Genomic DNA, 55563 nt, shown 5'->3' on the forward strand with positions numbered 1-55563 from the left:
TAGCGCTGTATCAACAAACTTTAAGTACTTATTAGACAAAACACAATCATCCCCTATGTGTTTTCTGTAGCAAGTAATACTCAGGGGATTTATTCTTTTTAAATTAATAGGTTAAAATAAAATTGAAAGTAGGTTTTCTACAGAGCCCCATTTTCAGTCAGGGAAGCAATTCATAAAAAAGATGCATTGGCAGCAAAGGATAAAGCCGAAATCTCTCTTCGAGAAAGTGAGGGGCGACTTACGCTTGCAATGGAGGTTTCAGAGCATGGTTTCTGGGATTGGGATATGGATTCCAATAATGCATATTTTAGTTCTGGGTGGTATTCCATGTTTGGTTATTCTCCGGATGAACTTCCAGGAACCTTCGAGGCATGGAAATCCCTCTTACATCCTGATGATAAGGACTTTGTGGTCTCAAAATTACTGGAGCAACTGAATAAATTGGAGGCTTTCCAGATGGATTTCAGGATGCAAGGGCGCTCTGGAAGGTGGGTTTGGGTGACAGGCCGTGGCAAACCATTTGAGGTAGATTGTGAAGGTGTTCCTCACAGGGCAATTGGAACATTTGTAGATATAACCAGCAGGAAGCTTGCTGAACAACAGATGTTACGTGCAAGAATAGCTGCAGAAGAAGCCAACCGTTATAAAAATGAGTTACTGGCAAACATAAGTCATGAACTGAAGACTCCTCTGAGTTCTGTGATCGGTTTTTCTGATGTGTTATTAGAAGGCTTATCAGGTAGTTTGAATCAGATTCAAAAGGACCATGTATCAACTATTTACAAAAACGGGAACCGATTGCTTGATCTTATTAACAAGATGTTGGACCTCTCCAGAATAGAGTCCGGGGAAATGGATTTGCATTTTCAGAGTTTCGATCCCGGTTACATTATACACGTAGTTCTCAGTAGAACAAGTTCAATGGCAGCCAAAAAGGATATTGTTATTAATACAATGATCGATCCTGATGTTGCATCTATAACCGCGGATGCCGATAAAATAACAGCTATACTGTACAACCTGGTGGAAAATTCCCTTAAATTCACTCATGAAGGGGGTACTATTTCAATAAATACCCGTAAGGTAGGCGACCGCTTTTATATATCTGTTTCAGATACTGGTATTGGAATAAAGGATGAAGATATGGATCGGATATTTGATCCATTTGTGCAGGTTGACGGTTCTGCAAGTCGCAAACAGGGAGGTGCAGGCTTGGGTCTGATGCTTGTAAGGGAATATGTGAAAATGCATAAAGGCGCAATACACGTTGAAAGTGAATATGGCAAAGGGAGCATATTCACGCTGGAATTACCTATTTATCCGCCTGCGTTATCATGGAACCTGTCACATGACACAAGTGTAAGGGATAAACTTTAGTCAAAGAAATAGTCGCTCCAGTCAACAGAACCCGGCGTGAATTCCTGTTCGAGTTCTTCAGTTTCCCCTCTTCGAAGTCCCTTTATTATTCTCCCGATATCTTTGGAGGTTCCTTCCACAGTTCCTCCTGTGGTATCGAGTTCAAAGACCTTCTCGCACCAGTCCACCGCTTCTGCCAGGATGATGTCCAAGGCTTCTGCTTCGAGATTTTCCTGTACTTTTTCAAATGAATACTTTCTTTTATTAAGTCTGTCTTTCAGTTTTTCAGGGGATGTCCTCAGCACAATAACTATATCGGCAATATGGTGAGAAAGGTGACTGTCAACTATGGTAACAGGATATGATTTGTCCTGAAGCTCCAGAACCCTGTCATACACCAGGTCCATATCAGCAACTACGCAGTCCCTTTCGGTATCCACCTCTGAGTAGAGCTTCTCTTCTTTGATGAGCTCGTTGAGATGGATCACCTGATAAAAAGGGTCCTTTTCAAGCAGTTTCGTTACCGAGGTTTTTCCTGTTCCTGGTGTCCCTGTGATACCGATAATCATAGCTAACAATAAGCCTGCAAACGCTTAATCCTTATGCACACCTTCGACTATCCTTAGGAAATTCCTGATGATCTTCACTCCTTCATCAGTAAGGATGGATTCGGGATGGAACTGCACGCCGTACACCGGATATTCCTTGTGTTCGACGGCCATGATGATGCCATCATCTGTCTTTGCGGTGACTTTCAGGTCATCGGCCAGTTCCTTAATGGCAAGAGAGTGGTATCGTCCACCTTTGAACTTGCCTTTGAGATTGGCAAAGAGGTAGGAGTTCTCGTGATTTATGTCAGATGTTTTGCCATGTATGGGTCCTCCATCTGCATGACCAATGGTCCCTCCATATGCGGTATTTATGGCCTGGTGCCCAAGACATACTCCAAGTACGGGAATCTTCTGTCCAAACTCCCTGATGATGTCAAGACATGTTCCGATATCCTCTGCTTTGTGAGGTGTACCGGGTCCTGGTGAAATAATAATTCCGTCCGGGTTCATTGCCTTAACCTCTTCAATGGTAATTGTGTTAGGGACGACCACAGTATCCGGCTCGAATATGGATACAAAATCTACAAGGTTCCAAACAAATGAATCTTTGTTGTCTATGAACAATATCTTCATTATTTGCCTCCTATTGCCTTTATCATTGCAGCCATTTTTCTTTCCGTTTCATTGTATTCGTATGTCGGGTCTGAGTCAGCCACGATGCCTGCTCCTGCCTGCACATAGGCTATATTATTCTTTATAAGCACTGTTCTTATGACGATTGCAAAGTCTGCATCCCCGTTCCATGAATAATATCCTACTCCCCCGCCGTATATCCCTCTGGACTCCGGTTCAAGGTCATCTATTATTTCCATTGCCCTTATTTTCGGGGCACCTGAAAGTGTTCCTGCAGGAAATATAGCTCTTGTGGAATCAAACTGATCGCATCCATCCCTGAGCTCTCCACTCACGGTACTTTCGATGTGTTGGAGGTGTGAATATTTTACAACGCTCATGAGGTCGTCAACCTTAACGGTGCCACCTTTTGAGACCATCCTGATATCATTACGTCCTAGGTCAACAAGCATTACATGCTCTGCGCGCTCTTTCTCATCCCTGAGCATTTCCTCTGCAAGTGCTTTGTCCTCTTCATCATCCTTTCCACGGGGACAGGTTCCTGCTATTGGATTTGAGATCACTTTTCTGTTGAAGACTGTCATGAGGGTTTCAGGACTTGCGCCCACGATGCCAATGTCCTTGAAATTGAAGATGTACATGTAAGGGCTTGGATTGATGTTCCTCAGTCTGATGTAAAGTTGCAGGGGTGTCTGCTTCATTTTAACAGTGTACCTGCGGGAGATCACCACCTGGAATATGTCACCGTCAATGATGTGCTGTTTTGACTTCCTGACTGCTTCCTCGTAAGCTGCCTGATCTACATTAGCAACAGGATTTTCTGAATCTGCAGCGGGGATGTCCTCACTGATGCTGATGACCGATGCCATCTGCAATGATCTCTCCATCAGAAGTGCCTCTGAGTATGCATGCTCATAAACAGCATCTATGTCACTGGTTTCTGTGACAAATGGAGTGATCACAATATAGGTTTCGTTGGTTATATGGTCAAAGACAAAGGTCTTTGTCATAATTGCAAAATGCATATCCGGTGTGTCAGCATCAGGCTTTTTATCAACATTTAACCAGGAATCGTAAACCAGGTCGTAACTGTTGTACCCGATGGCACCACCTAGGAAGGTCTGCCTGTCAAAACGCTTCTGGTTAAGGAGTGTTGTGTCGGTGCTTGTGGGATAGATTTTACGGAAAGCTGCAAGAGCATCATCTCCTTCACTGACCTTTAACCTGAACTTACCGCCAACAAGGGATTCAACGTCTCCGATGGACTTGAGCTTGTTATAGATATGTTTTGTAAGCTCGGAGTTCATCTGACATTCGATGGTCAGGTAACTGTCCTTAATGGATACTACCATTTCCGGTTCGGAACCTACAAATGAATATCTTGCATGTCTTTTTTCCTTCTCTACGGACTCCAGCAGATAGGAGTGTCCTGCATTCTGCAGGGTTGCATACAACTGCAGGGGCGTGCATATGCTATCCACTTTTGTCATAAGCTGCACGATTGCAGGCTTTTGTGAATTTTTAACAAGGGATATGATATCCTCTTTACTAAGATCAAAATCGACCATTGATACACCTGGCTTCTTCTATAAACCTGCATACTTTTGCAGGGTCTTTTTTTCCATTGCTCTCTACACCTGAGGCAGTATCCACGGCGAATGGTCTTACCTCTTTAACGGCATCTCTCACATTATCGGGCTTGAGCCCGCCAGCAAGTATGACAGAAGCTTTCGTATTCTCCACCACCTGCCTGCTTATGGACCAGTCATGCACCAGTCCTGTTCCTCCACTAGTGCCTGATTTCCCTGAGTCAAGAAGTATACCGTCTATCATGTCATTGTCAAGCAGTGCATCAAGCTCTGCCATCAGGTCTGCAGGTAGTTCTCTGCTTTCCACGGGTATGGTAAATGTCCTTATAATCTTCTGGTGTGTGCCGTTACGTATAATTTCTATTTCTTCTGCACTGAGGTCATTGTGAAGCTGTATGACATCCGGCTTTACCTTTTCTATAAGGTCCAGTGCATCCTGTCCGGTTGCTGGCATTATCACAAGCACTGAGTCCACAAAGAAGGGTACGGTCTTTACGAGTCCTGCTGCGGTCTGGGCATCCAGTTTCCTGGGTGTGTTCACCGGAACCTCGGTGATAAAACCAACAGCATCAGCTCCTAATCTCACTGCCAGTTCTATATCTTCAGCAGACTTCATTCCGCATATCTTCACTCTTGGAAGCTGCTTCATCTATAACCTCATGGATATTGTCATTGTCACTGAATTGCATCAGTTTCTGCATGGCCTTACCGCTGTCAATTATCTCTTCTACCATTGGTATTGCTTCTTTCACGGAGCCTGCCTTGCCTGCAACATAAAGTGCTGCGGCAGAGTTCATTACTACGATATCCCTCTTAGGTCCCTTTTCACCTTTGAGGATGTATATTATGTCAAGTGCATTCTCTTTAGGTGTACCACCTACAATATCAGTTGCATTTGCTCTCTTTATACCGAGCTCTTCCGGTGTCAGCGTGTAAGTGCTGATCTTTCCGTCCCTGAGTTCGGCAACATATGTTTCGGAGATGTTGGATATCTCATCCATACCGTCCCCGTGGACGACCATTGCTCTTTCAACTCCCAGTCTCTTCATTACCTGGGCAAACGGTTCGCAAAGTTTCTTGTCAAAAACACCAACTAGCTGTACTTTTGCATTTGCAGGATTTGTAAGGGGACCAAGTATGTTGAAAACAGTCCTGACTCCCATTTCTTGTCTAATGGGTCCAACTCTTTTCATTGCAGGATGGAAGATAGGGGCGAACATGAAACCAATTCCGTCCTTTTCAATTGAAGCCTTCACATCTTCGGGTGCTTTGTCGACCTTTATGCCGAGTTCCTTTAGCACATCAGCACTTCCTGATAGTGAGGTTATGGAACGGTTGCCGTGTTTTGCGACTGCCAGTCCTGATGCTGCAGTTACAATTGCCGATGCAGTTGAAACATTGATGGTATTATGCCTGTCACCGCCGGTGCCTACCACGTCAACAAGCACTTCTCCAACTTCCGGCGCTATTGTGTTGGCAGCTTTTTTCATCCCGGTGGCAAAACCTGCTATTTCTTCAGTAGTCTCTCCCTTCATCTTCAGGGCAATGAGGAGTCCAGCGATCTGTGCGTCAGTGGCCTCTGTGAATATCTTTGTGATAGCGTCTTCTGCTTCCTGTATTGTGAGGTTCTGCTTTTCACTTACTTTTTTTATGTATTCCTTCATGGTAGCACCATTTGCCGCAACAATGTATATTTATGTACAACAATGATTAAAGATGAGTTATTGTATTTAATACTTATGGTTTTGCGGGCTTTGTGTAAAAGGCATCCATTTCCATTCTGGGCGGTGTTTTTCAGAAAGCTCTGTTTAGGCACAACTATCAAAAAAAAAGGATGTTACTCTGTTGTATCATCTCTTCAATGCATCGACGATCTTAACCCATTTTCTTGTCATGATTACAGTTGTATCTGTCTGTTTGACGATTTTCTCCGGGAATACGCCAAGTAAGAAATTCTTAAGGAATGGACGGTTGGTAGCACCTATAAATACCGCATCATTTTTCCCGGCCTCCAAGGCAATTGTCCTTGTTATATTACTTGAGACCAGAAACTTCTGTGTGATCCTTGTTCCTTCAAATGTTTCTTCAATATCTTCGAAATGGGTCTGAGCATCCTCTTTAATATCGGGTGTACTTCCTACATGTAACATTGTTATCTCTGATCCTTCCTGTTCAGCAATATCATGTGCAAGCTCAGCAGCCAGAGTGGAATGAGGTCCGCCTGCGGTTGGTAACAATATCTTTTTGATATTGAGGTCCATATTCTTTCCCAATCGGACAATTGCAACATCGCATCTGGCTTTTAACAGTATCATGTCGATGGTGCTTCCAAGTATGAAGTCACTCCTGAATGTCCTGCCTCTCCATCCCATCAGCACAAGATCCGGTTTTTCTTCTTCGATGGTATCCATAATGTTCTCGGAGGCTTTCCTGCCTACTTTTACAATTCCGCCAGCAGGGACGTCAATCATTTCAACGAGTTTCCTTATAATGTCTCTTTGTTTTTCAATGGAATCGTCTGCTGCAGAAAGTGGTGTTGATTCCGGGAGAGTGATGACTTCCAGGAAGATTATGTGTGCATTTTTTGCCTTTGCAATAGAATTTGCCAGTCTGGCCAGTTTAGAAGCGGTTTCCATATTCTTAACGGGTACGAGTATTTTATAGCCCTCTGGTTCGATGGGTTTTTCCTCATAAACTTTTCTTTTGGATGGCAAACTCCTTTTTTTCAGTTCCTTTTCCGAATATGAATAGTAGATGAAAGATCCCATTATGGTCCACACAATAGTCACAGCCACGACGAATGATGCATGCTCTATTTCTGTGATCAGGTAGTATCCAATCGCTATCTGCGATATGATGGCAAGTATTGGCAGGTATGGTACAAGTGGCATTCTAAAAGCCCTTTTTATGTCCGGACGTCTGAGTCTTAGTATTATCAGCACAGAATTGACAACTATAAAAAGCATGATGAACATCACATCGGCAACTGCTGCCACTGCTTCTATGGGTACAAGCGCCATCAGAATTATAATTATGTAACTAAAGAAAATAGCGAAATGTGGAGTTCTGTTCTTTTCATTGATCCTTGAGAGGGATTCTGGCAGATATCCCATCCTTCCCAAGGCAAATGCTACTCTTGAGGATGAGTATACAGTTGCGTTCATAGCACTGAGGGTCGATACAAGTCCGCCGATAATTATCGCAACAGCACCGTATGGCATTATCTGATTAGCGACCCTTATCATGCTGAATTCTCCGAGTTGTCCCAGATATATCCAGCTTGGAACATTAGATTCAATACTTCCAAGAAGTGCAAAAGCCACAAGAATGTAGATGATCACAGCTACCCATAGTGAGATGATAACTGCACGGGGTATGTTTTTCTCCGGATCTTTTACTTCCTCACCGCTCTGCACGATTATTTCGTATCCCTCAAAAGCTATGAATGTGAACCCCATGGCAACCAGTACTCCCGTAATTCCATTGGGCATGAAAGAAGGGTTAAGGGTGTATGCAGTTATCCAGTCAGGTTGTGTCAGGGTTCTATATATTCCAAAGCCGGCGAATACAAGCAGGATGAGCATCTTGAAAAGGGTAATGAAGCCGCCGAATCTTCCGCTTTCTTTTGCACCAAGGTAATTGAGATAGGTTATCATGGACACGATAGCAACAGCCGATATTTTGATGGTTGTTGCCTGCGAAGTCTGATCAAAACCAATGAACATCACAAGGAATTCTGAGAAAAAAGCACCGAATGTCACCGCATAGAGTGCACAAGCGATGGTATGCGCTATCCAGTTGATCCATCCTGCAAAAAAGGCAAAGTGATTTCCAAGGGCTTCTTTTACCCAGATGATGCCGCCTCCTGCTTCAGGGAGGGCTGAACCAAGTTCTGCATATGCAAGTCCGGTAAATGTTGCGATGACACCATTGAGTAGAAATGCAAGAAGAACTGCCGGTCCTGCGATACCTGTGGCAAAACCGGTGAGCGCAAAGATGCCAGCGCCTATCATGCCAGCAATACCTATCATTGTAATATCAAATAGTGTCAGGTCTCGGCTGAGACTAACACGGATTTCATCCTGCTCCATTCAGGGAATCTTATATCTGCTTCTAAAAATAGTTTTTCATGAAATGATGTACAAGGCATACTCGGCATATCTGTTTGCACATATAATCTATAAATAAACAACAACAGGTAGATTTAATATGAATTGAAAAAAGCCAGAACGAAAGATTCTAAACTAAGATTAAAAAGAAAGCTGCAGTCAAGTACTGCAGTTCAAAAAAGCTGAAAATCATTTCTGATTTTCGATGAGTTCGTATATCTTCTTCATATCGAGGCAGCTTTCAATAACTTTTGCAAGTTCCTCATAGGCTTCCTCTTCTGTTGTGAATGTTTCAGGGTGGTACTCTATACCCTTCTTTTCAGTCAGGTAGATCATGAGTGCATGCCTGATGTTCTCATTCTCGAAAAGTCCGTGAAGGTATGTGCCCACCACAGTTCCACTTTCATCAATGCTGCCATCATCACCAAATACAGTCCTGAGTGTCTTTGTTTCGCCCATGTGTATCTCATAGCCCCAGATTTTGTCACCTTTGATATTCTTAAAGATGGGGCCGTCGGCAACTATATCTTTCTGTACCTGGACAGTCTTCTTCTTGTATTCTCCAAAAGATGTTTCGATATCAAGAAGCCCAAGACCTTCGTAGTCTGCCTCAACTCCGTTCTCTACGCCGGAATCGTGGATGACCTTCCCTAGCATCTGGTAGCCACCGCAAATACCGAAGATGGCTGCTTTTCCTTTGAGGTTGCGTATCTGGATGTCCATGCCGCTTTTCTGAAGGTCCAGCAGGTCACTGACAGTGTTTTTTGTGCCCGGGATCATTACACAATCCGGATTTCCAAGATTCTCATCAAGATCGACATACCTGACGTTCGCAATCCTCTCAAGTGGCTCGAAATCGGTAAAATTGGAAATTCTTGGAAGGCGTATGACTGCAATATCAATATCGTTGATATCCTCTTTTTCAACCCTTCCTTTCTTTTTCCTGATGGCCATTGAATCTTCGGAGGGTATATTGAGCTTGTAATATGGCAGAACTCCAAGAACAGGTACGCCTGTGAGGTCTTCAAGCTGCTTTAATCCGGGTTCGAGTATGGCAGGGTCACCCCTGAACTTGTTGATGACAAATCCTTTGAGATTCTTACTGACATCGTCAGGCAGCAGTTCCTTGGTTCCGTAAAGGCTTGCAAATACTCCTCCTGATTCGATATCTCCCACCAAAATAATAGGTGCACCGGTTATGCGCGCAGTTCCGATATTAACAATATCGCGGTCATAGAGGTTGATCTCAGCGGCTCCACCTGCACCTTCCATTACTATAAGGTCATATTCGGACTCAAGCCTTTGAAGAGCTCCCCTGAGAACATCATGCATTTCCTCAATAGAATCGTAATAGTTGCCTGCGGTTTTATCTGCATACGGTTCACCAAGTACGATAACCTGAGATGTCCTGTCTCCTTTGGGTTTGAGAAGTACCGGATTCATATCTGCTGTGGGTTCAACACCGGCAGCTTTGGCCTGTATTGCCTGTGCAATTCCGATTTCCTTTCCATCCTTTGTGATCCATGAGTTCAGGCTCATGTTCTGGGCCTTAAATGGTGCAACCTTATATTTTCTGGAAAGGATCTTGCATAGGCCCGTGACCATTATGCTCTTGCCTACATCAGATGCAGTACCCAATACCAGTAGTTTCTTAGCTTTTTTATTATTCTCCATTGCAACCGCCCTAAATATTTTTGAATTGCTATACTATTTCGTAATAATGCAACAGTTTTATGAAGGACAACTTATATCTACTTAACTCCAGTTTATCTTAGTTAAGGTGGAACATGACAGAACTTATGCACGTAAGTGGCGGTCCGACAAAACCGGAGATAATTGCAGTTGCCCTATCAAAACTTGATTTAGTGGATAATTGCAGATTTTTCGACATTGGTTGTGGAACGGGAGCCGTGTCTATAGAAGCTTCAAAAAGGGTACGTGATATTAGTATATGTGCCATTGATGCAAGGGAACAGGCAATTGATGTGACGAAGAAAAATTTCGAAGCATTTAAGATTACCAATGCCCAAGTGTTTTCCGGTGAATCGTCTGAGATCCTGGAAAAGCAGGATGTTGGTTCGATTGATTGTGCGTTCATAGGTGGCACAAAAAACATTTCCCGTGTGCTTGAAGTGCTTGCCGAGAAAAAGGCAAAGAGTATTGTGGTGAATGCGGTCAGGATTGAAACGGTCGTAAACGTAATAAATAAGATGAAAGAACTTGACTTATTCGATGAGGTACTGCATTTAATTGTTTCACGTGGTGTACCGATTACCGGTGAAACCATGTTCAAACCTGAAAATCCGGTATATGTTGTTGTCGGTAGATCAGGTAAGAATTAATTTTAATATTGTTGGTGATAAAAAATGCTTGTTGGAGTTGGACTTGGTCCGGGAGATCCGGAACTTCTCACGTTGAAAGCTGTTGAAAGCCTGAAAAATGCATACAAGGTATACGTTCCCGGTCCTATGGCTGCGGATCTGGTGGCACCTTATGCAGAATCAGAGATTCTGGAATTTCCCATGTTGACAGATTACGACGTGCTAAATGCCGTCTGGAAGAAAAATGCTGACATGCTTGCTGAGGAATCTAAGGATAACCTCGTAGTTTTCGGTCTTATTGGTGACCCTAATTTCTTCTCGACATTCACCCACTTAAAACGTGTGATGAAGAAATTTTATCCTGATGTGGAAACAGCAACAATCCCTGGAATCAGCTCGATAACTTCCTTTGCTGCACAGACAGGAGCAGAGGTTGATTCATCCTTTGAAGTAAGTGATGGCTCAGACAGCAAGTATAAGATCAGGTTGAAGGCAAGTAAACCGCTTAAGATAATCGATTCGTTTGAAAAGGAAGGTTTCAACAAATTCACATTCTGTGAACGTCTTTTTAGCGATAAGGAAGTCATTATTACAGAAAGAGAAAATATTCCTGAAAAAGGTAACTATTTCAGTATAATCTTCGCAGAAAAGGAATAGTCACAAGGAGAATCCATATGACAAACAAGAAAGTCTATTTTGTAGGGTCTGGCCCTGGAAATGCAAAATATATAACCGTAATGGGCAAAGAGCTTCTTGAAGGAGCAGACCTTGTAATATATGCAGGTTCCCTTGTGAACCCGGAAGTTGTCAATTACTGTAAAGGTGAGAAGATAGACAGTTACGGACTTACCCTTGATGAGACAACCAAACTCATAGTTGACAATCTTGAAGTAGGTAAGAAGGTAGTAAGGTTACACAGCGGTGACCCGTCACTCTACGGCTCCATTGTTGAGCAGTTCGAGGAACTGAAAAAGTTCGATGTAGATGTTGAGGTCATACCTGGTGTCTCCTCAGTATTTGCAACAGCAGCTGCATTGCAGACACAGCTCACACTGAATGATGTCTCTGAGACCCTTATCATCACACGTCCTGCAGGCAAGACACTTGAGAAAGACCAGATCAAGGAACTTTCAAGGCACGGTGCTACAATGGCCGTATTCTTGGGAACCCAGAAGATCGAGCAGATAATGGAGAAGGTGGAATATCCGGACGACACTCCTGTTGCAGTGGTCTTCCATGCATCATGGCCTGATCAGAAGATTATCAAGGGTACAGTTGCAGATATTGCTGGTAAGGTCAAGGAAGCAGGTATCATACGCTCTGCAATGATTCTTATCGGTGGAGTTGTAGAGCCTGTAGAATATGGTAATTTTGGGAGGTCTTACTTATACGGAGTGGCGCAAGAACCGCTGTCATAACCTTTGAGAGAAATCTTGAGGTTGCAGAGCGTCTGGCAGGACATCTGAATGCTGATGTCCTGATGTATGATAAGAGCATCTTCAAAAAGGCCTTCGAGGAGTACGATGTCATCGTGGCGGTATTTGCCACTGGTATTGTTGTGCGTGAGATTGCGCCCCTTATCGAGGACAAGTGGAAGGACCCTGCGGTCATTGTGGTCGATTCCAATATGAATTTCGCAATTCCTCTGCTTGGTGGCCATCATGGTGGCAATGAGGTTGTCAGGAAAATAGCTGAAATTGGTCCTGTACCTGTTGTCACAACGGCTACCGAGGTCCATAACAGGAACTCGGTTGAAGGTATTGCCAAGGCGTTGGGCTGTGATATCGTTAACAAACCATCTACGGTTCAGGTAAACTGTGCTCTGCTTGATGAGGATGTGGAGGTCCTTGAGATCAAAGGTCCAAAGATAGTCATTGTCGGGGATGATGTGTCGGTCCTTAAAAGGAATGAAGCAAAAGCTGAGGACAAATGATCATAGGTATTGGAGCCCGAAGGGGTATTGACAGTCAGGAAGCCATCGATGCAATCAATAATGCACTTGTGGAGGCAGGTAGAAGCATCGATGAAGTTGAAGGGCTGGCATCTGCAAAATTGAAAGAGAACGAGGCTGGTCTTCATGAGGCAGCAAAGATTCTTGGAATTAAAATCACGTTCATAGATCATGATGAATTAAATAACTATGATGCGCCGTCAGCTTCGCAGGCAAAACGCTTCGGGCTTACAGGTGTGGCAGAGCCTGCTGCACTGGCGTTGTCGGAAAAAAAGGAATTGATACTAAGGAAGAAGGTATATGGAAGGATCACAATCGCAATCGCAGAGTGAAGCAAAAGGAAAGCTTTACATTATTGGCATAGGCCCGGGTTCTGTAGAACAGCTGACTGTTAAGGCAAGAGATGTCATACTGACTTCTGATTATATTGTCGGAAACGGTACATATCTTGACCAAATGGCAAGTCTGCTGGACAAACAGGAGATCGTTCGCAGTGCCATGGGTAAAGAAGTCGACCGCTCAAGCAAGGCAGTGGAGCTTGCACAGGAACACGTTGTTTCCATGATAAGTGGTGGAGATGCAAACATTTATGGCATGGCAGGGCTCGTTCTTGAAGTTGCAGAACATGCCGGCCTTGATGTTGAGATCGAGGTTCTACCAGGTGTAACCGCTATCACTGCAGCGGCTAGTGTTCTTGGTGCACCTATTGTTAATGACATGTGTACCGTAAGTCTCAGCGACCTTCTGACTCCCTGGGAAGTCATTGAGAAAAGGCTGGATGCAGCAGCATCTGCTGATTTTGTGATGTCACTCTACAACCCGAAGAGCCGTCAGCGTAAATCCAACTTCTCAAAGGCAATCGAGATAATCAGAAAGCACAAGGATGATTCCGTACCTGTTGGTCTTGTGAAGAATGCCCTGAGGGATGAAGGTCAGGATTACATTGTTACTACCCTCGGTGAGGTCATGGAATACAATGACTGGGTGGATATGAGCACCACTATTCTTATTACAACAAACGATTCTCGCATATGGGATTCCCCATACGGCAAGAGAATAATAACTCCAAGGGGGTATCATAGGAAATATGACTACTGAATCCAAAAAAACAGACCCAAGCATTGAAGAACTTGTGGAAATGACCACCGAGATCGACCCTGAACTTGTTAATATCTGTACCGACCTTGGCTCACAAACCGATGAGGCAAAGGCAATTTACATGACCAGTCGTAATATTGCTAAAAAACTCGTTGGCGATGATACCATTGAGGACAAGGTAAGGCAACGCTGTGTAACCTCAACAGGTGACCCGGCAGTTGCAGATCTTATGCGTTTTGTCAATAATCCTATGAAAGCAGGTGTAGAAGCTATCAAAGCAGGTGCTCCTATTCTTGTTGATATCAACATGGTCAAAGCAGGAATTACCAAGAGAGGTCATAACTGTGAGATCATCTGTGTACTCGACAAGGACGAAGATGCAGAACTTGCTCGTAAGTATGGTATTACCAGAACTGCAGCAGGTTTCCTAAAATGCAAGGACATCCTTGAGGGTTCAATTGTTGCTATCGGCAATGCACCATCTGCTGCATTTGCCGTATGCAGGATGATCGAGCACGGCATCAAACCGGCAATCATTGTAGGCACACCCGTAGGCTTTGTCAATGCCGCAGAGTCAAAGGAAGTTGTCAGGAACGCACCAGTACCTTCTATCACATGTGTAGGCACACGTGGCGGAACTCCAATGGCTGTTGCCTGTGTTAATGAACTGGTTGCAATAGCAAATGATGATGAATGTGTAATTGACTAATACATTCATCTTTTCTGATTTTTGTTTGTATTTGGTGTATCATATATAAGTAGCAATGTGGTTAGTATATACCATCCACAGTCCTACAAGTACTAGTATACTTCCAGCTACTTTTTTAATTTCAACATCAAATTTTGATAGCTTGCTGAGCCGGTCTCCTGACAACTTTGCAGAATAAGCGATGAGTAGCATAGGAATAGCGAAACCCATGGAGTATATTGTAAGGAGCATAGCTCCGTAACTGAGATTACTTTCCAGTGCTACGAGTGTTAATATGGATGCTAGGATTGGTCCTACGCATGGTATCCATATTATTCCCAGTGAAGCTCCTATAACGAGCCCACCTAAAAGTCCTTTTCCTTCATTGTGCATTCTTCCTGTACATTTTGAAAAAAAACCCAGGATATCTTTTTCTATGATCATCGAGATGCCGATAATAATTATAATTATTTCAGCAAGGATTTTAAGTTCATTTATGTATGGCAAAAACAGATTCCCAAAAGCAGAGGCTGCAATGCCCATGATGATAAATGATATTGTAAGTCCTGCAATGATTGCAAGGGGTTTGAGTCTGCTCTCTCCAGTAGAATATGCGAGGACGATTGGAAGAAGCGGAAGCACACATGGGGAGAGTACACTCACTATGCCTGCTAAAAAAGCGGCGATAGGTGTGAGTAAAGTAGCTTCCAGCATTTTTCTCCCTGGTTAATTATTGCCTGTATTCAATTGCTGCATCAAGAACATCTGTAAGTGTCCCCTTAGATGTCAGGCCTATGAATCTTGCCCTGTTCCTGTCAGTAGTTATTTTTCCGTCGGCCCCCATATAGACGTAGCCGTCATCATTGCTTTCAACAATGACGAACATGTCGGGGATTGAGTATATGTTGAAACTGGCAGCCAGTGATCTGGTTTCATCTGCATTTATGTACAGTACAGAAGCTTTACCCTGATAATCATTTGCTATATCTGCAAGAATGGGCTTCTGGACACTGCAGGTTGGACAACGGTTAGTGCCAATTTCCACGAATACAGGTCCCTTTGCAATTGCAACATTTAACTGCTGCACATCGGCAATAGTTGTAAGTGCACTGTCCTCTGCTGTAGTGTTGTTGGCGTCTGAATATCCAGCAACTATGATGAGAAGAAGTATAACTGCTAACGCAGGCAGAATTATCTTGTTCATATTGTTCTATAATTGTTCGTCTGGTATAAAACGATATTGTTTTGCAACCACCATGTTAAATATGCGGTTGTATGCAGGTCTTTAATCAGGGATAATTTAAATCAAAAGGAGTTATTCAGTTACTTTTCAGTATTATCCATTTCAAGAGGATACCTTCTTCTATCTTTTCAGCATCAATGAGTTCAAGTTTTTGAATATCACTTTCAGGGAAACCTTCTCCATCTACAAAAGTTGGTGCACTTTTCCCGCCGATTATCAGGTTTCCGACAAAAATATAGATTTCATCAACAAGGCCTTCTGATATCATTCCCCAGTTAAGCGTTGCTCCACCTTCTACCATTAACCTGTTGATGCCAAGTTTCTTTAGTTCGGACATTGCAACGGTTAGATCAACTCTTTCTTTACCGGCAACGATTATGTCTGCTTTTTTCTTAAGTCCGGATGTTTTTTCGACAGGAGCTGATTCGGATACAATTATTATCCTTTTTCCCTCTCCCTTTTTGAAAATGTCTGCATCAAAGGGAGTTCTTGCATTACTATCAATGATAATCCTCGCAGGATTCTCATCAAGACCTTTTTCAAGTCTTGATTCTCTTAGTTCAGGGGACTTGACTGTTAGGCTGGGATCATCTGCCAGAATCGTTCCAATCCCAACCATTATGGCATCAGATCCTGCTCTGAGTTTATCCATGCGTTTAAAATCTATCTGCCCGGAAATCTTGACCTGTTTTCTTTCCTTTGTGGATATCTTGCCATCTGCAGACATTGCCGAATTTATGAATACGAATGGACGTTCCATCTCAATCACTTGAATAAAAAAGGATTAAGGGTAATTATACCCTGAAATACAATATGCTTCATTCACTGTCTATAACTGCCTTCATGATATTACGATCACGCAGTAGTCCAAGGAATCGCTGGTTAGCATTGACAATTGGTATCTGGTCAATTTTATTCCTCTTCATCTTCAATGCGCATTCGCTGACACCTGAAATATATGCAGCCTTCACGAGTTCTTTGACCATTATGTTCTTCACAGGTATGTCAGGGACCTTCACTCTTGAAACACTGTAATAAATGCTCATGGTATCTCTCATAGATTCCCATGTCCATTCATCATCGTCTGAGCCATTGGACATGTCGGACATTTCTACGGAATCTTCAATCACACTGGCGCTTATGACGTCACGGTCTGTGATTATGCCTACTACCTCAAGGTTACTATCAATTACTGGAGCTGCTTTGGACTTTGCAAGTTCCATTATCCTGGCAGCAACGTTTAGGGGGGTATCTGTCCATATGGGTACTACAGTCGGACTAAGGTATTGTCCTACATGGTCAGTAATGTCCATCTCTGCAATTGAAGCAACAATGTCCGCAACAGACAGAATTCCTACTAGTTTATCATCTTTCACAACAGGTAGTCTTCTGATGTTGTTTGCCAGAAGCATTTTTACTGCTACTATCATATTTGCATCAGGGTCTATTACAAGGGGGTTACGTGTCATCAAAAGAGCCAACTGTTCTTCTTCAGGGTTATTCAGAAGGTTTGCTCTGCTGACAATTCCTACAAGTTTACCGTCTTTTAAAACAGGCACTCCTGACACTTTTTTATCTTTGAGTAATGTATGGACTTCGTCTCTCGAACCAGGTAGGGTAGCATAAGCGACATCCTTCTTCATAATGTCAGAAACTTTAATGTTTTTTGGCATGTTACAACTCCTTTTCCTTACTGTTCCTCTTCGGAGTCTCCCCGTACTACAAGTACAGGTACTTTTGAATTTCTTGTAACCTTTTCAGCTACACTCCCAAGAAGGAATCTGTCTAACCCAGTCTTTCCGAGGGTACCCAGTATTATCAAGTCTATGCTATTATTGTCAGCAAATTCAATTATCTCATGACTTGGGTTTCCTTCAAGGACCACAGTTTCAAATGGAATGCCTGCTTCTTTTGCCAGTTCTTCAACAGACTCGGTTGCAACAGTTGCTTCCTTTTCAAGAAGCTCATACATCATTTCCCATCCGGCATCCATTGGGATTGAAGCAAAAGCTGCAGTATCGACAACATAGCCTGCATACAATTTCGCTCCAGTCAGTTTTGCCAGTTCGATACTGTGCTGAACTGCGTTCTGGTTTTGTTTAGATCCATCGGTCGCAATAAAAATATTTTTATACAGAGTACTTGCCATTATTCCCTCTCCTATGTGATTTTTCCCTGCTTATCTCAATATTGATAATATATCATCAGGTCGCCCTCTCCTAACAATTCCTCTGATTGGGTCTTTTACACCTGTAAGATTATTTGAATTCCCATTAATGATCATTATTTTTGCTGTGTTTCCTTCAACAATAGAACCTGTTGTCTCAAGTCCTAATATTGTTGCACCCATAAGTGTACACATCATAAATACTTGTCTGTCTTCTATTCCAAAAATTTTGGACAACATTTCCATTTCAGCAAACATATTGACTGAATTTAGCATTACATTGTCAGTTCCCACTGCAACTTTAATTCCCTGATCTAGCATTTCAACAACCGGTGCCATACCAACCCCTGTTATGAAATTAGATCGCGGGCAAACTACAATGGGTGTATCCATGTCAGCAACTTCCTTCAGGTCATGTCGAGTTGCCTTGGTCATATGTATTAAGATATCAGGGTCAAGTGAAAATGCTTTTTCTATATCACTTCGACTATTTTCGCCTGCATGGATTGCAAAGGTTTTTCTTCTTTTTAATGAAGAACTCTTTGCTGCCTGGAGAATTCCCATATCAATATCATTTGCCCCGCTCATGCCAAGTCCGTCTGCATGTTCAAGGAGTTCTTCCAGTTCTGCTGACAGCATACTTGTTTCTTTGGTGTTAACAGGTCTTGCATAAATTTTGCCATCAATATCTGACGATTCAAGTGCTTCCTTTAATGCAAGTACTCCTTTTATTCCTCCTTCCCTGAAATCCGCAAAAGTGCATGTACCCGTATCGTTCATGTCCTTAAGCGTTCTTTCCATTGAATGCACCATTTCATTGTGGGGGGTATTGCTAAGTATCCTATGCTTTAATCCGTGAGGAGGTTGCACCAGCTGGTTGAGTTTCCTCTGCACATAATGCCCTGAAACTTCCCCGAGAACAGGGTCTTTGCAGACAGAATCTCCTATGTGGGTATGCGCATTAATGAAGCAGGGTGCAATTATGTTATTTGAATCAGTCCTTTGTTCATGCACTTCTTTAATGATACCGTCTTCAACAACAATGTAACCTTCAATGACCTCTGCTTCAGGTCCGTATATTATTTTTCCGTGGATGGTTTGTGCGCATGACATGGCTAATACTTTATGGTTTTTATTGTTTATAAGCACTTATTAAGAATATAGTGACATTAAGACGTCACATTTATATGTGTGCCACATAGTATTGGGTATGCGCATTGTTAGGTCCTTGCATGAGAGCATGGCAGAGCCTATCTGTGATTGTACAGACAACCTCAATGCGATACACTGGATAGTGCAATAAAGCCTGTCACGAGGGAAACTGGGATGGACAGCGGAAAATCCATAGGGTGATATCCCGGAGTTAGTGCGTCAGACGACAGCATTATCCTACTGATTATTCCTTTTTTAGATTAAATTACATGTTTAAAATGTGTTTTATCAGATGGTGCTGTTAATGTCTTTTAAAGATGCGTTGAAAGAAGTTGATGCCGGAGTTATCATCGATATAGAGGTGACGCCTGGTTCTAAATCACTTTGTGTTCCAAGCGGCTACAATCACTGGAGGAAGCGCATTGAAGTGCGTTTGTCCCAGAACGCTCAGAAAGGTAAGGCCAATGAACAACTTATAGGCATTCTTGCTGATATTTTTGGATTAAGATCATCTGCTATCTCAATTGTAAGTGGTATGCATAATTCAAAGAAATCCCTCCTGCTGGAGAATATTGAATATGTTGTTGTCGTTGACGTGCTGGAAAGCAAATTGCCGAATCATTGTGATTAATCACCCAGGCAAGTGCTCTAATACTTTCACTACGCTTGCCTTCGCTTAATATATTCAGATGACAATCTAGTATCTGAGGTGAAATACATGGATGAATATTTCGGAAATCTGGTAGAAAGAGCAAACTACTATGAACAATTTGAAGAATTCGTTCGTTATTACAAGTAAATATTATCTCCCTGTCGCCAGAAGACCCCTCCGATCCCAAAAAGTTTGCTTTTGATTGCGACAGGGTATTTGCTTGTACAAAACAATTTTAGCTTATTTTAGTTACTATTTTTAGTTATTTGGTCTATTTTAATTTGAAGAGTATTCTTTAATCTGATGAAAGACAATTGTCGGTAAGTATTTCTTAAAAAACGGACCGGATATTTTTATGCAACGGAAACGATTATACTCGAAACGATCATTGAAAGCACCTTTGCTCGTTTACCAGAAAAGGTTGGAAATGGTTGAGAAATTGCTGGATGAATTGCAGGAGTTTATCAGGCAGGATTCAATCATTGTTGTTGAAGGTAAAAGGGATGTTGCCGCACTAAATAATTTGGGTTTGAACGGGGATTTTCGTCTTGCAACTCACCATTCATTAATTAATTTCTGCGAAGAATTATCAAGGACAGGTAGCGATATTATTATTCTTACTGACTGGGATCGGCGGGGAAACATGCTGGCTTCAAAGCTTGTAGAAAACCTGCAGTCTCTGGGGATAACGCCTGAAACAAGAATAAGGGACCTTATTATTTCTCTCGTACAAAAAGAGATAAAGGATGTTGAAAGCCTTCCTGGCTATGTCGGCAAACTAAAGGAAATAACTAAAGCTACTGATGCAAATGACCCTTTTTAGAATCTGTCCTTTTCTTTAATGGTGTTGGGGTTCAAAACTGCGCTCAAATTCAGGGTACAACTCTGACTTATCCATGAGTTCCTCATAGACTTCATGCCTTGGGCTTACAATTACTACGTGAGCCGGAGGGTGTATTTTCCTCAGTTTACTAATTGCTGCGCCTGCATTGTTGTCAAGTTCCACCAACGCCGCTGAGTTGCATTTAGCTTTGAGTGGCACTCCAGCAACACTAACCAGAAGGTTGTCTGCATACACGGGCTCAATACGTTTTGGTTTTGATGCAAACCTCATCCGGCCGTAGTGCTCAAGATCATGTAATGCTACATTCACTTTATCAGCATTATCGCCCCTGATCACGGCAAACGATTTAACTCCAATCCCCATTCCAGAAAATCCCCTTGTATAATTTTTTCATATATTATCTCTTTAATCACGTTTTTAGATTCCCGCATCTTATATGGCTGGATTTTCCAGTCTATGACTAAATTTCCGTTTTTAATCTAATAAACTTTTCTATATGGTGAAGTGTCTAATAAACTTTTGTGTGGGAGTTGCTTATTTCCCCAACTCTTTTGAACGATTTGAGGATTCAATAACGGCGTTCATGAAAGCTGCTCTTACGCCGTTTTCTTCTAATACACGGATGCCACGAATAGTGGTTCCTGCAGGTGATGTAACCATATCTTTGAGTTCTCCAGGGTGCATTTCAGTTTCAAGCGCCATTTTTGCAGCACCCATGACCGTCTGGGCTGCAAGTATCATGGCACTTTTCCTGTCAAGTCCTTCATATACTGCACCGTCTGCCATTGCTTCAATGATGGGAAATATATAGGCTGGACCGCTTCCGGAAAGTCCGGTTACTGCATCCATGAGGTTCTCAGGTACCTGGATAGCGCTTCCAACTGACCTGAATATTGCAAGAGCATCTTCAGCATCTTCTTTTGATGCATTCTTGCCCTGTGTGATGGCAGAAGCAGCTTCTGCAACGGTTGCAGCTATATTTGGCATTACTCTTACAACACGGGTTCCTGTGTTGAATTCTTTCTCGATATCTTCCAGCTTGACGCCGGCAGCAATTGAGATTATCAATTTGTTTTCAGTTACATCATCCTTTATAGATGATATGACCTTCCTGAGTATCTGGGGCTTGACTGCAAGAACGATTACGTCCGAATTGGATACTGTAATCGTATTATCTGTAGAAACATTTACTCCTGAATCCCGTTTCAATTCTTCAAGTGAGGGTTCATAAAGATCACTTGCATACACATCGGAACCTGAGAACAGTCCTGCACCGCATATTCCTTTAATTAATGCGCTGCCCATTTTTCCAGTTCCGATAAATCCCAGTTTTTTGCCGTCAAGACTCATTTTATCACTTAAAATATCCTTATTTTCGTTTGATTGTCACAATATCGCCAAGCGTTGTACCACGATTCAGGCGTTCTCCACTCCAGTCACTATCTCCGCTTCTCTCAGTAAGCTTAATATCAAGTGTCTTTTCGATCTTCTGACGAACATCATCTTCCGGAACTATTTCCTCACGTTCGATCTTCTTGATAAGCGCTGCTTTCTCCTTGATCTTCGAAGCAAGCTGGTCATGTGTCCATTTCTTTCTTTCTCTTGCTTCTTTTATTGCCTGTCCATACTCGTCAACAAGTTCATCCTCTATCATTCCAGTAGTTTTTCTTGGCGGTCTGCGTTGTCCTGTATTTAGTACAGGGCCACGGCTGACTGGTGCAACTTTCTTGGATACTGGACTGCGCTTGCCTGTTGCATTTCCATATTGTGAACATCTTCCACATACTGTAAGTTCACTTCCGTCAATGCTAACTTTAAAAGAATCGCCTCTTATTTCAGAGCCACATATTTCACACTGCATAAATCTTCAACTCATAAAGTATCTAATCTCTCTTTACGAAAGGGCTATATACCCTTTGCACTTAAATATTATTCGGAGACACATGAGCGAAACTAGCGACAGTGAGTTTGAACATAGAAGATACGATTTTACTTCTGTGAACAAGGCAGACTATGATTATGTCGGCTCAGATAGTGAGGAAGACTTTTCCAAATACCTGCTTGATCGTATGAGGCAGCTTGAGTCCAGAAATAGTCTTCTGAAAGAGCAATGTGATCAGATTGAGTCTGAAAAACGTTTTGTTGAGAGTCAGAAGCTCAAATACGAACGTGAGGTACGCAGGCTGCAGGCTGAGATTGATCGCTTGAAGACTGTTCCTCTTGTGGTGGCCACTATAATGGACGTCATTAGTGAGGAAAAGGTGCTTGTAAGGAGTTCAACAGGCCCGCAGTTTATGGTAAATGTATCACAGTACCTTAATGAAGATTCTCTTGTTCCGGGTGCAAAAGTTGCGCTGAATCCGCAGACACTTGCAATAGTGGAGATTATTCCGACAACTGAGGATCCGGAAGTTTCAGCAATGGAGGTATTGGAGTCACAGGATGTTAACTATGAAGACATCGGCGGACTGGAAGTACAGATACAGGAACTGATAGAATCCGTTGAACTGCCGTTGACAAAACCGGAATCTTTCAAGCGTATTGGTATCACTCCGCCAAAAGGAGTCCTTCTTTATGGAGAACCCGGTACCGGGAAGACTTTGCTGGCAAAGGCCGTTGCACACAGGACAGAAGCCACTTTCATAAGAGTGGTCGGTTCTGAACTGATACAGAAATACATCGGTGACGGTGCGAAACTGGTCAGGGAACTTTTTGAAATGGCAAGGAATAAGTCGCCAAGTATTGTCTTTATCGATGAACTGGATGCAATAGCTTCAAGGCGCCTGAATGACACCAACGGTGCAGACCGTGAAGTCCAGAGGACCCTTATGCAATTACTTGCAGAAATGGATGGTTTTGACAATAGGGGCGATGTAAGGATAGTTGCGGCCACAAACAGGCTGGATGTTCTTGACCCTGCTATTCTAAGACCTGGAAGGTTTGACAGGATAGTCAATGTACCAATGCCGGATGCAGAAGCCCGTGAAAATATCTTCAGGATACATACACGCTTTATGGCCGTTGCGGATGATATCGACTATAAGAAATTGGCAAAAATTACAGAAAGTGCAAGTGGTGCAGACCTCAATGCAATTGCCATGGAAGCAGGTATGCTTGCTGTAAGATTCGATAAAGAGTCTGTTAACATGGATGATTTCCTTGAGTCCGTGCAGAAAGTAATGTCAAAAGCAGAAAATAAAAAGGAAGTTCTTCCGGAAGGCATGTTCATTTGAATGTTCCTGCTGGTAAGTTACTTCATTACCTTTTTTTATACTATTTTTTGTGATAATTGCTAAACGTTTTCATATAAAAGATGAGATTCGTATTTTAGGGATAGATGATTCTGCACTTATAAGTGATACTGTCACCATAGTCGGGGCTTTTTTCCGTGGTGGTCTGTGGCTTGACGGTGTGCTTCGTTCTGAGATAACAAGGGATGGCCTGGATGCAACAGACCGTATCATAAAAATGATATGTCAGAGCAAGCACTTCCCTCAAATAAGGGCAATAATGCTTGATGGTATCACATATGGGGGCTTTAATCCAGTTGACATAGTTTGTCTTAACAAAGAGACGAACATTCCGGTAATTGTACTGATGCGTAGTCTTCCCAATTTAGAAGCAATGGAAAGTGCCCTCTCTTTTCTACCTGATAAGGAAAAACGACTGGAAATAATCAAAAAAGCAGGTACTATTAGTAAAGTCATAACAAAGGATGAGTCCAATCCGGTGTTTATTCAGTGTTGTGGGATCAAGCCCGAATTTGCTACTCGAATAGTACAAATTTCATCAACAAGAAGCAATATACCTGAGCCACTGAGAGTGGCTCATTTAATTGCAACAGGAATCATCCTTGGTGAGTCAAGAGGCAAAGCCTGACTACTTGGAACTGTTTACTAGCACTACTCCTTCATTCATGAAAGCGTCTGCTCTTTCCTTTGTCTTTGATTCTGCAAATATTCTGATTATTGGTTCAGTTCCTGATGGTCTGATTAGCACCCATCCGTCGTCATACCAGATTTTAACACCATCTCTTGTATCGACTTCATCGCCTTTTGAGAGCACTTCTATCTTGACCTTTTCCATGGTTTTGGGAAGGTCTTCAGCCTTGATCTTTGTCTTTGAGTTAAAGTACACAGGCACACTTCTGGCAAGTTCTGACAGCTTCTGTCCATTTGCGATAATCTCAAGAAACTTTGCACAGGCCATTGCACCGTCACGGCAGTATTGGTGCTCAGGGAATATTAGTCCTCCGTTACCCTCTCCTCCGAATACTGCATCAGTTTCCATCATCTTACGTGCGACATTGATGGAGCCCACTGCAGTCCATATAAGTTCCACACCTGCTTCTTTTGCAACATCGAGCATGCGTGATGAGGAGCTTACCGGTGTGACAATTGGGCCCTTTTTCCTTTCCAGAACGTATTTTGCCATCATTGCAAGGAGTACTTCTTCCTCTATGAACTCCCCATTCTCATCAAAGAATACTGCGCGGTCTGCATCTCCATCCTGTGCAACACCCATGTTAGCCCCTGATTTTTTTACAATATCTGCAAGCTCTGTAAGCACATCAGGGGTTGGCTCCGGATTTCTCCACGGGAATGTTCCATCTATCTGACCGTTAATTGTGATGACCTCACATCCAAGTTTCTGGAGAAGGAATGGAAGTGTGGCAGAACCTGCTCCACAGCCCGTATCTGTAACAACCTTGAATCTTTTCTCCCGAATAAGCTCGTGGTCTACGGAATTGATTATTCCTTTCATATAGAATTCGTTGGCATTACTGTCATGACGCAGGTCTCCAGTACGTTCCCATGATGCGGCATTGAACTCTTTGGAATAGTAGAGCTTTTCGATTTCTGTTTCTCCCTCTCTTGAAAGCTCACTGCCATCACCTGCTATCAGTTTGATCCCATTATATTCCCTTGGATTGTGAGATGCAGTTATAACTATTCCTGCGTCTGCATATTCTTTTACATAATACTGCACAGAAGGTGTAGGGCATATGCCTACGTCAATTACTGTGAGACCTGCTGAAAGTGCACCGGCAATTGCAGCGGATTTAAGCATCTCTCCTGATGCCCTTGTATCTCTGCCAATTGCAACTACACCTTTTGATCCCATATATGTTCCAAGGCTCCTTGCAACGTCAATTGCCAGTTGCGGAGTTATGTATTCGTTAGCTATTCCCCTTACGCCATTAGTTCCAAAAAATGCCATCATTTATCACCGTTATTAAAAGTATTACATGTATACGTTAAAATCCTATTTTATGTTTTGTGAGAATATGCTTAATATGATATTCTGCATATTGTCAACAAATGGTCAATGAAAAACTGGAATTATTGAAAAAAGGTATATCTGAAAAGGAAAGTGTAATAATTGCCTTTTCAGGAGGTGTGGACAGTTCTGTTCTTGCATCCATAGCTTACAGTGTCCTTGGGAAAAAGGCAGTCGCTGTAACCATCAAAAATCATTCATTCCCCGAAAGGGAACTGGGATGTGCAAAATGGGTGGCTGAAGAGATAGGAATTGATCACATGATCGTTTACCTGGATGAACTGTCATTTCCTCTGATTTCAGAGAACAGCCCTAACAGGTGCTATTATTGTAAGAAAGAGATTATTGGAGTTTTAAACTCCGTTAAGGGTAAACTTGGTTTTAATGTTATTATTGAAGGAAGCAATGCTTCTGATTCATGTTCATACAGGCCTGGGAAGAGAGCGATTGAAGAAGCTGGAGATAAAGTGTATTCTCCCTACATTGAGTTTGATGTTACAAAGGATGAGATCAGGCAGATTGCAAAAGAGCTCAGACTTTCCGTTGCAAGCAAGAGTCCATCTCCGTGCCTTGCTTCACGCTTTCCATATGGGGATGCTCTGACTGAAGAAGGTATTAAAAGAGTGGAAATGGCAGAGGATTTTCTTATCAAACTGGGTTTTGAGGAGTTAAGAGTAAGGGATCACAAAGGAATTGCACGTATCGAGGTTCACCCTGACGATCTGGTCTCATTGCTGGGAATGAGGGAAGATGTAGTTTCATATCTGAAAAGTATAGGTTTTAGTTATGTCACACTTGATATGAAAGGCTTCAGAAGTGGAAGCATGGATGAGATATTATGACCGTTGATGTGATAATCCGAAAAGCAGAGTTGAATGATGAAGACACTATTCAGGTACTGATGTCTACTTATTTTCTTGATATTGAAGGCACCCTGGTAGAAGATTTCTTAGTTGCAGAAATTGATGGCAGGATAGTTGGAGCAGCATGTCTGGAAATTGACAGATTCCCTGTGGTTCATTCCATAGCTGTTCATCCTGATCATTGTGGAAAGGGAATTGGAAGCCAGTTGCTGAAAGCTTTTGTTTTGGGGCTGGATAATGAAAGCTTTCTTTTTACGAGAACTACATCACCTGTGTTTTTTGAAAAAACAGGTTTTGTCATGCTTGATGCTTCTGAAAAAAAAGAACTGTGGGACGATTGCGCAGATTGCAACAAGTTTAATAACTGTAAGCAATCAGTCTTGCGTCTTGATATAAGTAAAAAGGAAAGGTGATGTTCTTGCTGACATTGGGTATAGTTAATACGTATGATAAAATCAAAGTGCTGGATGCTCATTACAGGGCAATAGCAAGGGCTGCACCCATATGTCATGCATTTGGATTCTCTCTTGCTCTTTTTGATTTCCCTTTTAATATGGACGCCGATGAGCTGGTTGATTTTGTTGCAGATAAAACGACAATTGGAGAATCAGGTAAATACTTGAGGATGCTGCATGAAAAGCGTCATTTATTCGTATTTGACCTGCCAAAGAAAGGATTCCAGTCTCAGTTCGGTTCGGTTGTTGTTACAACATCTAAACCTGATAAGAAGTATGCGATGACCCCGGAAACCTTTGCAGATGAGATTATGCACAACAAGTCCTTCTTGGTGCTGGTAGGACTTGGACGTAAAGGTCTTCCAAAAGATCTTTTCAGTCTTGCCAGGTATCATCTTGACATTACTTCCCAGGGTATTTCCCTTGAGACATGTACAGCTATTGGGTGTATACCTGCTTATATTATGGGTATTGTTCATACAAAGAGTTCAGGAAAATAGGCAGGGAGCTTTATTTAGTATCATATGTATACTATGTTGCATGCGTCTGAGCATATTTTATTCAGGGGAATTTGGCAGGAAGGTTGTTGGTAACCTTGTCAATTCGGATAGTTTTTGCGTATCATGTGGTGACCTGTGTGATCATTGCCGGGAACCCAGAGCAAGCTTTGCTCCCATGATAGTGGGTCTTTTCGAACTGCGTACCGATCTTCCTGATTTTGTGGAAGATCCAACTGAGTATATTCCTGGCAACTTACCGCTTACAGATCTCATCATTGCCATAGACCTGCATCCGGATATGTTGATGTCTGTGCCGGATATTGCAGAAATGATGGGTGCAAAGGCTGTTCTCATACCTGTGGATGATTCCCGTCTGGTGCCAGCAGGGCTGACTGAACAGGTAAAGGGCAAACTTGAATCACAGGGTATTGAATGTGAATGTCCAAAACCATTCTGTTCACTTGACATTACAGGAAAACCCTTAATTGATGAATTCGTAAATATGGGATTTGGTCATCCATTGCTAAAGATTGAGACAGACCCTGTAAATGGGATTTTCACTCATGTTGAGGTTCTGCGAGATGCTCCGTGTGGTGCAACCTGGTTCGTTGCCAAGAAACTCAAATGGTCTGACCTGAAGGACTATAAAGAAATAATTTCTTCTACTCACCACTCCTATCCTTGTACTGCAAGTATGGAAAAGGATGTGCAAATAGGTGATACCATATTGCATGAAGCGGGATACATCATTAGAAAAAGTGTTGAAGATGCGATGGAAGGCAAATAAGGTCAAGACTTCCAACAGTCTTCAATACTTATTTTAACTTATCATTCTAATGTAACTTCTATGAGGAGCAAAGTTTCTATTGTACGATGTGATGATTATTCTCTATCCCGAGAATGTGTTGCTGAGGCTCTATCTCTGATTGGCGGTCTGAAACCTCTGATATCTGAAGGTGATCGTGTTCTTCTCAAACCGAATGTACTTGCCGGCCGCAAACCGGAGGAGGCTGTTACCACTCATCCTTCTATTGTCTCTGCAGTTTGTGAGCTTGTAAAAGAAGCGGGTGGTGTTCCTGTTGTCGGCGATGGTTCGGGTATGACTCATCCGGGGGCAACAGCCGAAGCATTCAAGGTATCCGGCATTGAAGAAGTTGCAGAAATCCATAATGTCGAACTCATAAATTTCCAGACCGCAGGTTATGTGGAAATTGGTGTTGTTGATTCTGCTCATTTCCCTAAACTTTACATATCCAAAGCCATAATGGATGCGGATATGATTATTTCTCTTCCCAAATTAAAAACCCATGAGCTGACATATTATACGGGTGCAGTAAAGAATATGTTCGGTGCATTGCCTCTTAGTACTCGCAAAGAAATGCACCTGCTGGCTGACAGGAAGCTGTTTGGAGAGGCAGTCGTGGATCTGTATTCTGTTGCAAAGCCTCATCTTGCTGTAATGGATGCAGTTGTTGGTATGGAAGGTAACGGACCTTCTCGTGGTACTCCTGTGAAAACGGGTTTAATCATGGCATCGTATGATTGTGTATCCCTTGATGTGATAGCTTCTGGTATAATAGGTCTCGATCCAATGAAAGTTCCAACCACAGTTGCGGCGCTTGAAAGAGGTATGGGCGTGAAGTCTCCGGATGTGGTAGGTGCTGATCTGGATGATGTGAAAATGAAATACAAATCATCAAGCGGTGGTCTACTTTTCAACATGCCGAAACCCGTGACTCGTTTTTTTGGCAGGTATTTTGAAATGCGGCCAAAGATAGATACTTCAATATGCGTTCTTTGTGGTGCCTGTGCAATGAACTGTTCTGTCCATGCAATAGAGGAAATTGACGACCATCTTGAGATCAACAGGAAAAAATGTATTATGTGTTATTGTTGTCGTGAACTCTGTCCGGCAAATGCAGTAGAAATAGAGAAGTCTCTGCTGGCAAAAATAATCACAACTGCAAAAAGATAAATGGTGTATACCAGCTTAAAGCTGGCATATTTCACTCTTACGCAGCCAGTCAATGTCAGAGTGGTACAACTGGCGCAGGTCTTTAAGTCCAAGTTTTAGCATGGCAAGGCGACTGACTCCAAGTCCCCATGCAAGAACGGGGTACTTAATTCCCAACGGGTGTGTGACCTCTTTCCTGAAAACACCTGCTCCTCCAAGTTCAACCCATCCAAGTCCATCTACATATACTTCAGGTTCAACACTTGGTTCGGTGTAAGGGAAATATCCTGGTCTGAAGCGCACATCTTCAAAGCCCATTCTGTGATAGAACTCAGAAAGGCATCCGAGAAGATTTGAGAATGACATGTCCTTGTCCATGACAACGCCTTCAAGTTGCTCGAACTCAGGGGTGTGTGTAGGGTCAATGGTTTCTCTGCGGTATGCTCTGTCTATTGAGAACGCCTTGATCGGAGGTTCGGGGTTGTCTGCAAGGTATTTGATAGTTAATGCCGTGGTGTGTGTCCTCAGGACATTCTTGCAGGCTATCTCCTCGCTCCATTTGCTTCCCCACCCTGTGGACTCTGTTTCTCCTCCATGCTCATGCATAGCACATACGTTATCCCTGTACTCTTCAGGAAGTTCTGATGTGCTGGAAAGGTGGAATGTGTCCTGCATTTCTCTTGCAGGGTGATCTTGTGGCTGGAAAAGTGAGTCGAAGTTCCAGAAAGAACTCTGAATTGCCTCGCCTTTGATCTCGGTGAATCCCATATCCAGGAAAATACGTCTCATTTCATCAATAAGGCGCTGGTATGGATGTATCTTTGCTCCATATATTGGTTTTGGAGTAGTGTGTATATTATATGGTCTGAACTTCTTGTTCTTCCATTCGCCGCTCTTTAGCATCTCGGAAGTTATCTGTGCGAATTCTTCCTCAACTACAATTCCTGCTGCAACGAGTTCCATGCCTTTGGACGTGAGTATTATTTTTCTCTGCTTGTCCTCGCTCTTTAGCACAAGTTTACGTTTGATAAGGTCGTTGACGACATTTTTGTCTGCTCCCAGTTCATCGAATGTCTTTTCCTCACCAGCAAATGCGGCAAGAACCTGCTCATCTGCGCTGGGATCGGCATTTCCTGTTGGGACTATCATACCTTTCTCTATGCTTGCCCAACCTTTGCGACGCATCCATCCGGTTGCAATACCAACTACTGCAGGGTTGAATTTCTCTTTAAGTTCATCCATGGACACAGGCTCAGAAATAGCATTTATGATCTGCCTTTCAGGAAGTCCTTCAGCAGCGTATTTCGTTCCTTCATTTGTAAGTTCAAAGATCTCTGTTACAGTTTCCTCTACCTGTGCAAGTTCTTTCTCCTCTAGCAAAAAAGCAGCCTGAATTGCAGTTTCCATCTTCATCTCTGCTTTTTCAGCCAGCTCGCTAGGGCTTGCGTCACTTAAATCCTCCAATGCGATCAATACTTTCTTCTCATTGGGCGTAAGGTTGTACTGTGAGCTCATAATTACACCTGTTAATTAATAATCATAATCCGTATTCATCAAGTCTGTCTTTTGCGACTTCACGCAGTTCCTGATGTTCTTTGAGGAATTTCTCTGTCTTTTCTGCTGCAAGAGCTTTGCAGTTTCCGCAAACCCTGCTCCCTTCACGGCATTCTGTGTATATCTGTGCCAGTTCCTCTTCATCATCCACAAGGTGGAAAAGGAACATTTCATAGACTGAGCACTTTTCCGGTTCGCCGCCAAGTTTCTTCTGTTCTTCGAGGGTCATCCTGCCGCCTGTCTTTGCTCTTTTGACTTTCTTTGCAGCACCCTTAGGGTCTTCTGTAAGTGAAATATAACTGTCTGGCACACTGCTTGACATCTTTCCGCCCTGCAGTCCTGACATGAATCGATGATATGTAGATGATGGTGGTACGAATGCGTATCCTCCGAATTCCAGTTCCACTTCCCTGACGGTCTTCAGGAGTATTTCGAAGTTATCTGCGCTGAATACATCAACATGTCCTTCAAAGAGCTTTGTCTTTCCTGGAATACGTTCTTTTAATTCTTTCAGTGCATCTTCAGGAGCACCCTTGCTGCGGACACTGAAGTATTTGTTCCCATTCTTATCTTCCCGGCCTTCTATCTTGAACATATTCATCTTGTGTCCAAGTCCTCTTGTAAGGCGGATGTGCGGGTCCTGATCAGCGCCAACAGGTATGACAGTTGGCTTAGGTCCGCCGTATTCTTCAAGCTGGGGATGAAGTATATCTGCACTCTGGGTGACTGCACTCAACATGTGTGCAACGTTTGTCTCACCCGTGAATCCGTAGATTGCACTGAGTTCTGAATAGTTTGCCTTGGATGCAAGTTCGAATGCAAGATCCTTTACCTGCTCTGAATCAGACTGAAAGTAAATATGTCCGTTTGGTTCAAAACCAAGCGCAATAAGTGTGATTATATACTCATTTATGCCTATGTCCCTGCATATTTCCCAGGACATCCCTCTGACGGAATGCGCCTCTCTATCTGCAATACCAACAAAAGCATCTCCACCTTGCTGCTGGTGCCAGATTATCTCTTCCATTACCATCTTGTGTCCGAGATGGATCTTCCCGGAAGGCATGAATCCACTCATAACTGAGAATGGTTTATTGTTTTTCATTGCATCAGTGATGAGATCATAGCTGCGGTGTCCGAAAATGATCTTACGGTTCATGAACTTATGAGGATACTCTATCTCCCGGACCATATCATCAAATGGAAGTATTCCGAATTCATCGAATAATTTGGAATAATCATCAATGTTCAATGCGCTCCAGGGGTCGATCTTCATGTTCATATATTGCCTCTTCATCAAATTAAGTTAATATCCATGCTTTTTTTCAGATTGGTATCTGCACATGAAATTGTTAGTAAAAATACCTAGTGATATGTAAATGTTCTTGTCGGGAACTTCTGCTCTGTTGAATGATTTATCTTTATTGTGCAATTCAAAGTAATTCGCAGTTATCGCTCTACCCTAAAAAGAGTCTTTACGTAGCCACCAGTGAGCCTTTATCAAATCATAATAGTTATAATAACAGTATTTATATATTACATATATTCTATATATATATACTATTATATTCTGTGTATTTTGTACAGTTCACGCTAACCACGTGATCAGATACTATATGGAAGTGAGGAATATTAAATGAATATTTTGAATAATATCAGCCTTAAAAGAAAACTCATTGCTTTTGCACTAATATTTTCCATTATACCTGTTGTATTAATGGGTGCATATGCATATCAACAGGTAGAGCAGGCAATCTCTACCGAGATACAGGAGAATCTGGAAAAACAACTAGTTATTGAAAAAACTTATATCGTGAGTACTTTTGAGAGTGCTCAGAACAAAGTAAATGATGATCTCAAAGCTGCTCAGGCGCTAATGGAAACAAAAGGTTCGCCATCGATAATAAATGGAGAACTGGTCTTTGGTGAGGATTATGTTGTAAATGGAAACCACGAGGTGGTAGACAACATCAATTCCATGCTTGGGGATTCTGCTACCATTTTCCAGGTCATGGACGGAGAGGCAATAAGGGTTTCCACTACCAATACAAGGGATGACGGCAGCCGTGCCACAGGAACTCCAGTATCGCAACAGGTATATGATACCGTAGTCGTGGATGGGGATGTATACTATGGAAGAGCATGGGTAGTGAATGAGTGGCACAGGTCTGCTTACAAGCCTATAAAGGACATTTCCGGGAACGTCGTCGGAATCCTTGGTATAGGAGTTGATGAGGATCCATTCTGGCAGCAAATGGAAGAGCAGCTACTAGGCTTGACTGTAGGTGAGACTGGATACTTCTATGTGATGGATTCACAGGGTAATTTGCTAATTCATCCAAACAGTAAAGGCGAAAGTGTGTACGATAATGACTTTATTCAGGAAATACTCACAAATAAAGAAGGTTATGTGGAATACGGATGGGAAGGAAGAGATAAAATTTCAGCATATACATACTACGAGCCTACTGACTGGTATATTGCATCAACAGCATACAAGGAAGAGTTCACAGGTCCTCTGGATGCTATCAGAAATGGCCTGATTGCAGCCGTGTTAATATTCGCCGTGATTGGCTTAGTGATTGGTCTTACCTTTTCAAAATCTATAACAAAACCTCTGGATGAGGTAGTAGGTGTTGCAAACAGTGTATCTGAAGGCAACCTTGCAGTAACGATAAGCAATGATTCAACTGATGAATTAGGGATCCTTTCAAATTCCATGAGAAAAATGGTATCAAATCTCGGGAAGTTAGTTGAAGAGGTCCAGAATGGTTCGATAAGTGTATCTTCTGCAGCCGAAGAAATGGCAGCCACTTCACAGGAGGTAACTGCCTGTTCCAGTCAGATTTCCTCTGCGATCAACAGAATCACCGAAGGCGCTCAGAGCCAATATGTCAAAAGTGATGAGATTGCAAAGGCTATGGCTGATATGACCAGTAATACCCAGAGTATAGCAGAAAAAGCTCAACTTGCAGCAGAGACTGCAACTACTGCAAGCAATCTAATTCAGGATGTCGGCAATCAGTCGGAAAACCTGATCTCACAGATGAATGTGATACAAACATCATCAATGGTTTCCGCTGAAGTTATCAGGGAGTTAGATCAAAAGTCTGCTCAAATTAGTGAGATTGTCAGCATAATCACTAGTATTGCAGATCAGACTAACCTCCTTGCACTTAATGCAGCTATCGAAGCTGCAAGGGCAGGAGAACATGGAAGAGGGTTTGCCGTAGTAGCCGATGAAGTTAGAAAACTTGCAGAAAACTCCGGAGATGCTGCGCATCAAATATCAGATCTCATTGGGGAAATACAGGAAGGTACTCACAAGGCTGTTGAATCCGTGGAGAGCAGCGTCAGTTCTGTAGGTACAGGTGTAATTGCACTGAACGAGACAGTAGCTGCGGTCAAGAGAATAGTAGAAGGCGGGGGAAAGGTTGCAAGGATGGCTGAGGATATTGCTGCGGCCGCGCAGGAACAATCTGCATCCATTGAAGAAATCACGGCTTCCGTTGAAGAGGTATCTACGATATCACAGCAATCTGCAGCAGAAACTCAGGAAACATCTGCAGCCATTGAACAGCAGACTGCTTCTATGGAAGAGATTGCAACATCAGCACAGAAACTTGCAAGCTTGTCTGAGGACCTACAGGACGGTATTAAGATGTTCAAACTGGGTTCTAACGAAGCTATTGATGGTTAGATCACCTCGTCCTGAAAAGAAGGATGCATGGCACAATCCTTCTCTTCTTTTTTTTATTTAGAGCAAACTTACATACCAAATCAGCAGATTATATTCGTTTTTTGAATTGCCCACATATGTCGCCCAAGGCAGGATTAATTTTGAGAAATACATTTAAATTTCATTATAGCTCATAGTAAATATTTCATACTATCAACTCGGATTATGGACATTCGATTTTAGTTCCCAGTTGTGGGGATGAATGTGGATTTGGTAATGGTATAACTATATTTGATTTTGGAGCATTGTTCTTTGGTCCAGTAATCATATTTAAAATCTATTCAGCCCGCAAGTACGGAGGTAATTCTCTTCCTGTGAATATATCGATGTAGGTCTTCAATTTGTGAACATACTTCGTCAAAAGGACGAATTCAAAATTCATCGAATTGTTTGGAATAATAATCAATACTCACTGCATTCTGGGGTTCATGTTTAAAGTTTATATAGGGACTCTTCATCAAATTAGGTTAATATCAATGCTTTTTTTCAGATTGCTATCTGCAAATGAAATTGTTAAGTATACCTATTGATGTGTAAATTTTCTAATCATGGACATGAGTTAGTTGATGAATCATTTGTGCATTTAGTTCATCCGTAACTCTATATAAAAGACATCACGTCAGCACAAAATATTTGAGTATTGGATGTGTTTAACATAATGAGGTCACCTGCATGGATGAAAGATTAGTATTGCCTGCTGCAATTTTTTTCTTAATAATTGGGTCATACAATCTCTATCATACATGAAAAAAAAGGAAAGCTATATTCCAGTCATTGTTGCTTTTTGATGTTTGTTGTCACATTGATGATGTATTTTGATCCTATATTGGGTACGCTCTGTTTCTTTCTTTCTTTCTATGATAATCATGGTTTCTAAATGGCCTGCGATAAAACAATACCAACAAAGGAGGATACTTGTAAGCTTCAATAAAAATGACCATTCAAAAGAACTAAAAATAAAAGAGATTCTTGTTGGCAATAAGCTATTGAGGAAACTGGCCTTGGAATATGGTGCTAAAAAGGCAGCTTTAATCTATTCGTTGTGGATCGGTGGTTCTATTTTCGTAGTATTAAACCATATGCGAGTAATGAATAGTCCCATTAAGCCATATTTGTAATTTATAGTGATTTTTACCACTACCGATCTGGTTTTTTCTTACTATCAAATGCATGGTTATTTCAAAAAATTCCTTGCAATGAAAGAAAACGTTCCTGAAAAAAGATATTGATAAACCGAGTTACACGTTCAGTTTATCTATTGGATACGGTTTTGATGCTTCTTCCGGTATCATCTCAACGAATTGAAGATACTCTGGCTCCTGCATCAAGCATGTGCTTCGCTGACCTCTGAAATGCTTATCCTTGCGTATCTTCGTCCATATGTCCTTTATGGAACTGTCTTGAATGTTTCCGTAGTGCAAAGGAATGTACGGGCACGCTTTAACCAGACCGTCAACACATACATGCATCCATCTCTGGCCTGCCATACACCCAAGCATCTCTCCTTCAAAGTATGTGTTTGAAAAGATACGAGGTCCGCCTTTGGTTGAATTGATGCGGTGATGCATTTCAAGCACTTTCTGCCTGTCATCATCGCTGATAATTGCATCATCCTTTCTCTTTGGAACTGATTCCCACAGGGAGAACTCATGAACGCCGATGTCCCTTGCGAGTTCATACATTGCAGGCAGTTCATCTATATTCTTAGGTGAAACATGGGTTGCCATTGTAACGAGCAGTCCTGCTTCAAGTCCCATTTTCATGGCATTTGTAGCCATTTCGAATGCTCCGTCCAAACGACGGACAGCATCGTGTTTTTCGGATTCAGTGGAATAAATGCTCACCAATAGATTGTGTAGTCCTGATTCCTTGAGGCGTCTTGCGTTTTCAGGTGTCATCTCTGTACCTGGGGTGTACATGTTAACGATAGCACGCTCTTTATCTACGTAATCGATAAGCTCGTAGATGTTTTCGCGAAGCATGGGGTCGCCTTCGGTAAAAACGATAACTATTGCACCCATATCAAGCACATCATCTATTGTTCTTTTTATGGTTTCAATATCAAGGTCACCTTCTCCTCCGCTGACCACACAGTGTTCACAATTACATTTGCAATTGCGTGTGATTTCAAAGGAAACGGTCTCAGGGATGTATCTTCCAAGTGCTATCTGTGTTTCTGCAAGAAGCAGTCTGTTGAAGGCTTTGCTTGGGATGGGTGGCAGCCACGTGGATGCAATAATCTTATCGTCATCCACAAAAGCAGGTTTTTCCTCTTTCAGCCTTTCATTGATCCTTTTCAAAAACGGAGCACATGCTTTTCGTAAAGGCCCATGTGCTTTAAGATGGACAAAATCAGCTTTTTTATCCATTTTGATTGAAAGTCCGGGTATTGAAACCAATGTAATGTCTTTGTTATCTGAATCTTTTTGATCGACTTTCATTTATTCTTCCCCAAGGGTTGTACGCCTATCGAGGGAGAATACATCAGCTTCCTTACCTATAACAGATTCGGATGAATAGACAAATATGCCTTTATCAGTTATCACATATGGGCGAAGCACTTCATCATGCTTTACGCCTCTCATTTTCAGTATCTCAAGGAATCTGATCCTTTCTCCGTCAATCCTGTTGACCTTAAGGCAGATAACTCCTTCGGCAAGGTATTCTTCGACGCTGAAATTCTCAGGATCTTTGTTAATCTCACTTGTAATAAGTGTGGTGCAATCAAAGCTCTCAACATTCTTAATGAACTCAAGGATAATATGTCTTACATCTACAGGATTTGGGGATATCTTTAGAGATGTCAGTGAATCGATGAACAGGCGTTTAGCTTCAATTTCTCTGACACTTGCATATATCTGTTTCAAAACGGTTTCCAGGGTTGCATTCTCATGGTCTCCTTCTTTTTCAGGTTCCATGGTCTTTTTTATATATCGGTCGTATGCAATTGGGTCGGCTCTTATTATGCGGAGTTTATTTTCTTTGGTGAGACGTTCCATATCCCATCCATGTCTCCACATATTTCTCATAATGCGTGCAGGTGTCTCTTCAAACGTGACGTAAACTCCTGGCTCGTTGTAATTCATAATTCCTGAATATAGGTACTGTGAGCCAAAAGTAGATTTTCCTGCACCGGGTCCTCCTGTAAGGAGAACTACGTCGTTTTCAATGAACCCACCTTCTATAAGCTCATCAAATCCTGGTATTCCTGTGGGTACTCGTGCCATATTTTTCCTCGAGTAATTATTTTCGAGTATTTTAATATAAATACGGCCAATTAATATATAATAATTGCTTTTAAAAAAAAAGAAAATAGATACCTGTTGTCAGGTATCAGACCTTTTCGGCGAATGCAAGGGTTCCGCTGATTCTCTTGATTCTTATCTTGAGAGTCTCTCCCTTTGCAGCACCTGGTACGAATATAGTGAACCTATCCATCTTTGCAATTCCGTCACCTTTGGAGCCAACAGCATCGATACGAACATCGTATTCTTTGCCTTCTTCAATGGCGTCCTGTTTGACAGGTGCAGTAACACGTCTTTTCTTCACAGGTCTATGTGCACCACATGCAGAACACTTTAGCACCATGATACGGTCCATTTTAATAAGTTGTGTGTCAGGTCTTTCACATTCAGAACACATGACAAATTCTTCGACATATGCCTCGATGTTAGCCTTGATCTGTTCTTTTGAGAACCTTCCCTGAAATATTGCTCTCATACCATCAATTTTGCCTGCAGTACCCATTTCACGTGTAAGATACTTCATCACGTGATCAGGCTCTCTGTTCAGGACATCTGCGATGTTATTGAAATTGTCGAGGATCGTGGTCTTACCTTCCACCATAATTTTAGGTTCAGGGATTACGAAACGGGCATCCGTAGTCTCCATGTCAGGTAAGTTTGCTATTGCACGATCCAGAAGCGCTTCGTAATCTTCCATCTTTATCCCTCGTTGTTATCTTCTTTTACTGCACAAGTTCCTGTCCTTGATCGACTACGATCCGGATAGGGGTTGGTAGTTTATGGCCTGCTTTTCTAAGTGCATCCTTTGCCACTGCAAAGTGCTCTTTGTTTACGGAAATTGTAAATATTTTCTGGCCCGCTGATACTCTTGCTGCAGTTCCTACGTTCTTTCCATAAGCACCACGCATTCCACTGGATACACGGTCTGCACCTGCTCCTGTAGCCTGCTTGTTCTCTCTGAGAACCTCATGTGGGTAAACTCTCAGTTTTATGTGGAAGCCTGTTCGTCCTGCAGCGTTTGTCATTGCACGGTTTGCAGTGATACGCGCAGCTTCAAGTGACTTGTGTGTGAGTTGGCATCTTTCATTTGCTATAAGTGTGACCTTTACCGGAAACTCGGCACTCCTGTTACCCATGTCGTAGTGAATGACCTGGCTACCAGGGACACCACCCATATACTTCCTTCTGGTGAATGAGCGTTGTCTTACGTTCCTGTACATACTTGCTGGTTTTCTTACCATGAATTAAAATCTCCTTGAATCGATTATTGCAATAAAGCGTGATACTATATATATCATCACTGGTTTTCGCATCTGGATTTGTACCTAAATTGATATGTGCTTATTTGTATTTGTTGATGTTGCCTATCAACAATATAGATTAATCTCGATGGCTGTCCTCATACTACCTTGGAGTTTATAAGTCTTATCGCCGGTTCTTATTTATTTCTTTAAATGTGGTGTCAACAGTCCGTAACAACCTGAAAGCATCATATTTCCAAAAGGTGCGGCAAAATGCAGTTTTTTCCAGATATTCTGGTCCATATCTTCCTTTTTCATATTCTGTAATATGTTGCGCCTGGGTCCTGTGACCATTATAGACATGATGAAATCCTGTCCAGGTGTCTCTTTTATGTAACATCCATGTCCTCCATCATTGAATATGTCGTCAAATCCAAGTTTTCCCGAGGCAAAATCATTGATGTACTGTTGTAGCTTTTTCCCGTCAAGGGATGATGTATGATGCTCAAAAAGGGCAACAATCCTATTATTGTCAACAATTGCTGCAAGGGTGTGACCGTTGCCTATATTCACAACAATAGAGGGCTGTATAGCTTCAGGGTCAAGAAGTGCGCCAAATATGGCGGAAGGGCCTGTATCCATTATAGTGGTATCTTTGCTTATAAGTGTCCTTGATACTGATTCCATACGGGTGAATTCTTCTGGAATAGTATTGTCACTATATGCGAACTTGTCGAAGTCGCCGCCTTCATCTATAAGCCTTTCAAAGATTTTGAATCTGTAAATACGATTACTGATGTCTGGAGAGTTCCCGTGATCCTGAACAGCTATTGCAATTTGATCTGGCATCTCAACTCCAAAGCTCTCCAGTGCCCTGGTTATTGCATCCAGGTCTATGTCCTGTAAAATGATTATTTCCGACTCGTCAGGAACAATACACGTTTCCTCTATTAGGTCGATGCCCATTGCTCTGACTCTTTCAAGATCGTCCTTTATTGTAAGAGCTGCTTTTTCAGTAGCATATACTTTGTAACCTTTTTCAATATGGGCTCTAATGGCCTTTACAGAAGGTCCCCCGCCCATAACATCTCCTTTTAGAAATATGTCCTGTTCCCGAATGGTTGCTTTTTTAATCATGTCAGCAACAATAAGAGTTGGAGACGGCATTATCATTACAAGACTGTTCTCAACTTCTCTTTCCGTATCGTACAGCAGTATGTCCTGAGTACCGGTACCAACATCTATGGCAAGTATTTTCATGCTTATATCGCGTGATTCTTATACTTATTCTGGTATAAATACTTCGTATGAGCAGTCCATCAACCAGAGAGCATAAAAAAGATTCAGAAAAGTCTTACTCCTTTTACCTGATCACCGTTTCTACTTCCAGGTATGAGGAATATGGTAACGTTTCATCACCGGATGATGCAGAGGACGGTTCCGGAAAAATGATGTACGATCTAGTTATTTCCAGGGGGCATAATGTTTCTAAATATGAGTTGGTTCCTGATGAGTCTTCTTTAATTCAAGGTTCTGTACACCGCGCGATTGAATCGGATGCTGACATTATTGTTACAAGTGGTGGCACAGGTCTTGCCTCAAAGGATGTAAGCATAGAATCTCTGGTTCCTTTATTTGAAAAAGACATTCCAGGATTTGGTGAACTGTTTCGTTATAAAAGCATAGAACAGATAGGTAGCTCGGTTATTCTCACACGTGCAGCAGCAGGTTTGTTGAGGGGTAAGATAATATTCTGTCTTCCGGGTTCACCTTCAGCTGTTGAGCTGGCATTAACTGAAATTATCCTTCCTGAGGCTGGTCATCTTGTGAAACATGCTCGTCAGTAACCAAAACAGGTTTATATGGTATATTTTATTTAATTAAACTGTGTCAAAAGGCACTTTTATATATGTTAATATTTATATATTGTATGGGGTCCACTATATAGTCGGTAGCACTCTAGATGAAAATCAGCATGTAGTTAGGGGCAAATCCTATATAGAATCCCAATGAAGAGGGAATCATGTCCGGGTATTCTTTAGGCATTAAGGAACTGGATGAACTGCTTGGCGGCATCCGGGAAGGAACTAATCTAATGATGATAGGTCCTCCTATGAGCCGAAAAGATGAACTGTTGGACGCAATTCTATTTAATAGCCAAACTTCTGAAGATTCAGCCATCATAGTTTCAACGCGTGAACCCGGTGAGCGTGTGCTTGGATGGTTCGAAGATAATGGCATGGATATCTCAAATGCTGATATTGGTATAGTTGACTGCGTAACCAAGACTCTTGGTCTGGGGGCAGCTGACACCGAGATGATAAAAAGGGCCGCAAGTCCTGTAGATCTCACCGGTATTGGGGTCAAAATCAGTCAGTTTTTTGAAGAAATGCTGGTAAGAAGGCAGAAGGAAAAAATACATTTGTGTATTAATTCGTTGTCTACCATTCTCATGTATTCTAATATACAGACTGTATTCCGTTTTCTTCATGTTTTCACAGGGCGTGTGAAGGCAGCTAATGGGTTTGGACTTTATGTTGTGGAAGATGAGATGCATGATGTGCAGACTATAGCCACGCTGAAGCAGCTTTTTGATGGGATGATCGAGATCAAGGCCGTAGGAGATGCCTATGCGATAAGGATAGTTGGCCTAACATCAAAACCTACTCCATGGTTTGAATATAGTATTGACGGGACGGAGATATCCCTAAAGAAAACATAATGTTTTTCCATATGCTGAGGAAGTGAATTTCCGGTATATTGCTCATTTTGTATTTTTGGAGTACATGCTTTTTATACTATCTTATAATTGAATAATTTATATTGAACTATTTATCAGGTGTATCATAATGGAAAAAGAAAAGTTATATCAGTTAAGAACTGAAGCCACTAAAATTAAACCACTTATCAATATCGGAAAGAACGGAATGACTGAATCTGTATTGGAAGAAATTAAAAAACAGGTCAAGGTAAATCGTCTTGTCAAAATAAAGATGTTAAAGACAAGTGCTGAAGGTGAAGATATCAAAATATCTGCAGAAAAACTTGCAGAGGCAACAAAGACGACTCTTATTGATGTAAGGGGAAGTACAGTAGTGCTTTATAGGTGATTTGTTTCTTTAAAGCCTTCTCCTGAAACGATTTCTACTTCCTGAACAATCATAAGTTCAGTTGGTAGTATTTCTTTGAGTTTGGGAATAAGGTTTCGTATTTTTTCTTCTTTGTCCACTGCTTGTACGATCACCGGGAGGTCTGTTCCTAGCCTGAGGACGCTTGCAGTATGTATCTTTTGATGGACTCCATATCCTTCTATGCAATGGTGAACCGTGGCCCCTGCTATCCCCTCATCTTTCAGGAATTCTATGACGGCGTGGTGTGCGGTTTTACCTTTGTACTTATCGTTCTCGCTAAGATATATCCTTAAAAGCAATGTTCTCATGACCTGTTTCCTCTGTTAATCCGTAGTTTTAATTCGATATGTCACATTTGTTTTCTGACTATAAATAGCAAGGTTCTCATGGTTTTTGTGTGTATATTCTATTTAGCAAAATTTATAGCATAAACGAGATTCATAGTACTCATGGAGAAAAGCAAAGCCATAATATTTGCAGCACTGGTGGTTGTGGTGTGTGCGGGTATTGTTGGCGCATACGTGCTGTATGGTTCTGGTTCTGACAGTCCCAGTATAAGTGAATCTGATGCATTAGATGTAGTTTTGAGTAACCCTAATGCATCTGAATATTATTCTTCCTACTTCCTTGTAGAGGACTGGAGAGTTACAGTCACAACACTTGTCGGTGCATCTCCTAATGGCAACACATCAGAAGAGGGAGTATGGAAGGTTGAGATTATGGAACGTAGCTGTGCATGTTCAAACATAAAACCCCTGCTTGTAATAGAAGGATATGTTTCTGGAAGCACAGGCGAGCTTTTTGAAGTAAGTACAAAATACATTTCTGAAAGCGAATATGATAAGGAAACCTGTTCATCGACCGTCTGCCACTAAATTACTACCTGGCAGAATTATTTTGACTTTAATGCTTTTGCTGACATTGGGTTTTTGTGCAGGCATATTTGTGACCTATATGGTCGTAGGATTCGGTATACTGAACACTATCAGTTACTTCCCGAATATTCGTACAATAATCACAACATTGATGGTTATACTGGTAGCTCTGCTTGGGTTGTGGCATCTTTATGATGCATACTACATTAAAAAGCATTCAAAGTCGTCTTTCAAAACACCACGGTCTTTTGTTGAGTTCATGGGTAAGGCAGAAGGAAAGAATATATTGATACTATCTTTTGCAGGTGGAAGCATTTTTTCACTTGTCAAAGCTCCATGTGTGGGTGCAGTTTACCTTATGATCCTTGAAATGCTCATAACAGGTGATGACATGTTGGGTGGAGTTATGTATCTGGCACTCTACAATCTGGGTGTAGTGTTGCCAATATTGATTATTGGAGCTCTCCTTGCTTTTGGGGTTGATCCTGGAAAAGTCAACAATTTCAGGGAAAAAAGACGTGCGGAGGTTCGGTTAATTACAGGTATAATTCTGATACTGCTGGCTGTCTTGCTGAATTTCAATATTATCTGAATGTGTGCTGGTAAATCGTAGCCTTAACGATTACCTGGCAATGTTTATAGGCTAAATATCTGGTATGCCAGAGCTGCTGCACACAGGCACACAACTACATTAAGAATGATATTCAACAGGAAATAATTGTTCTCTCCTTCTTCCAGCAGCTTGAAGCTTTCATACGCAAAAGTTGAAAAAGTAGTAAAAGATCCCAGCATTCCAATGCTGACAAAATACCTGAGGCTACCATCAATTGATGAGAAAGTCATTGCTGCCAGTACAAAACTGCCTATGCCGTTCACAGTGAGGGTTCCGGCAGGAATTTCATTAACTCTTGGAATCGCACCGGATACCAGGTACCTGAGTATTGCCCCGAGAAATCCCCCGGTTCCCACAAGCAGAATTTCAAAGACCACTGCTGCCTTCCCTCCTTCTGAGCAAATAAACAACAAATCCTCTTCCAGTGAAAACTCCTGCAAGGGTCAGGATAAGATTTGCGAGGATGTTGGACGCAGCTTCAATAAATGGCATCTGGAATGTCTGGACTGTAAATGTGGAAAATGTAGTTAACGACCCCAAAAAACCGATGCCAAAGAACAGACGTGTTCTGGGAGATACGTATCCAAGGTACTCGGAGTTATACATCAGAAAACCAAGCAGTATGCTTCCAAGTACATTGACAACAAGAGTACCTGAGGCTGGCCCGAAAAGCCCTGCTACAAGGAATCTTGAAATTGCCCCGAAGAATCCTCCTGCTCCTATGGTAAAGAGTTCAAGGGCCTGGTCTATGGAAAAATCACTATTCAATCAGCACAACGTCCACTTTGCTTCCTTCTTCGTATCCTTCCACGTTCTCAGGGATTATTACAAACCCGTCTGATTTTGCGATGGAGCTCAATATGCCAGCACCTGCTGTCATTAGTGGCCGGGCGATATCTCCGTCAAGGATTACTCTTGCATAACTGACGTATCCTTCTCTGGACATAATTTTGCCACTCAGGGTGGCTCTTATTGTGGTTTCGGGTATGTCTGGAATGTTTCCTGCCTTGCGCAGCGCAGACTTCCCAAATGCAAAAAGTGCTACAAGGCCGGCAGCAGGGTATCCTGGCATACAGAGGATTGGCACATTGTCTGCAACACCAAGAGCAGTGGGCTTTCCAGGGCTGAGTCCAACGCCGTGGACTAATTTCTTTCCAAGTTTCTCAACAACCGCAGGTACATAATCCTTATCTCCCACGGAAGTTCCGCCGGACACAACAATCATATCAGTGTCAAGATTCGCTTTTATTATGTCCTCTATGAGTTGTTTGTCTTCCGGGACAATATCACAGTATCGTGCAATTCCGCCCCATTTCTTCACATACTCTCCTATCATGAGGCTGTTGATGTCAAGTGTCTTACCTGGTGGCGGGACATCATCTCCTGGTAATGGCAGGAGGTCTTTACCGGTAGGTATTATGGCAACAATGGGTTTTGCGTATACTTTTACGTTATTGATTCCAAGTGATGCAAGCACTGCAATATCGCATGGCCTGAGAAGATGGCTTTTATTGAATATAATCTCATTCTTCCTTACATCCTCTCCGATCTCTCCAACGTTCTTGCCAGGGTGAACCTGCGCTCTGATCTCGATCATATCTCCAATGGATATCGTATCTTCCATCATAAGCACGGCATCTGCATCGTCAGGAACGCAATCTCCTGTATTTACCGGGGCACATGTGCCTTCAATAACTTCATCTGTTACCTGTAGCATCACGGGGTTCGTAGGTGATGCACCCATGAGGTCCACAGACCTGACTGCAAAGCCATCCATTGCAGAACGGCGATAATGAGGTACATTACGAGGTGCGAGTATGCTTGTTGAGAGCACTCTGCCAATGGATGATGTCGCAGGAAGCAGTTCTGTCTTTTCCATACCTTTTATTTCGGCAAGAAACATCTCTTTTGCTTTTCCAACGTCTGTACGTTCTCTGAATAACATTCCGGAACCACCTTAAAATTATCCGCCTGAAACCGGGGGGAATACTCCCATCTCATCACCGTCACTCAGGATCGTATCAAGCCCTTCCATGTGTTTGATGTTGTTCCCGTTAAGGAACACATTAATGTAACCACAAAGTTTCAGCTCTTCACCTGTTTCAAATATAAGTTCATTCAAGGATGGATATTGTTCTGTAAGGGAAAGCAGAACTTTCTTTACAGTATCCCCTGTTAATGATAATGAAGAAGTTTGTGCAATCTCTCTTAAGTTTGCAAAGAGTTTCACTTTAACGTTTGCCATGGGGACATTATTCCATACGGATATGTTATAAAACTAATCCATGTCAGAATGAGATAGTATGCACTGATAGTCATAAAACAGTAATAAACAACAATTAAAAAGTTCTGGTGGGATAGCGCGGATTTGAACCGCAGTCCAAGCGTCCCAAACGCTCGAGGATGGACCAAGCTACCCTACTATCCCAATCAGATTCAGAAGGGTAGCTCTCAAATAGCATATATTGTATAAATAGGTTTCGTGAGGACGAGTATGCCATGTACAAAAACGAAGATAAATTCCGAAAAAAACATGTTTTTTGTCACTGGTCACCTGCTCTATCAAAAGTCCAGCTCCCAATTCCCATCATTATCAGGGCAAAAGCCGTGATGACTGTCAGGGATAGGGCAATAGGCACATCAGGTGCTTCAAGCAGCATCCACCTAAAAGCTTCCACACCGTATATCAGGGGATTGAGGTGGACGGGGATGCTAAGCCATCCGGGCATATTCTCCATGGGGTAGAATGCCGTGCTGGTCATAATAGTTGGAAACGTGATGAAGGTCATCATCTGGAAACCTTCGGCAGAATCGAATTCCTGAACGGTTCATCTCACTCCCAGCGTTTGTACACGTCGTTATCAATTCCCATCAGGTCAAGGGCACGTCCGGCCATGGAATTAACCAGATCATCAATTGTCTGTGGTCTGGAGTAGAAGCCGGGGCTTGCAGGAAGTATTATCCCACCAGCTCTTTGAAGTCTGAGCATGTTCTCCAGATGTATCTGGTTAAGAGGTGTTTCACGGGGCATCAGAACAAGTTTTCTTCTCTCTTTCAGGCAGACATCGGCAACCCTCCCAAGCAGGTTATCTGACATACCACCTGCGATCTCTCCGAGTGTTTTCATACTGCAGGGTGCCACAATCATCCCGTCGAATCTGTGGGAACCGCTTGCAATGGGTGCCGTGAAGTCATTTTCATCGTATACTGCATCCGCTAGTCCTTCCACATAACCGACATCATAGTCCGTTTCAATCTCTATTATCTGTTTTGCAGCTTTTGTAATGACCAGGTGTGTCCGAATGTCTGTCTGCGATAGTATTTCCAGTAACCTTATCCCGTACGCAGAGCCGGATGCTCCGCTGATTCCTATTACAATTTCCATTAGACTCCCTCCTGAATTATGACTGACAGCTCATGGATCATTTCCTCTGAAACAGAGACGATTTCTTCTATTTCATCTTTAGTGATATTGTCCAGATGAATACCAACGATAAATACGGATGTCGATTTACAGTTCTCGCTCATAACATTCGCACCAAGTGCCGCAATTTCAGTTTCCCTGTGTCCCGGGGTTGTGATCACAGATGATGATGCTCTGCCTGACGCCTTATCGTAAAACCCTACTGCCACTGCTCCAACATGTGCATCTCCACCTGTCAGACAGGCAATGTAGTCATCGCCCTCTTTTTTCCAGTCAAGTGTAAGACTTATCATGTTTGTATTTTTTTTGATATAGTGCATCCTATCCCTCTATTTCGGTTAGACGGAACTGTTTTGTTACCTTCTTGGTGTCAAAGAAATTCCTGGCTGCCTTAGCAACATCTTCTCTGTGTTCCTTTGGTGTGTAGACGCCCATCTTCCAGTTATCAAAATGTGCCTGCTCAAGGGTTGCAACAATATTTGAAGCTTCATCCAGCCGTACCATCCTGTGATTAATCTTTACCAATGCCTTCATTTCTGCAATTTCCGGGCTCTTTGGTATGTCTATAAGCACGCTTTCCGCTTCAATTCCCACATCCTCCGCTATTTCCGCTTCAACTCTCTTGATGTTCCTTCGATGTCTGAGTACTCCCTCCCCAACTTCGTCAAACCCGACGTATAGTGCTCGCTTATACAGTTTTCTATTGTCCAGTCGTTGTGCAAGTTCTCCGGCGTAACCGTCATCATTGCGGATCATTTCAAATACTCTGGAATCGTTCATTTTCCTAAGGTCAAAGGGGTTAAGTGCTTCCTTTTGAATCAAATCGTCAACGGCCCTTATGAACATTGTTTCTGCTATCCTTGAAACGTGATGGTAATAAACAGACGGATGCATCAGGAACCTTGACACCAGAAGTGATTCAGCTGCTTTCACACCGCCGGCAGTGACAACAAGTTTGTTCTCATAGAACTTCATCTCGTTAATGAGCCTTACGTGGTCTACAAGACCAAATGCTACTCCTGTATAATGCGAATCTCTTACAAGATAGTCCATCCTGTCCACATCTATCTCACTGTTGAGTATCTTGCCAAGGTCTGTCTTTCCCTGGATATGGTTCTCAATACTGGCAGGGTTTAAACCATTTTCATTAAGCACTTCTCCGAGTTCACCTGCTCTCAATATATCCCGGACATCCTCATGCCGCTTTCTTGTATAATGTTTTGTAAGTCCTTCGGTAACATGTGAGAACGGACCGTGTCCAATATCATGAAGAAGAGCTGCAATTCTCAGTTCTTCTTTTTCATCATCAGAGATTGAATCTATTTTATTTGTGAGCATGGTTGCCAGGTGCATTACACCAAGGGAATGTTCAAAACGGGAATGGTTTGCCCCCGGGTATACAAGATTTGAAAGCCCAAGCTGGCTTATTCTTCTTAAACGCTGAACCTGTGGTGAATCTATAATTGATAGCGTGAGTGGATCAAGTTCTATATAACCATGAATCGGATCACGGATGACTTTCATATATTTTAAATACGCTTCATCTTATAATGATATTCCGATAACAGGACGAGGAAGAACATGATTATTTTATCAGGTGGTACTGGAACTCCCAAATTATTGAATGGTCTTCGTGAAGTATTTCCGGAGAAAGACCTCACTGTTGTTGTTAATACAGCAGAGGATATATGGCTATCAGGCAACCTTATCACTCCTGACATCGACACTGTACTCTACCTTTTATCAGGCAGGTTGGACAGTTCACGCTGGTGGGGTGTAAAAGAAGACACCTATCGTACCCATGAGGCAATGAAGGCAGTAGGGCATAATGAGGTCATGATGCTTGGTGACATTGATCGCGCAACCCACATAATGCGTTCAGACCTTATCAGAAATGGGCATACACTTACAGAAGCCACAAATCAGCTTTGTAGATATTTTGAAGTAAATGCAAAAGTGTTACCAATGTCTGATGATCCAGTTTCTTCTATGGTAATTACTCCGGAAGGAAAAATGCACTTCCAGGATTTCTGGGTTGGAAAACGTGGGGAACCAGAGGTTCTTGAGGTCCGTCAGGAAGGCATTGAAAAAGCTTCAATATCTCCTGCTGTACTGGAGGCACTTGAGAATGAAGATGAGGTGCTGATTGGTCCCAGTAATCCCATTACAAGCATTGGTCCTATCATTGAACTTCCGGGCATGCGAGATATTCTCAAAAATAAAAAAGTCATAGGTGTAAGTCCTATAATCGGAAATGAGCCGGTTAGCGGACCTGCTGGTAAATTAATGACCGCAAGGGGAATTGAAGTTTCATCCTGTGGAGTTGCTTCATATTATTCTGATTTTCTTGACCACATGATAATCGATGAACGTGATGTGGTCGATGAACAAAAATTCCATAAATATGATTGTAGTGTGTCCCAAGCTGATACTTTGATGAAGTCTGTGGATATAAGCAGCGAATTATCAGGGATAATACGTGATATATTCAGAAATATGTAAAAGTGTACATAATTTTCTCAGTTTTTCTATTTTATCCCTCATGCACCGCTACATATTTTAATGGGTATATTTTTATTATTTTAACACATATATTCTGTAATTCTGCATATTAAATCAGGGTACATACAAAACAGACTCTCAAGGTGAAATTGTGGGTGATGAATGGAAAATAGATATTGACATTCCTGATATAGGAATGATGGTCACGCTTATGACAACTGCGTTGTGCTCGGTAATAATGGGTGCTGCAGAAATTGCTTACACTATGCTATGGATCACAGCTTCCTATGTGAGGCATGGGAAAGACTTTTTTCTTGATCTACTGAATGCAAAGGCACTCACATGGACGGCAGAATACATCCTCGTAGCAGGTTCGTTACTGCTGCTATCATCTATGCTTTTCCTGATGAGTTCTTCATTCTCTTTGTATGAGCTTAACGGACTCGCAAAGAATCCGGAAAAAAAAGTACACGTCAGAATAGTGTTTGCTTTTTTCGTTGGAGGGCTTGTACTCTTGTTCCTTGCTCTAATTTCTGCGATAATTCTTAGGTATCTGTAAATTTAAGTGCAACTACAATTACAACTGATAATAATTAATGCTGGAAAAGGCGATAATATGAGTTCAAGTATCACAGGAACAATAAAAGAAGTTCCAAAAACCGTGGAAGGACCTTCACAATACCTTGAGGAGATTTCCCGCAAGGCCACAAGGACAGAAAGGGTACTTTATCCAATAGCTGCCATTGTCGGGCAGGAAAAAATGCTCAGGGCACTCATATTGAACACAATTAATCCTTCGATTGGTGGTGTTCTTATACGAGGTCAGAAAGGTACGGCAAAATCAACTGCTGTGAGGGGTCTGGCAGAAATATTACCTGACATCGAGGTAGTAGAAGGATGTAAGTTCAATTGTGATCCAGGTGATCAGGAGAAATTCTGCTGGGAATGCATAGAGAAAAAAAGAAAAGGCACACTTCGTGTGATAAAACGCCAGAAGAAGGTGGTAGATCTCCCTGTAGGCGCAACTGAAGACAGGGTTGTAGGCAGTCTGGATATTGAAAAGGCAGTCCGTCAGGGTGTACAGGCATTTGATCCGGGTATTCTTGCCCAGGCAAACCGCGGTATTCTTTATGTTGATGAGATCAACCTGCTTGATGATTTCGTAGTTGACGCACTTCTTGACGCAGCCGCCATGAGCGTGAACACAGTTGAGCGTGAAGGTGTAAGTGTCAGTCATCCAGCTGATTTCATTATTGTGGGTAGTATGAATCCTGAAGAAGGGGAACTTCGTCCACAATTGCTTGATAGGATAGCACTACAGGTTGAAGTTACAGGTATCTATGATGTTGAACAGCGCATTGAGATCGTAGAAAGACGGAACAGGTTCAATGACGACCCAAAACAATTCATACGTGAATTTGAAGCTGAACAAGATAAGCTCCGTTCTAAAATCATAAAAGCTATGCAGTTACTTCCAAGGGTATCCACTACAAGGGAAAATCTGCGTACAATTGCCGAAATCTGTATCGCTTTTAATGTAGACGGGCACCGTGCAGATATTATGATCGAGCGTGCGGCCCGTACAAATGCGGCATATGAAGGCAGGGAACGTATCACCAATGATGATATCATAGAAGCATCAGAAATGGTCCTGCCTCACAGGATGCGCAAGAAGCCTTTTGAAGAGGAAGAGTTCAGTGTGGATCAGCTCAGGGCCGTTGTAGACGGAAAAGTACGATAGGGGTGCAGGATGAGCGAGAGTGAACTTGTTCAGCGCCTGCGGAGGAATCTTCCTCGCTACTATGGCATAAAAGTGATGTATATAGGTGGTCCTCTGCTCGGGTTGCGTATCCCACGCAACTCTGTTTCTGAATTCTCAAAGGAAGATACTGAGATCCTATATGAGCAGTTGTATTCAAATATGGAGCAGATAAGGCCTTCAGAGATCGAGGATGTGTATATCATTGCAGATTCTGACCACCTTGTAATTGATTCGGATACTTTTTTTGGACCTATTATCGGGGTGCCTGATTCTGCACTTTCCTCTGTTATTAAAAACACGCAGGACAACGGATCTTATGATGCCGCTATCGTGCTACCGGATGAAGTTGCAGAGCCTGATCGTTCTTTAGTGGCCGATATGATTCCCGAAGATGCTTTTGCACCGGTTACTAATGCTTTTTCTTCTGAAGAAGACTTCGAAATATCGGCCTTTGCAGGTTTATTGGAGCCGGAGGCTGACGATACTGATGAACAGGTTGGAGACGTCATGTTTGAGGCACTACGTCCTGTTAAATTGGAAGAACGTGCTTCTGTATCTCCATCCCAGGTTTGCCTTTATGAGTCGGAAATATGTGTAGAGTTAGCTCCAAGGGATTATGTTCCGATTCTTGGTCATGATGAACTGGAAGATGAATTAAATGTTGATTCATCTCGTGGAAAGTCAGCATCTGATAAGTTGTTTGAAGATCTTAAAAATGACAAGACCGTTGGCAAGATACTCAATGACTTTGCCCGCAATTCTCAAAAAAAAAGACTTGCCGTAGGCCGGTTGAAATCAGGACGGCGTGCAGAGGTACTTACCAAGAGCAAACGTGGTCGTTATGTCAGGTACAGAATACCTGGTGAAAAGATCACAGATATTGCCATTGCTCCCACGGTTCGTGCGGCAGCACATCATGCAAAGGACGGAAAGATAGAGATCAAAAAGAGTGATATCAGGGAAAAAGTAAGGAGAAGGCGTATCTCCAGTCTTATCAATATTGTTTTTGATACATCCGGCTCAATGGATGAGCACGAAAAAGTACAGATTACAACAAGTGTAGTCCTTGCCCTGTTAAAGGATGCTTACCAGCGCAGGGACAGGGTCTCACTTGTAACATACAATGGCCGGTCCGGTGAACTTGTATTGCCGTTCACATCATCGGTGGAAGCTGCAAAGCGTTATCTTGAGAATGTGCCATTTGGAGGTACAACTCCTATGGCTTCAGGTTTACTTATAGGGCTGGATACCCTTGTCAGGGAAGTCAAGAAAGAGCCATCAGCTGTGCCTATAATGATACTTGTTACTGATGGGACTGCAAACTCTCCTCTTCATCTGGGGGGTAACATAAGAAGAGAGGTAATACAGATATGTAAACAGATCTCAGATCACCATGTCAATATTCTCGTAGTAGATATAAGTGACATTGGTTCCAACCTTGCCAAAGAGGTTGCCTTGCATAGCAATGGAAACTATTATCATCCCAAATCACTGAGTAAGGAAGCTCTGTATTCTGTCATAAAACAGGAACGTGATATAAAGACTGCTTTTATTGCGATATGACCGTGGAGTTTTTCTCCAACGGTCTGCTTTTATATATTGGCAGGTAGTAAGGCGGTAATTATGTTAGAGATGCTTCATAAATCCCTGTTGAATGCACCGATAGTGCACAGAGGCGATTATCATTATTTTATTCATCCTATATCAGATGGGGTTCCTCAGCTTGAACCTGCGCTGCTTGAGGAGATAACTAGTCATATAATGGGAATGGTCAATCAGGATTTTGACAAAATACTTGCTATAGAGGCCATGGGTATTCCTCTTGCCACAGCACTTTCAATAAAGACCGGAGTTCCCTTTTCAATTATCAGGAAAAGGCCATATGAGCTGGAAGGTGAGGTCAAACTTTCCCAGGAGACTGGTTACTCAAAAGGTGAACTCTACGTAAATAATGTCATGAAAGGCGACAGAGTGCTTATAGTGGATGATGTGGTAAGTACGGGTGGCACTCTTGTAGCACTCATAAATGCTCTTGAAGGCATTGGTGCTGTTATCGTGGATACGATTGTCATTATTGAGCGTGGTGACGGTGTTTCAAGATTAAAAGATGAGGGTATTGATGTAAAAACCCTGGTCCGTATTGATGTAACTGAAAAAGGTGTTTCTATAGAGGCTGCTCATGAGTGAAGGCGAAGCATTTGATTTCCAAATCGATCGCATTATCACTATTGTGAAGGATACTGGTGCAAAGGTTATTGGGTTACAGTTCCCGGAAGGATTCAAAAGAAGATCTCCCGGTATTGGTTCCAAGATAGAGGATGAGACTGGTGTCACTGTACTCATATCAGGAAATCCATGTTTTGGGGCGTGTGATATTGACGTTGCGCTAGTGGACAACGTTGAGGTTCTGTTCCACTTCGGACATGCACCTCTTGATGACAATGCGCTCTCAAGGAAGGTTTATTTTATTGAGACACGGTCGGATGTGGATGTGAAAGCTGTTGTAGAACTTGCTGTACCTGAACTTAAGGGACAGAAGATAGGTCTTATAACCACAGTTCAGCATGTTCACAAGCTGAAAGATGCGTCTTTGGTTCTGAAAGAACATGGTAAGGATTGTGTGATATGCACTGGTGACAGCAAGATAGCATACCCCGGTCAGGTGCTTGGATGTAATTTCTCCGCCGCAAGGAATGAGGATTGTGATGAGTACCTCTATATTGGGAGCGGACAGTTCCATCCTCTTGGTGTTTCCCTGGCAACTAAAAAACATGTTCTTATTGCAGATCCTTTCGTCAATGAGCTTCGTGAAGCAGACAGTTCCAAGGTACTAAGGCAAAGAAGTGCTGTAATTGCAAAATCACTTGATGCTGAATCATTTGGTATTGTTGTATCATCAAAGCCCGGTCAGGAGCGTATGAAGCTTGCTGAGGAACTAAAGAAGATGGCAAAAAAACACGGTAAAGATGCTTATATTCTCACTATGGACCTTGTGACTCCGGATCAGTTGTTACAGTTTAAGATGGATGCATTTGTGAACACTGCATGTCCCAGGATTGCAGTGGATGAGGTTGGAAGGTTCAATGCGCCAATGCTTACTCCTCTGGAGTTTGAAATAGTTCTTGGTGAAAGGGAATGGGAAGACCTTTATTTTGATGAGATAGCAGGTGAGTGATTTTGAAGCAACGAAAGCTTGAGATTTTACTTGAACAGGTGGGAGGTTTTGAATCTCCTAACGTTAATCTTGAACAGTATGCCACTCCAGCGTTGTTAGCTGCTGAAGTGTTGCATTTTGCTTACATGCAGGGCGATCTTGAAGGTACAGTGTCCGATCTTGGTTGCGGTACAGGAATGCTTGCCATCGGGGCAAAGTTGCTCGGGGCTGAGAAGGTTATTGGCTTTGACATTGACAGGAAGGCTCTGGAAGTTGCCAGGAAAAATGCTGAAAAGCTTGGGGTAGATGTGGATTTTGTCCACAGTGATATAACAGATATTGAAGGTCATGCGGATACTGTTGTCATGAACCCTCCGTTTGGTGCACAGACCAAAGGGAGTGATCGACCGTTTCTTTTAAGTGCGTTGAAAACCAGTGATGTGGTATATTCCATTCATAATTGTGGAAGCCATAATTTTATTAGTAAGTTCATAGGTGATGCCAGAATAACAGACTGGTATACAACAGCCTTTCAAATGAAACGAACATTTAAATTTCATAAAAAAGAAGTAGAAATAATAAAGGTGGAAATCTACCGTATTGTGCGGTAACAGCATTTATTGCCGTTCTTACTTAAAATAGACTATGTATTTTATGCACTTTTATATTAATTCCAGCTCATAAGAGGGATTCTAATTAGAATAAGAAATAGAAGAAAGACTTCACGCAGGAAGATCAAATCATCTGATTCCGGAGGCCAGGAAATTAGTGAGGAAGAAGTTGCTGTATCTGTACAGGAAACTGTTGCTGTACAGAAAAATGTCTCAAAAGATCTCACTAAAGGTGAGAAGGGACAGGTTAAACGCGGTGGAGCAAGAAAGAAGGATATGGAACCCGTGAAAGGGTCTACGGGAGAG

Annotated in this window: 64 protein-coding genes and 1 tRNA gene; 31 read left to right on the forward strand and 34 right to left on the reverse strand. The window is 42.3% G+C overall.

The window, feature by feature from the left end:
* Positions 1-186: 186 nt before the first annotated feature.
* A complete protein-coding gene (locus QZZ23_RS03535) occupies positions 187-1377 on the forward strand; it encodes a PAS domain-containing sensor histidine kinase (protein ID WP_292466883.1) in 1191 nt (396 codons plus the stop codon).
* Here QZZ23_RS03535 and QZZ23_RS03540 read toward each other — a convergent pair.
* From QZZ23_RS03540 to QZZ23_RS03570, 7 genes are all read right to left on the reverse strand, one after another.
* Positions 1374-1925 (reverse strand): adenylate kinase family protein, encoded by a 552-nt coding sequence (locus tag QZZ23_RS03540; protein WP_292467189.1) that lies wholly within the window; start codon positions 1923-1925, stop codon positions 1374-1376. The two genes, QZZ23_RS03535 and QZZ23_RS03540, sit on opposite strands and share 4 nt — an antisense overlap.
* Before the next feature lie 24 nt (positions 1926-1949).
* On the reverse strand, positions 1950-2540 hold the full coding sequence (locus tag QZZ23_RS03545) for an aminodeoxychorismate/anthranilate synthase component II (RefSeq protein ID WP_292466884.1): 591 nt from the start codon (positions 2538-2540) through the stop codon (positions 1950-1952).
* Entirely contained in the window at positions 2540-4108 is a 1569-nt protein-coding gene (gene trpE / locus QZZ23_RS03550) for an anthranilate synthase component I (protein WP_292466885.1), read from the reverse strand. The genes QZZ23_RS03545 and trpE overlap by 1 nt, the downstream gene beginning before the upstream one ends.
* Positions 4095-4778 carry a phosphoribosylanthranilate isomerase gene (locus tag QZZ23_RS03555; protein WP_292466886.1) on the reverse strand — a complete coding sequence of 228 codons (684 nt, stop codon included), beginning with the start codon at positions 4776-4778 and terminating at the stop codon, positions 4095-4097. Before QZZ23_RS03555 ends, trpE begins: the two co-directional genes overlap by 14 nt.
* Positions 4732-5793 (reverse strand): anthranilate phosphoribosyltransferase, encoded by a 1062-nt coding sequence (gene trpD, locus QZZ23_RS03560; RefSeq protein ID WP_292466887.1) that lies wholly within the window; start codon positions 5791-5793, stop codon positions 4732-4734. The genes QZZ23_RS03555 and trpD overlap by 47 nt, the downstream gene beginning before the upstream one ends.
* 186 nt (positions 5794-5979) lie before the next feature.
* Positions 5980-8220 (reverse strand): amino acid permease, encoded by a 2241-nt coding sequence (locus tag QZZ23_RS03565; protein WP_292466888.1) that lies wholly within the window; start codon positions 8218-8220, stop codon positions 5980-5982.
* Between the two features lie 207 nt (positions 8221-8427).
* Complete coding sequence (locus tag QZZ23_RS03570; protein ID WP_292466889.1) at positions 8428-9912, reverse strand: cobyric acid synthase; 1485 nt, start codon at positions 9910-9912, stop codon at positions 8428-8430.
* Between the two features lie 113 nt (positions 9913-10025).
* Between QZZ23_RS03570 and cbiT the strand changes: the two genes are divergently transcribed.
* From cbiT to QZZ23_RS03605, 7 genes are all read left to right on the forward strand, one after another.
* Positions 10026-10580, forward strand: coding sequence for a precorrin-6Y C5,15-methyltransferase (decarboxylating) subunit CbiT (gene cbiT / locus QZZ23_RS03575; protein ID WP_292466890.1), 555 nt, complete (start codon positions 10026-10028; stop codon positions 10578-10580).
* Between the two features lie 24 nt (positions 10581-10604).
* A complete protein-coding gene (locus tag QZZ23_RS03580; protein ID WP_292466891.1) occupies positions 10605-11216 on the forward strand; it encodes a cobalt-factor II C(20)-methyltransferase in 612 nt (203 codons plus the stop codon).
* A 17-nt stretch (positions 11217-11233) separates the two neighbouring features.
* Entirely contained in the window at positions 11234-11977 is a 744-nt protein-coding gene (cobM, locus tag QZZ23_RS03585) for a precorrin-4 C(11)-methyltransferase (RefSeq protein ID WP_292466892.1), read from the forward strand.
* A 62-nt stretch (positions 11978-12039) separates the two neighbouring features.
* Entirely contained in the window at positions 12040-12492 is a 453-nt protein-coding gene (locus QZZ23_RS03590) for a cobalamin biosynthesis protein CbiG (RefSeq protein WP_292466893.1), read from the forward strand.
* Positions 12489-12842, forward strand: coding sequence for a cobalamin biosynthesis protein (locus QZZ23_RS03595; RefSeq protein ID WP_292466894.1), 354 nt, complete (start codon positions 12489-12491; stop codon positions 12840-12842). The genes QZZ23_RS03590 and QZZ23_RS03595 overlap by 4 nt, the downstream gene beginning before the upstream one ends.
* Positions 12811-13608, forward strand: coding sequence for a precorrin-3B C(17)-methyltransferase (gene cobJ, locus QZZ23_RS03600; RefSeq protein WP_292466895.1), 798 nt, complete (start codon positions 12811-12813; stop codon positions 13606-13608). The genes QZZ23_RS03595 and cobJ overlap by 32 nt, the downstream gene beginning before the upstream one ends.
* On the forward strand, positions 13598-14317 hold the full coding sequence (locus QZZ23_RS03605; RefSeq protein ID WP_292466896.1) for a precorrin-8X methylmutase: 720 nt from the start codon (positions 13598-13600) through the stop codon (positions 14315-14317). The genes cobJ and QZZ23_RS03605 overlap by 11 nt, the downstream gene beginning before the upstream one ends.
* Positions 14318-14356: 39 nt before the next feature.
* Here the strand turns inward: QZZ23_RS03605 and QZZ23_RS03610 are convergent, their stop codons facing one another.
* From QZZ23_RS03610 to QZZ23_RS03635, 6 genes are all read right to left on the reverse strand, one after another.
* Entirely contained in the window at positions 14357-15010 is a 654-nt protein-coding gene (locus tag QZZ23_RS03610; protein ID WP_292466897.1) for a cytochrome c biogenesis CcdA family protein, read from the reverse strand.
* A 16-nt stretch (positions 15011-15026) separates the two neighbouring features.
* Positions 15027-15500, reverse strand: coding sequence for a thioredoxin family protein (locus QZZ23_RS03615; RefSeq protein WP_292466898.1), 474 nt, complete (start codon positions 15498-15500; stop codon positions 15027-15029).
* A gap of 115 nt (positions 15501-15615) precedes the next feature.
* Positions 15616-16299 carry a 2,5-diamino-6-(ribosylamino)-4(3H)-pyrimidinone 5'-phosphate reductase gene (locus tag QZZ23_RS03620; protein WP_292466899.1) on the reverse strand — a complete coding sequence of 228 codons (684 nt, stop codon included), beginning with the start codon at positions 16297-16299 and terminating at the stop codon, positions 15616-15618.
* A gap of 58 nt (positions 16300-16357) precedes the next feature.
* On the reverse strand, positions 16358-17212 hold the full coding sequence (locus tag QZZ23_RS03625; RefSeq protein WP_292466900.1) for a CBS domain-containing protein: 855 nt from the start codon (positions 17210-17212) through the stop codon (positions 16358-16360).
* 17 nt (positions 17213-17229) lie between these two features.
* Entirely contained in the window at positions 17230-17688 is a 459-nt protein-coding gene (locus QZZ23_RS03630; protein WP_292466902.1) for a universal stress protein, read from the reverse strand.
* 30 nt (positions 17689-17718) lie between these two features.
* Positions 17719-18819, reverse strand: coding sequence for an amidohydrolase family protein (locus QZZ23_RS03635; RefSeq protein ID WP_292466904.1), 1101 nt, complete (start codon positions 18817-18819; stop codon positions 17719-17721).
* Positions 18820-19153: 334 nt separating this feature from the next.
* On the opposite strand from QZZ23_RS03635, the gene QZZ23_RS03640 reads away from it, so the two are divergent.
* Positions 19154-19489, forward strand: a complete 336-nt coding sequence (locus QZZ23_RS03640; protein WP_292467191.1) for a DUF167 domain-containing protein — start codon at positions 19154-19156, stop codon at positions 19487-19489.
* A 409-nt stretch (positions 19490-19898) separates the two neighbouring features.
* Positions 19899-20333, forward strand: coding sequence for a toprim domain-containing protein (locus QZZ23_RS03645; RefSeq protein ID WP_292466906.1), 435 nt, complete (start codon positions 19899-19901; stop codon positions 20331-20333).
* A gap of 15 nt (positions 20334-20348) precedes the next feature.
* On the opposite strand, the gene QZZ23_RS03650 is transcribed toward QZZ23_RS03645, so the two are convergent.
* The 3 genes from QZZ23_RS03650 to QZZ23_RS03660 form a co-directional block, all read right to left on the reverse strand.
* Positions 20349-20717: a DUF356 domain-containing protein gene (locus tag QZZ23_RS03650; RefSeq protein WP_292466907.1), complete on the reverse strand. Its 369-nt coding sequence runs from the start codon at positions 20715-20717 to the stop codon at positions 20349-20351.
* 171 nt (positions 20718-20888) lie between these two features.
* Entirely contained in the window at positions 20889-21704 is an 816-nt protein-coding gene (proC, locus tag QZZ23_RS03655) for a pyrroline-5-carboxylate reductase (RefSeq protein ID WP_292466910.1), read from the reverse strand.
* Between the two features lie 19 nt (positions 21705-21723).
* On the reverse strand, positions 21724-22215 hold the full coding sequence (locus tag QZZ23_RS03660) for a multiprotein bridging factor aMBF1 (RefSeq protein WP_292466912.1): 492 nt from the start codon (positions 22213-22215) through the stop codon (positions 21724-21726).
* An 82-nt stretch (positions 22216-22297) separates the two neighbouring features.
* Here QZZ23_RS03660 and QZZ23_RS03665 point away from each other — a divergent pair, with 82 nt between their 5' ends.
* Together QZZ23_RS03665 and QZZ23_RS03670 are read left to right on the forward strand one after the other, a co-directional pair.
* Positions 22298-23587 carry a proteasome-activating nucleotidase gene (locus QZZ23_RS03665; protein ID WP_292466914.1) on the forward strand — a complete coding sequence of 430 codons (1290 nt, stop codon included), beginning with the start codon at positions 22298-22300 and terminating at the stop codon, positions 23585-23587.
* A 55-nt stretch (positions 23588-23642) separates the two neighbouring features.
* Positions 23643-24233 (forward strand): DUF99 family protein, encoded by a 591-nt coding sequence (locus tag QZZ23_RS03670; protein ID WP_292467193.1) that lies wholly within the window; start codon positions 23643-23645, stop codon positions 24231-24233.
* Here the strand turns inward: QZZ23_RS03670 and glmM are convergent, their stop codons facing one another.
* Positions 24234-25574, reverse strand: a complete 1341-nt coding sequence (gene glmM, locus QZZ23_RS03675) for a phosphoglucosamine mutase (RefSeq protein ID WP_292466916.1) — start codon at positions 25572-25574, stop codon at positions 24234-24236.
* 101 nt (positions 25575-25675) lie between these two features.
* Here glmM and larE point away from each other — a divergent pair, with 101 nt between their 5' ends.
* From larE to QZZ23_RS03700, 5 genes are read left to right on the forward strand one after another with little or no spacing between them, the layout of a single operon-like run.
* Positions 25676-26476 carry an ATP-dependent sacrificial sulfur transferase LarE gene (gene larE, locus QZZ23_RS03680; RefSeq protein ID WP_292466918.1) on the forward strand — a complete coding sequence of 267 codons (801 nt, stop codon included), beginning with the start codon at positions 25676-25678 and terminating at the stop codon, positions 26474-26476.
* Complete coding sequence (locus QZZ23_RS03685; RefSeq protein WP_292466920.1) at positions 26473-26910, forward strand: GNAT family N-acetyltransferase; 438 nt, start codon at positions 26473-26475, stop codon at positions 26908-26910. Before larE ends, QZZ23_RS03685 begins: the two co-directional genes overlap by 4 nt.
* A 5-nt stretch (positions 26911-26915) precedes the next feature.
* Positions 26916-27452, forward strand: coding sequence for a DUF531 domain-containing protein (locus QZZ23_RS03690; protein WP_292466921.1), 537 nt, complete (start codon positions 26916-26918; stop codon positions 27450-27452).
* Between the two features lie 40 nt (positions 27453-27492).
* Entirely contained in the window at positions 27493-28239 is a 747-nt protein-coding gene (locus QZZ23_RS03695) for a DUF166 domain-containing protein (RefSeq protein WP_292466923.1), read from the forward strand.
* Between the two features lie 60 nt (positions 28240-28299).
* The gene (locus tag QZZ23_RS03700) at positions 28300-29427 is read left to right on the forward strand and encodes a DUF362 domain-containing protein (RefSeq protein WP_292466925.1); all 1128 of its coding nucleotides are present in this window, start codon (positions 28300-28302) and stop codon (positions 29425-29427) included.
* 15 nt (positions 29428-29442) lie between these two features.
* Here the strand turns inward: QZZ23_RS03700 and QZZ23_RS03705 are convergent, their stop codons facing one another.
* Together QZZ23_RS03705 and QZZ23_RS03710 are read right to left on the reverse strand one after the other, a co-directional pair.
* The gene (locus QZZ23_RS03705) at positions 29443-30921 is read right to left on the reverse strand and encodes a phenylalanine--tRNA ligase subunit alpha (protein ID WP_292466926.1); all 1479 of its coding nucleotides are present in this window, start codon (positions 30919-30921) and stop codon (positions 29443-29445) included.
* Between the two features lie 22 nt (positions 30922-30943).
* Positions 30944-32242, reverse strand: a complete 1299-nt coding sequence (locus QZZ23_RS03710) for a tryptophan--tRNA ligase (protein ID WP_292466928.1) — start codon at positions 32240-32242, stop codon at positions 30944-30946.
* 354 nt (positions 32243-32596) lie between these two features.
* Between QZZ23_RS03710 and QZZ23_RS03715 the strand changes: the two genes are divergently transcribed.
* Together QZZ23_RS03715 and QZZ23_RS03720 are read left to right on the forward strand one after the other, a co-directional pair.
* Positions 32597-34660: a methyl-accepting chemotaxis protein gene (locus QZZ23_RS03715; protein ID WP_292466930.1), complete on the forward strand. Its 2064-nt coding sequence runs from the start codon at positions 32597-32599 to the stop codon at positions 34658-34660.
* 896 nt (positions 34661-35556) lie between these two features.
* Complete coding sequence (locus QZZ23_RS03720) at positions 35557-35817, forward strand: hypothetical protein (protein WP_292466931.1); 261 nt, start codon at positions 35557-35559, stop codon at positions 35815-35817.
* A gap of 120 nt (positions 35818-35937) precedes the next feature.
* Here QZZ23_RS03720 and QZZ23_RS03725 read toward each other — a convergent pair whose 3' ends face one another.
* From QZZ23_RS03725 to QZZ23_RS03745, 5 genes are all read right to left on the reverse strand, one after another.
* Positions 35938-37140: a radical SAM protein gene (locus tag QZZ23_RS03725; RefSeq protein WP_292466933.1), complete on the reverse strand. Its 1203-nt coding sequence runs from the start codon at positions 37138-37140 to the stop codon at positions 35938-35940.
* Positions 37141-37926, reverse strand: a complete 786-nt coding sequence (locus QZZ23_RS03730; RefSeq protein WP_292466935.1) for an ATPase domain-containing protein — start codon at positions 37924-37926, stop codon at positions 37141-37143.
* A gap of 106 nt (positions 37927-38032) precedes the next feature.
* Complete coding sequence (locus tag QZZ23_RS03735) at positions 38033-38641, reverse strand: translation initiation factor IF-2 subunit beta (RefSeq protein ID WP_292466937.1); 609 nt, start codon at positions 38639-38641, stop codon at positions 38033-38035.
* 25 nt (positions 38642-38666) lie between these two features.
* Complete coding sequence (locus QZZ23_RS03740) at positions 38667-39185, reverse strand: 50S ribosomal protein L16 (protein WP_292466939.1); 519 nt, start codon at positions 39183-39185, stop codon at positions 38667-38669.
* A 201-nt stretch (positions 39186-39386) separates the two neighbouring features.
* Positions 39387-40445 carry a DUF1786 domain-containing protein gene (locus tag QZZ23_RS03745; RefSeq protein ID WP_292466941.1) on the reverse strand — a complete coding sequence of 353 codons (1059 nt, stop codon included), beginning with the start codon at positions 40443-40445 and terminating at the stop codon, positions 39387-39389.
* Positions 40446-40492: 47 nt separating this feature from the next.
* Between QZZ23_RS03745 and QZZ23_RS03750 the strand changes: the two genes are divergently transcribed.
* The 3 genes from QZZ23_RS03750 to QZZ23_RS03760 all read left to right on the forward strand — a co-directional run bounded on the left by QZZ23_RS03750 (position 40493) and on the right by QZZ23_RS03760 (position 42295).
* Entirely contained in the window at positions 40493-41032 is a 540-nt protein-coding gene (locus QZZ23_RS03750) for a molybdenum cofactor biosynthesis protein B (RefSeq protein WP_292466943.1), read from the forward strand.
* Positions 41033-41208: 176 nt separating this feature from the next.
* A complete protein-coding gene (locus tag QZZ23_RS03755) occupies positions 41209-41907 on the forward strand; it encodes a recombinase RecA (RefSeq protein WP_292466944.1) in 699 nt (232 codons plus the stop codon).
* Between the two features lie 127 nt (positions 41908-42034).
* Positions 42035-42295 (forward strand): YhbY family RNA-binding protein, encoded by a 261-nt coding sequence (locus tag QZZ23_RS03760; RefSeq protein WP_292466945.1) that lies wholly within the window; start codon positions 42035-42037, stop codon positions 42293-42295.
* Here the strand turns inward: QZZ23_RS03760 and QZZ23_RS03765 are convergent.
* The gene (locus QZZ23_RS03765) at positions 42286-42624 is read right to left on the reverse strand and encodes a DUF190 domain-containing protein (RefSeq protein WP_292466946.1); all 339 of its coding nucleotides are present in this window, start codon (positions 42622-42624) and stop codon (positions 42286-42288) included. The two genes, QZZ23_RS03760 and QZZ23_RS03765, sit on opposite strands and share 10 nt — an antisense overlap.
* A gap of 141 nt (positions 42625-42765) precedes the next feature.
* Here QZZ23_RS03765 and QZZ23_RS03770 point away from each other — a divergent pair, with 141 nt between their 5' ends.
* Together QZZ23_RS03770 and QZZ23_RS03775 are read left to right on the forward strand one after the other, a co-directional pair.
* Entirely contained in the window at positions 42766-43191 is a 426-nt protein-coding gene (locus tag QZZ23_RS03770; protein ID WP_292466948.1) for a hypothetical protein, read from the forward strand.
* A gap of 31 nt (positions 43192-43222) precedes the next feature.
* Positions 43223-43783 carry a cytochrome c biogenesis protein CcdA gene (locus QZZ23_RS03775; protein WP_292467195.1) on the forward strand — a complete coding sequence of 187 codons (561 nt, stop codon included), beginning with the start codon at positions 43223-43225 and terminating at the stop codon, positions 43781-43783.
* A 44-nt stretch (positions 43784-43827) separates the two neighbouring features.
* Here QZZ23_RS03775 and crcB (QZZ23_RS03780) read toward each other — a convergent pair whose 3' ends face one another.
* The 9 genes from crcB (QZZ23_RS03780) to QZZ23_RS03820 all read right to left on the reverse strand — a co-directional run bounded on the left by crcB (QZZ23_RS03780) (position 43828) and on the right by QZZ23_RS03820 (position 48752).
* Positions 43828-44208: a fluoride efflux transporter CrcB gene (crcB, locus tag QZZ23_RS03780; protein WP_292467197.1), complete on the reverse strand. Its 381-nt coding sequence runs from the start codon at positions 44206-44208 to the stop codon at positions 43828-43830.
* Positions 44171-44572: a fluoride efflux transporter CrcB gene (gene crcB / locus QZZ23_RS03785; protein WP_292466949.1), complete on the reverse strand. Its 402-nt coding sequence runs from the start codon at positions 44570-44572 to the stop codon at positions 44171-44173. Before crcB (QZZ23_RS03785) ends, crcB (QZZ23_RS03780) begins: the two co-directional genes overlap by 38 nt.
* Positions 44565-45749 (reverse strand): molybdopterin molybdotransferase MoeA, encoded by a 1185-nt coding sequence (locus QZZ23_RS03790; protein ID WP_292466951.1) that lies wholly within the window; start codon positions 45747-45749, stop codon positions 44565-44567. The genes crcB (QZZ23_RS03785) and QZZ23_RS03790 overlap by 8 nt, the downstream gene beginning before the upstream one ends.
* Positions 45750-45767: 18 nt before the next feature.
* Entirely contained in the window at positions 45768-46049 is a 282-nt protein-coding gene (locus tag QZZ23_RS03795; protein WP_292466953.1) for a ubiquitin-like small modifier protein 1, read from the reverse strand.
* A gap of 105 nt (positions 46050-46154) precedes the next feature.
* Positions 46155-46232 (reverse strand) — tRNA-Pro (locus tag QZZ23_RS03800).
* Positions 46233-46347: 115 nt separating this feature from the next.
* Positions 46348-46596, reverse strand: coding sequence for an ABC transporter permease (locus QZZ23_RS03805; protein ID WP_292466955.1), 249 nt, complete (start codon positions 46594-46596; stop codon positions 46348-46350).
* 41 nt (positions 46597-46637) lie between these two features.
* A complete protein-coding gene (locus QZZ23_RS03810; protein ID WP_292466957.1) occupies positions 46638-47189 on the reverse strand; it encodes a UbiX family flavin prenyltransferase in 552 nt (183 codons plus the stop codon).
* Entirely contained in the window at positions 47189-47521 is a 333-nt protein-coding gene (locus QZZ23_RS03815; protein ID WP_292466959.1) for a hypothetical protein, read from the reverse strand. Before QZZ23_RS03815 ends, QZZ23_RS03810 begins: the two co-directional genes overlap by 1 nt.
* Before the next feature lie 28 nt (positions 47522-47549).
* Complete coding sequence (locus QZZ23_RS03820) at positions 47550-48752, reverse strand: HD domain-containing protein (RefSeq protein ID WP_292466961.1); 1203 nt, start codon at positions 48750-48752, stop codon at positions 47550-47552.
* A gap of 57 nt (positions 48753-48809) precedes the next feature.
* Here QZZ23_RS03820 and cofD point away from each other — a divergent pair, with 57 nt between their 5' ends.
* The 7 genes from cofD (at position 48810) to QZZ23_RS03855 (ending at position 55257) form a co-directional block, all read left to right on the forward strand.
* Entirely contained in the window at positions 48810-49730 is a 921-nt protein-coding gene (cofD, locus tag QZZ23_RS03825) for a 2-phospho-L-lactate transferase (RefSeq protein ID WP_292466963.1), read from the forward strand.
* A 151-nt stretch (positions 49731-49881) separates the two neighbouring features.
* Entirely contained in the window at positions 49882-50289 is a 408-nt protein-coding gene (locus tag QZZ23_RS03830) for a hypothetical protein (RefSeq protein WP_292466965.1), read from the forward strand.
* A gap of 57 nt (positions 50290-50346) precedes the next feature.
* A complete protein-coding gene (locus QZZ23_RS03835) occupies positions 50347-51471 on the forward strand; it encodes an ATP-binding protein (protein ID WP_292466967.1) in 1125 nt (374 codons plus the stop codon).
* A 9-nt stretch (positions 51472-51480) separates the two neighbouring features.
* Entirely contained in the window at positions 51481-53055 is a 1575-nt protein-coding gene (locus QZZ23_RS03840; protein WP_292466969.1) for a VWA domain-containing protein, read from the forward strand.
* A gap of 60 nt (positions 53056-53115) precedes the next feature.
* Positions 53116-53679, forward strand: a complete 564-nt coding sequence (hpt, locus tag QZZ23_RS03845; protein ID WP_292466971.1) for a hypoxanthine/guanine phosphoribosyltransferase — start codon at positions 53116-53118, stop codon at positions 53677-53679.
* Positions 53672-54667: a diphthamide biosynthesis enzyme Dph2 gene (dph2, locus tag QZZ23_RS03850; RefSeq protein ID WP_292466973.1), complete on the forward strand. Its 996-nt coding sequence runs from the start codon at positions 53672-53674 to the stop codon at positions 54665-54667. The genes hpt and dph2 overlap by 8 nt, the downstream gene beginning before the upstream one ends.
* Before the next feature lie 2 nt (positions 54668-54669).
* A complete protein-coding gene (locus tag QZZ23_RS03855; protein WP_292466975.1) occupies positions 54670-55257 on the forward strand; it encodes an METTL5 family protein in 588 nt (195 codons plus the stop codon).
* The last annotated feature ends 306 nt before the right edge of the window (positions 55258-55563 follow it).

Source organism: Methanolobus sp. (assembly GCF_016278385.1).
Taxonomy (GTDB): Archaea; Halobacteriota; Methanosarcinia; order Methanosarcinales; family Methanosarcinaceae; genus Methanolobus.

What these genes read in the sequence shown, in the direction of transcription:
- QZZ23_RS03750 (WP_292466943.1), top strand. Translation starts at nt 40,493, where the DNA reads ATGAGCAGTCCATCAACCAGAGAGCATAAAAAAGATTCAGAAAAGTCT.
- QZZ23_RS03735 (WP_292466937.1), bottom strand. Translation starts at nt 38,641, where the DNA reads ATGGAAGATTACGAAGCGCTTCTGGATCGTGCAATAGCAAACTTACCT.
- QZZ23_RS03545 (WP_292466884.1), bottom strand. Translation starts at nt 2,540, where the DNA reads ATGAAGATATTGTTCATAGACAACAAAGATTCATTTGTTTGGAACCTT.
- QZZ23_RS03555 (WP_292466886.1), bottom strand. Translation starts at nt 4,778, where the DNA reads ATGAAGCAGCTTCCAAGAGTGAAGATATGCGGAATGAAGTCTGCTGAA.
- QZZ23_RS03610 (WP_292466897.1), bottom strand. Translation starts at nt 15,010, where the DNA reads ATGCTGGAAGCTACTTTACTCACACCTATCGCCGCTTTTTTAGCAGGC.
- QZZ23_RS03650 (WP_292466907.1), bottom strand. Translation starts at nt 20,717, where the DNA reads ATGGGGATTGGAGTTAAATCGTTTGCCGTGATCAGGGGCGATAATGCT.
- QZZ23_RS03695 (WP_292466923.1), top strand. Translation starts at nt 27,493, where the DNA reads ATGCGTCTGAGCATATTTTATTCAGGGGAATTTGGCAGGAAGGTTGTT.
- QZZ23_RS03620 (WP_292466899.1), bottom strand. Translation starts at nt 16,299, where the DNA reads ATGGAACGTCCATTCGTATTCATAAATTCGGCAATGTCTGCAGATGGC.
- QZZ23_RS03820 (WP_292466961.1), bottom strand. Translation starts at nt 48,752, where the DNA reads ATGAAAGTCATCCGTGATCCGATTCATGGTTATATAGAACTTGATCCA.
- larE (WP_292466918.1), top strand. Translation starts at nt 25,676, where the DNA reads ATGGTCAATGAAAAACTGGAATTATTGAAAAAAGGTATATCTGAAAAG.
- QZZ23_RS03835 (WP_292466967.1), top strand. Translation starts at nt 50,347, where the DNA reads ATGAGTTCAAGTATCACAGGAACAATAAAAGAAGTTCCAAAAACCGTG.
- QZZ23_RS03665 (WP_292466914.1), top strand. Translation starts at nt 22,298, where the DNA reads ATGAGCGAAACTAGCGACAGTGAGTTTGAACATAGAAGATACGATTTT.
- QZZ23_RS03840 (WP_292466969.1), top strand. Translation starts at nt 51,481, where the DNA reads ATGAGCGAGAGTGAACTTGTTCAGCGCCTGCGGAGGAATCTTCCTCGC.
- QZZ23_RS03570 (WP_292466889.1), bottom strand. Translation starts at nt 9,912, where the DNA reads ATGGAGAATAATAAAAAAGCTAAGAAACTACTGGTATTGGGTACTGCA.
- QZZ23_RS03730 (WP_292466935.1), bottom strand. Translation starts at nt 37,926, where the DNA reads ATGGCACGAGTACCCACAGGAATACCAGGATTTGATGAGCTTATAGAA.
- QZZ23_RS03625 (WP_292466900.1), bottom strand. Translation starts at nt 17,212, where the DNA reads ATGCCAAAAAACATTAAAGTTTCTGACATTATGAAGAAGGATGTCGCT.
- QZZ23_RS03540 (WP_292467189.1), bottom strand. Translation starts at nt 1,925, where the DNA reads ATGATTATCGGTATCACAGGGACACCAGGAACAGGAAAAACCTCGGTA.
- QZZ23_RS03590 (WP_292466893.1), top strand. Translation starts at nt 12,040, where the DNA reads ATGTATGATAAGAGCATCTTCAAAAAGGCCTTCGAGGAGTACGATGTC.
- QZZ23_RS03630 (WP_292466902.1), bottom strand. Translation starts at nt 17,688, where the DNA reads ATGGCAAGTACTCTGTATAAAAATATTTTTATTGCGACCGATGGATCT.
- trpE (WP_292466885.1), bottom strand. Translation starts at nt 4,108, where the DNA reads ATGGTCGATTTTGATCTTAGTAAAGAGGATATCATATCCCTTGTTAAA.
- hpt (WP_292466971.1), top strand. Translation starts at nt 53,116, where the DNA reads ATGTTAGAGATGCTTCATAAATCCCTGTTGAATGCACCGATAGTGCAC.
- QZZ23_RS03770 (WP_292466948.1), top strand. Translation starts at nt 42,766, where the DNA reads ATGGAGAAAAGCAAAGCCATAATATTTGCAGCACTGGTGGTTGTGGTG.
- QZZ23_RS03810 (WP_292466957.1), bottom strand. Translation starts at nt 47,189, where the DNA reads ATGGAAATTGTAATAGGAATCAGCGGAGCATCCGGCTCTGCGTACGGG.
- QZZ23_RS03700 (WP_292466925.1), top strand. Translation starts at nt 28,300, where the DNA reads ATGAGGAGCAAAGTTTCTATTGTACGATGTGATGATTATTCTCTATCC.
- QZZ23_RS03720 (WP_292466931.1), top strand. Translation starts at nt 35,557, where the DNA reads ATGATAATCATGGTTTCTAAATGGCCTGCGATAAAACAATACCAACAA.
- cbiT (WP_292466890.1), top strand. Translation starts at nt 10,026, where the DNA reads ATGACAGAACTTATGCACGTAAGTGGCGGTCCGACAAAACCGGAGATA.
- QZZ23_RS03795 (WP_292466953.1), bottom strand. Translation starts at nt 46,049, where the DNA reads ATGGCAAACGTTAAAGTGAAACTCTTTGCAAACTTAAGAGAGATTGCA.
- QZZ23_RS03805 (WP_292466955.1), bottom strand. Translation starts at nt 46,596, where the DNA reads ATGATGACCTTCATCACGTTTCCAACTATTATGACCAGCACGGCATTC.
- QZZ23_RS03745 (WP_292466941.1), bottom strand. Translation starts at nt 40,445, where the DNA reads ATGAAAATACTTGCCATAGATGTTGGTACCGGTACTCAGGACATACTG.
- QZZ23_RS03765 (WP_292466946.1), bottom strand. Translation starts at nt 42,624, where the DNA reads ATGAGAACATTGCTTTTAAGGATATATCTTAGCGAGAACGATAAGTAC.
- cobM (WP_292466892.1), top strand. Translation starts at nt 11,234, where the DNA reads ATGACAAACAAGAAAGTCTATTTTGTAGGGTCTGGCCCTGGAAATGCA.
- QZZ23_RS03710 (WP_292466928.1), bottom strand. Translation starts at nt 32,242, where the DNA reads ATGAACATGAAGATCGACCCCTGGAGCGCATTGAACATTGATGATTAT.
- QZZ23_RS03605 (WP_292466896.1), top strand. Translation starts at nt 13,598, where the DNA reads ATGACTACTGAATCCAAAAAAACAGACCCAAGCATTGAAGAACTTGTG.
- QZZ23_RS03755 (WP_292466944.1), top strand. Translation starts at nt 41,209, where the DNA reads ATGTCCGGGTATTCTTTAGGCATTAAGGAACTGGATGAACTGCTTGGC.
- QZZ23_RS03705 (WP_292466926.1), bottom strand. Translation starts at nt 30,921, where the DNA reads ATGAGCTCACAGTACAACCTTACGCCCAATGAGAAGAAAGTATTGATC.
- QZZ23_RS03635 (WP_292466904.1), bottom strand. Translation starts at nt 18,819, where the DNA reads ATGTCATGCGCACAAACCATCCACGGAAAAATAATATACGGACCTGAA.
- QZZ23_RS03685 (WP_292466920.1), top strand. Translation starts at nt 26,473, where the DNA reads ATGACCGTTGATGTGATAATCCGAAAAGCAGAGTTGAATGATGAAGAC.
- QZZ23_RS03615 (WP_292466898.1), bottom strand. Translation starts at nt 15,500, where the DNA reads ATGAACAAGATAATTCTGCCTGCGTTAGCAGTTATACTTCTTCTCATC.
- QZZ23_RS03760 (WP_292466945.1), top strand. Translation starts at nt 42,035, where the DNA reads ATGGAAAAAGAAAAGTTATATCAGTTAAGAACTGAAGCCACTAAAATT.
- glmM (WP_292466916.1), bottom strand. Translation starts at nt 25,574, where the DNA reads ATGGCATTTTTTGGAACTAATGGCGTAAGGGGAATAGCTAACGAATAC.
- cobJ (WP_292466895.1), top strand. Translation starts at nt 12,811, where the DNA reads ATGGAAGGATCACAATCGCAATCGCAGAGTGAAGCAAAAGGAAAGCTT.
- QZZ23_RS03725 (WP_292466933.1), bottom strand. Translation starts at nt 37,140, where the DNA reads ATGAAAGTCGATCAAAAAGATTCAGATAACAAAGACATTACATTGGTT.
- QZZ23_RS03715 (WP_292466930.1), top strand. Translation starts at nt 32,597, where the DNA reads ATGAATATTTTGAATAATATCAGCCTTAAAAGAAAACTCATTGCTTTT.
- QZZ23_RS03790 (WP_292466951.1), bottom strand. Translation starts at nt 45,749, where the DNA reads ATGTTATTCAGAGAACGTACAGACGTTGGAAAAGCAAAAGAGATGTTT.
- QZZ23_RS03595 (WP_292466894.1), top strand. Translation starts at nt 12,489, where the DNA reads ATGATCATAGGTATTGGAGCCCGAAGGGGTATTGACAGTCAGGAAGCC.
- QZZ23_RS03815 (WP_292466959.1), bottom strand. Translation starts at nt 47,521, where the DNA reads ATGATAAGTCTTACACTTGACTGGAAAAAAGAGGGCGATGACTACATT.
- QZZ23_RS03740 (WP_292466939.1), bottom strand. Translation starts at nt 39,185, where the DNA reads ATGGTAAGAAAACCAGCAAGTATGTACAGGAACGTAAGACAACGCTCA.
- cofD (WP_292466963.1), top strand. Translation starts at nt 48,810, where the DNA reads ATGATTATTTTATCAGGTGGTACTGGAACTCCCAAATTATTGAATGGT.
- dph2 (WP_292466973.1), top strand. Translation starts at nt 53,672, where the DNA reads ATGAGTGAAGGCGAAGCATTTGATTTCCAAATCGATCGCATTATCACT.
- QZZ23_RS03580 (WP_292466891.1), top strand. Translation starts at nt 10,605, where the DNA reads ATGCTTGTTGGAGTTGGACTTGGTCCGGGAGATCCGGAACTTCTCACG.
- QZZ23_RS03660 (WP_292466912.1), bottom strand. Translation starts at nt 22,215, where the DNA reads ATGCAGTGTGAAATATGTGGCTCTGAAATAAGAGGCGATTCTTTTAAA.
- QZZ23_RS03565 (WP_292466888.1), bottom strand. Translation starts at nt 8,220, where the DNA reads ATGGAGCAGGATGAAATCCGTGTTAGTCTCAGCCGAGACCTGACACTA.
- trpD (WP_292466887.1), bottom strand. Translation starts at nt 5,793, where the DNA reads ATGAAGGAATACATAAAAAAAGTAAGTGAAAAGCAGAACCTCACAATA.
- proC (WP_292466910.1), bottom strand. Translation starts at nt 21,704, where the DNA reads ATGAGTCTTGACGGCAAAAAACTGGGATTTATCGGAACTGGAAAAATG.
- QZZ23_RS03775 (WP_292467195.1), top strand. Translation starts at nt 43,223, where the DNA reads ATGCTTTTGCTGACATTGGGTTTTTGTGCAGGCATATTTGTGACCTAT.